The organism is Candidatus Schekmanbacteria bacterium RIFCSPLOWO2_02_FULL_38_14 (assembly GCA_001790855.1).
Lineage (GTDB): Bacteria > Schekmanbacteria > GWA2-38-11 > GWA2-38-11 > GWA2-38-11 > 2-02-FULL-38-14-A.
This window is the reverse complement of record MGDH01000009.1, coordinates 1-51,793: the sequence shown is the minus strand read 5'-3', so window position 1 is coordinate 51,793 and position 51,793 is coordinate 1. Positions and strand designations below refer to the sequence as shown.

Sequence of the window (51,793 nt, the reverse complement as noted above, 5' to 3'; positions counted from 1 at the left end):
AGGGCGAGTCACCGACTCGCCCCTACAACACACCTGAAGGTGTATTTCTACGAATTGCAGAAACATGGTTAGCAGGATGTTAAGAGACAAAAATGTATGTTAAACTATATAACAACTTTTTGTAGAAACAGACCTTTAGGTCTGTTGTTAACAGGGCTAAAAGCTGTAAAAATAGTAACTACTACAAAATTTTACGTGCTTACATATTTTTTGTTTTGAATTTTATTCGCAATTGGCGGTGCAGGGACTTGAACCCCGGACACTACGGATATGAGCCGTATGCTCTAAACCAGCTGAGCTACACCGCCGGAAAAATTAGGCTCTTTTTTACTTTTTTGCCTCGTCTTCGTCAAGCTCTTTTCCAGAAGTATCTTTATTGGAACTCCAGAACCATCTCCTTCTTGGAGATTTGTACCTGACAAGGCTTTCAAGCCGCTTTGTTTCTTCTGGAAGTATAGCATTGAAGTTTTTATTAACAAAATCTTCTGCAACCCTAATGGCATTTTTAATGGCGTGGGATGTTGAAGACCCGTGGGCTACAATACATACTCCATTCACTCCGAGAAGAGGAGCTCCTCCGTATTCAGTAAAATCAAGCCTTCGGTTAAGGTTTTCAAAAGCGGGCTTCATCAGATAAGCGCCTATCCCGCTTCGCGTTCTTTTTGAAACTTCTTCTTTCAGCATATCAATGTATACTTTTGAAAATCCTTCAGTAAGCTTTAAAAATACATTTCCAACAAACCCGTCACAGACAACAACATCAGCGTCTCCATAAAAAATAGTATTCCCCTCTATGTTTCCAATGAAATCCAAAGAAGAATTTTCAAGCATCTTATATACATCATGAGTAAGCTTATTTCCTTTTGCAGGTTCAGCTCCATTGCTTAAAAGGGCTATCTTGGGCCTCTCTTTTTTCAACATAACTTTTGCATAAATATGTCCCATTATGGCAAATTGAACAAGCCATTCAGGCCTGCAGTCAACATTGGCGCCGACATCAAGGACGATTGTTTTACCGTTGATTCCGGGCAGAATAGTAGATATTGCAGGACGGTGAATCTTTGGAATGGCTCCGAGTATTTTAACGGCTGAATACATGAGCGCTCCGGTATTTCCTGCGCTCACAACCGCTTTCACCTCATTGTCCTGAAGCATTCTGAGAGAGAGCTGCAGAGAGGAATCTGGCTTGTTGCGAAAACCCTCTGAAGGGATTTCACCCATTTCTATTTCCTGAGACGCATGCCTGATTTCAATGGATGAAACGGAGTCGTCATTTGATGAAAGATATTTGAGTATTTTGGTCTTGTCACCAACAAGGACTACTCTTGTTCCGAATTCCTTTGCTGCACTGACGGCACCTTTTACAATTGCTCCCGGAGCAAAGTCTCCTCCCATGGCGTCAACGGCAATCATTGTCACCTCTTTTTATTTTGGGTTAAGTCGTTAGGTTAAGGTTATAAGATGCCGGTTTGGTAGTTAGAGATTAAGTTAATGGCAAAAATAGAAATCTAAGCATTATCCAACCACTAAACAAGCTTTGTAACCATTCACCATACAACTTATTTAGCAGCTTCTTCTATTTTAATTACTTCTCTGCCGTTGTAGTATCCACAATGTCTGCACACACGGTGTGGCAGTCTTGGTTCCTGACACTGCGGGCAATTTGAATATTGAGATGCGGTAAGTGCATCATGGCTTCTTCTTTTATTGCGCCTGGACCTTGAAGCTTTTCGTTTTGGTAAAGCCATTTTATTATCTCCTTTCTCTACACTAATCCCCCCTCGCCCCCCTTTTCCAAAGGGGGGTTGGGGGGATTTTGGTCAATTAATTTTTAACTTTCAACCCCGTTAACACTGAAAATCTCGGGTCAATTTTTTCATCTTTGCAATTGCATTTCTCAATGTTCAGATTACTGCCACATTGGCGGCATAATCCGAGGCATTCAGGCTTGCAAACCGGTTTAATGGGGATTGCCAGAAAAATCTGATCCCTTATAACATCAAACAGGTCAATTACTGAGCCCCTCAAATAATTGATATCGAGGTCCTCTCTTCCAAGTTCCCTTTCTTCTTCATCCGGTTCTGAAGATGAAGGTTTAAACTCTATTTTAAACGGAGTTTTAATTCTTGAAACAAAACCATCAAGACAGAGGCTGCAAATATGTTTTACTGAGAATTCGATATCACCTTTAACTATTACATCAGTTTTAACTTTTTCAACAGTGGCAGCAAAGCCGATGGGTTTTGTGATTTCATATTCATTGCCAATATCTATTGATGAACCCTTAATCTGTTTATCAATTCTATACCCTTCAGAGGGGATATTATTTATTTCAATATATCTTAACATGTTAATCTCCGCAGATTTTGTAACTATATTTTTATTGCGGATTTTTTCTTTTAATCTTTCTTTTCTCCTTTTTGAGCGCAACCTCTAATACATCATTCATTGTGTCTGCAAAGATAAATTCCATTCCTTTTCTGACATTTTTGGGAAGTTCAATAAGGTCCTTTTCATTCTTCTTTGGCAATATTACAGTTAAAAGCCCGGCTCTTTTGGCAGCAAGTATTTTTTCCTTTACTCCTCCGATTGGAAGAACCCTTCCCCGCAGGGTTACTTCTCCTGTCATTGCAACATCCTTGCTTACAGGCACTCTTGTAAGAACAGAGATTAATGCAGTAGCCATAGTTATTCCTGCAGAAGGACCATCCTTAGGTGTAGCACCAGCAGGCACATGAATATGAATATCATTTTTGGAGAAAAAGTCATTTTTTATTCCCAGAGAAGTTGCCTGCGCCCTGGAATAGCTCAGGGCTGCTTTTGCAGATTCCTGCATCACATCTCCTAATTGGCCTGTCAAGGTAAGATTTCCTCTTCCTTTCATTGTCGTGGCTTCTATATAGATTATTTCTCCGCCTGCAGGAGTCCAGGCAAGACCTGTTGTAACCCCGATTTCGCTGAACTCCTGTTCTCCCTCCCTAAGGTACTTTTGCACACCGAGGAAGTTTTCGATATTGCTTGCTGTTATCCGTGTTAACTTCTTTTTACCGCCTGCAACTTTCTTTGCAACTTTTCTTATAACAGAGGCAACTTCCCTTTCCAAGTTTCTCAAGCCGGCTTCCCTTGTATAGTCTGAAATTATCCTTGAAAGCCCTGAATTGGAAATGGACAGAAGTTTTTCTGTCAGCCCGTGTTCCTTGAGCTGGCGAGGGATTATGTATTTTCTGGCAATCATCAGTTTTTCCTCGTCAGTATAACCTGAGAGATAGAGAGTTTCCATTCTGTCTTTCAGAGCAGAAGGAATCGGGTCTGTTAAATTGGCTGTTGTTATGAACATTACCTTTGAAAGATCAAAGGGCAGAGCAAGGTAATGGTCAGTAAATGAGTCATTCTGCTCAGGGTCAAGCACTTCAAGAAGAGCGGAAGAAGGGTCTCCCCTGAAGTCTGTTCCGACCTTGTCAATTTCATCCATCATGAACACAGGATTGTTTGAGCCTGCCTGCTTTATACCCTGTATGATTTTTCCGGGCAGAGCCCCTACATATGTTCTCCTGTGTCCTCTTATTTCCGCCTCATCCTTGATTCCGCCAAGAGAAATCCTTGCAAATTTTCTTCTAAGAGCCCTTGCAATTGATCTTCCAAGAGAGGTTTTTCCGACTCCCGGAGGTCCCACAAAGCAGAGTATAGGTCCCTTCATTTCCTTTTTCAGCTTGCATACGCTGAGATACTCAAGAATCCTTTCCTTGACCTTCTCCAGGTCATAATGGTCTTCATTGAGAACCTTTGAAGCCTTTTTTATGTCAAGATTATCCTTTGTGGACTTGTTCCACGGAAGTTCAGCGAGGGAATCAAGATATGTCCTTACAAGCGAAGCCTCTGCAGCATCAGGATGCATTCTCTCAAGCCTGCCTAATTGTTTGTCAGCTTCAGTTTTTACTTTTTCAGGCATCTTGGCTTTTTTAATTTTATCCCTAAACTCATTTATCTCTTCTGTCTTTTCATCAACCTCGCCAAGTTCCTTCTGGATGGCTTTGAGTTGCTCTCTCAGGAAATATTCCCTCTGGGTCTTGCTCATTTCATCTTTTGCTTCGGTCTGAATCTTGTGTTTTACTGTCAGAACTTCAAGTTCTTTGTTAAGATACTCGCTTACTGCCTTTATTCTTTCTATCGGGTTTAGTGTCTCAAGGACTTTCTGCGCGTCATCAACCTTTAGATTCAGATTAGATACTACAATATCAGCAAGCCGACCCGGGTCTTCAAGATTATCAGCAAGAAGCAGGATATCAGGAGGAATAAGCTGGCCAAGGGAAATGACTTTCTGGAGCTGTTCCCTGAGATTCCTCATCAGGGCTTCGACCTCTGAGGTTTTTTCTCCATAGGGCTCATCTTTGAGCACTTCAACCTTGACCTTATAAAAAGGTTTTGTCTGAGTATAATCTGAAATTTTTGCCTTGCTCAAACCCTGCACTAAAATTTTGACTCTTCCGTCAGGAAGCTTGAGCATCCGCATAATCATTGCCACAGTTCCAATGGAATAGATTTCATTCAGTGAAGGGCTCTCTGCAGCGCCATCTTTCTGGGCAACAAGCATTATCATTCTGTTTGATGAAAGGGCCTCATCTACTGATTTTACTGACATTTCCCTGCCAACAAAGAGAGGAACAATCATAAACGGGAAGATTACAATATCTCTTATTGGCAGAAGAGGAACTATATCAGGAATCTGAATTTCTTCTATGTTTAAAGTATCAATCATTTTTTTTCACCTTCTAAATTTATTCTATCTTTATCTCTTTCTTTTCTCCTCTTTTATCAACTATTTTCTTAATCCGAATTGTTAAAATTCCTTTCTTGTAGCTCGCATTTGAATCATTTGGATTACATGAAACAGGCAGTTTTATAATTCGCTTGAAACTGCCAAAAGAACGCTCCATGCAAAGAAACCTTACGGACTCTGAATTGGGAATTGTGGGGTCTGATTTGTTTCCTTCTATTGTCAGTTCATTGCCTCTAATATAAACAGACACATCTGCTGGATTAATTCCCGGCAGTTCGCTTTCAACAACAACACAGTCCTGTATTTCATATATATCTATTGGGGGAAACCCCTTGGTTCCGTTTGAAATTTCCATGTTTCCGCTAAGGACTTTTGGGATGTTGTTGAAAAGCTGAACAACATCCTCAAAGCCAAACTGTTTTGGTCCCCCAGAGCCTGATTTTTTATGAGACATAGGTTAAAGTTTTAACTCCTTAAGATATTTCCTGAATTCCTTGCCAAGGTCTTTTCTTCTGAGGCCAAACTCAACAGTTGCCTTTAAAAAGCCAAGTTTATCTCCTGCGTCATACCTTGTTCCTGTAAACTCACAACCGTAAATATCCTCTTTCTGCAAAAGCATTTTCAAAGCATCTGTAAGCTGTATTTCCCCAAGTTTTCCCGGAGAGGTTTTCTTAAGGGCTTTAAAAATTCCCGGAGTTAAGATATATCTGCCTATTACAGCCAGATTGGATGGAGCCTTTGCAGGGTCAGGTTTTTCTATAAGGTCATTTACCTTATAAATCCTGTCTTTAACTTTTTTAGGCTTTATTATTCCATAGCTTTTTGTATCTTTTTTCTCTACCTCCTGAATTGCAATAACCGAGCTGTGGTATTCCTCGTAGACATCAATCAGCTGTTTCATACAGGGAGTGTCTGAGTCAATTACGTCATCAGCAAGAAAAACCGCAAAGGGTTCATCACCAACAATAGATTCTGCGCAGAGAATTGCGTGTCCCAAGCCAAGAGCCTTTTTCTGCCTTACATAGGCAAAGGTTACAAGGTTTGAAATATTTTTAATTTGCTCAAGCAGCTCAAACTTTTTTTGTTCAAAAAGCTCGTTCTCAAGCTCTACTGAATAATCAAAATGGTCTTCAATTGCCCTTTTACCCCTTCCTGTAACAATTGTAATCTCTTCAATCCCGCTTGCCTTTGCCTCCTCAACAGCATACTGAATCAGCGGTTTATCAACAAGTGGAAGCATCTCTTTTGGAGAAGCCTTGGTTGCAGGAAGAAACCTTGTCCCCAAGCCTGCAACAGGAAAGACGGCTTTTCTGATTTTCATATCTCTGTGTTTCTGAAAAATAAAACTTAAAAACTGTTTAAAATTTTGCAGGCTAACCCTGCTAATCTGTTGATAATCAATAGTATATCTTACCGCGCAAAGTGACTCTATCTTATTGTATAGAATTTGTGAATATTAATTGCTTGAAAAATAAATGTCAAGGTCAAAAGACTTTGCTGTCAAGCTGAAATAGTTAACTGCTTTGTTTCTTTAAAAAAAATATTTAAAGAATGAATGAAGTTTGCTAAATCTTTTTTTCTGACAATTTTTTAGAAACTCCTTTAGACCTTTTAACCCCAAGTGTTGCACTTCGTTATTGAACTGGTGGCTCCTGATTCTTTTTATGCAAAAATTTCTCTGATGCTTTAAGATTTTTTCTCTGTGCGTCAATAAGGACCTTTTTTATATCTGAGATATTGAAGGGTTTTTCTATAAAGCCTGAAGCTTCTTCAATTGAGTCAATATTTATCATATCTTTTTTATCCCCCATTATTTTTCCTGTAATAAGGACAACCGGAATATTCCGGTCAATCTTTTTTATCTCTTTTAAGAGTTCTATTCCATTCATTCCGGGCATTGTGATGTCGGTAATGACTATGTTGAACTTTTCATTTTTAAACATATCAAGGGCTGTTTTGCCATCAGAGCATATAACTACTTTATGTCCTTCTTGTTCGAGTAGATCCCTGAGAAGGAACCTAACAACTTCTTCATCGTCTACAACCAATGTATTAAGCACAACAGGAAGGTCTGTTGATTCAATTAAATCAGTTTTTTGAAACTTAGTTGGAAATGTTTCATTAGTCATAGAAACAACTGGAAGTTTTATTATGAAAGTTGAACCTTCACAAACCTTGCTCTCAACTTTTATTGTTCCGTTGTGGCTTTTTATAATCCCATAGGAAACAGAAAGTCCAAGTCCTATTCCGGGAGTCTTGCTGCCGCTTCTTGGGCCCTTTGTTGTCATAAAAGGTTCAAATATCTTGTCAATTAATTCTTTTGGAATGCCACAGCCTGTGTCAGAAAAGCTTATTTCTATATCATTAGCAACCTGTCTAGTTTTAATCGTGAGTGTCCCACCACATGGAGTCATAGCATCTTTTGCATTAGTCATCAAATTTAAAAAAACCTGAGAAATCTGTCCGAAATCGCATACTGTTAGCGGGATATGGATATAGTCGCGCACAACCTTGATTCCTGCTTTATCAAACTCTCTTTCCATAAAACCCAAGGTATTTTCAATGATATGTTTTATGTCATTAAGTTTTTTCTTTTGTTCCTGCTTTCTGGCAAAACTCAGGAGGTTTTGGGAAATGTTCTTTGCCTTTTCAGAGGTTTTAAAAATTATCTCCAGAGCCTTTTTCATCTGTTCTGGTTCGGTGGAGGACTTTCCGAGTTGTGCATACCCAAGGATTCCTGCAAGAAGGTTATTGAATTCGTGGGCAACGCCTGCTGCAAGGGTTCCTATTGCAGCAAGCTTTGATGACTGGTTGAGCTCCTCTTCCATCATTCTTGTCTGGGTAACATCCCTTACGATTGACGCATAGTAATTTTTTTCCTCGATTTCATCCCTTACTACGAATGCAGTAATCTGAACACTGATAAATCTTGCGTCTTTTGCAACCTGAATTCTTTCTATGTTTGTTACAAAGCCTTTTTCCCTCAGGTTTTTTAAAAACTCTTCATTCCTTCCCGTATCCCTTACATCTTCTGTGTCAAGGACGCGGATCGATTTGCCAAAAATTTCATCATAGGTGTAGCCGTAGATTTTTTCAGCCCCCCTATTCCATGAGATAATAATACCGTTTTCATCAGTGCTTATTATTCCATCAACAGAAAGGTAGGTGAGGTTGGCGAGCAGTTTTAATGATTCCTCAGCCCTTCTTTTTTCAGTTATGTCATTCCCGCTGATTAAGACTCCAAGGAAATTTCCATTCAAGTCATTTATGGGCGTTGAGGTAAAGGAAATAGTTCTCTTTTCACCATTTTTTCTTGTTATAATAAACTCTTCATCCTTTGTTATTTCTCCCATATATGGCTTGTACAGGGTTTCAACGGCTTTTCTTCTGTATTTTGGTTCTGTAAAAACAAGCATTGCAAAAGAATATTTCTGAATTTCTTCTTTTGTATAACCTGTGATTTCCTCCAGTTTTTTATTGCAAAAGATTATTTCAGCCTCTCTGCTTGTTGCAAGCACTAGCAGTCCGACATTTTCCAGAATATTTGCAGACATTTCTTTCTCGTAATTCAGCGCAATTTCTGATTTTTTCTTTTCAGTTATGTCCCTGATTTTTACAAGAGTACCCAAGAGCTTTGTTCCTTTTTCTTTAATCTGAGACACATTGATTTCAAGGAAGGCTTCTCTGCTTTTTTTAAGCTCGGTTTCACGATCGCGGATTTCTATTTTTTCATTTTGGAAAATGTATTTGAATATATCGCATAGCTCTTCACCTGCGAATTTTTCTTCCAGAATAGTCTGAAAGTTTGATGAAGAGCTTTCTTTTATATCGGCAAACTTTATATCGAGTATCTTTTCAGCCATTGGATTCATTTTTATAATTTCCCTGTTCTGGTTGAGCACAATGATTCCATCCATCAAAGTTTCTATGGCTAAATTAAGAGCGCTTTCAATAGGAGAAAAGAGTTTGTACTTGCTAATCAGATAGGCAAAGGCAACAGGGACCGGAAGGGGACCAAAGGTTGAAAGCATTAAGGTTATAAGGGGATATTGCTTGAGAAAGGGCCTTAGAGAAGAAAGAATGGAACTTAGCAGTATCAGCGAAGTAAGAATTATAATCGCCTTTTTTTTAATGGGGTCTGATACAGGATATGCCCTGATTAGGATATAAAATGTCAGCAGGGCAAAGGAAAGGATGTATATGTCATTTAAAAACCTAAATCTGCCAAATTCTGTGAAATAGACCCCTTGTGAAAATTTTACACCTGAATAAAGGATTCCTGTTGAGAAAAAATAATCTGAGAGAATTACTGTTGAAAATATGACTGGGGCACTAATCAGAAATTTGACTAAAGCCTTTTTCCTGAAAAATTCCTTGAAAAGAATAGCGGCTGTTAAAAAGAAAAGGAATATGCCATTGAGATAGAAAACAAAGATAAGCCTTACAGCATTTCCCCAGCGTGCAAAATCAATGCTGTGGGCTATGGGAGGTAAGAGAGTTAGAAGGCTACCAACTACTATTACCGCCATATAACCTATGAATAGCTTGCTCTCAAGTTCCTTGAGGTTGATGATTATGACATAGATTGCAAGAATAAGCGGAATTATTAGAGAGAGAGAAAAAAGAAAAAAAACCACACCTTTCCCCTATTTAACATCGAAATGTTTACAAAAGATAATCTATATGAGCAATGGCTTTAATGTCAATATGAAAGAAAGATGAGGACATAGAAATATGGGGGGATTGCTTCATCGCTTTGCTCCTCGCAATAACATTTCAATCCAACTTCCTTTTGGAAGAGGGGTTCTCGAAGACTTCCTCTCCCTTGGTGGGAGAGGGAAGGGTGAGGGGGAACCCGTAGCCGCAGACTTTAGTCTGCGTAAAAAAAAATATAATGATAAGGAGAGGGAAATAGGAAAGAGGTGGTGGAATGTTAAGGATGTTGAAAGGTATTGTGAAAGAGTTGAGAGTTTAGAGTTGAGAGGTCAGAGAGAGGGGCAAGAAGGGGCAAAAGAAACGAAGGACGGAATACAGAACAACGAGCGACTGAAAAAATTCAAAATATAGTTGAGGGAGAGGAATTATTAGACAAAGAGAAACTTGTTGCAGAAGCCATGATGCTTGGGTTAAGGATGATTGAGGGAATAGATACAAGAAAGTTTTATAGTATTCACGGAGTAGCAATAGAAGACAAATACGGTGAAGAGATAAAGGAGTTAAAAAAAGATAAACTTCTGGAATTAAAAAATGGAAAACTCAGGCTTACCCACAAGGGAATTCTTTTCTCAAATGAAGTGTTTTTAAAGTTCATGGTTTGAAATAATTTTCTTGACAATTTTTTAGTCATTAGGTATTTAGAAAATAAATTAACTCCATTAGACCTTTTGACTCCAAATGGAAGCTATATGCGTTTAATGAAAGCAAGTGAATACGGAATTCATGGTGTCCTATATTTAGCTATGCAGCCTAAGGGAAAAATAACTCTTCTTGATGAGGTTGCAGAGGCGCAAAATATCTCCAAAAGCTACCTTTCAAAAATATTTCAGACATATACAAAGATTGGAATTCTTAAATCATATCGTGGTGCGCACAAGGGTTTTGCTCTTGCAAAACCTCCTGAAAAAATTACCTTAAAAGAGCTTATTGAAAGCTTTGAAGGAAAGTTTTTTGCTGATGAATGCCTCCTTGGAAGGGGAGACTGTCCAAGGAACGGAAAATGCACTGTAAGTGCTAAATGGCGTGAGGCAGTAAAGGCAATGAACATGATTCTGGAGTCAACAACATTGGAACAATTAAGAGACAATCTTGAAAACAGCTCAAACACTGATAATTTTAAGGAGAACTTATAGTGACAGAGCAAAAAACTGGAGAAGCAGTAATAGTAAAACAGGGTGAAATAGACCATTTATGGTCAAGGAGAGATTTTTTTTCTTTGGCAGGGTGGTCAATGATTATTTCTATGTTACTTGGCTCAACAATAGCCTTTACAAGATTTATGTTTCCAAGGGTACTGTTTGAGCCAAAGACAACTTTTAAGGCAGGATTTCCAGATGAGTATCCAGTTGGAACAGTTAGTGAAAAATATAAAGAGTCACAGGCGGTATGGATAATAAGAACAGAGGAAGGGTTATATACGCTGCTTGCCCGTTGTACTCACCTTGGTTGCACTCCACGTTGGCTTGAGGCTGAAAATAAATTTAAATGTCCCTGCCATGGAAGTGGTTTTTTCAGAGATGGCGTGAATTTTGAGGGTCCTGCGCCAAGGGCGCTTGAAAGATTAAAGATTTCTCTTTCTGATGAGGGAGAACTTGTAATAGATAAAAGTGTCAAATTTCTTTTTGAAAAAGGTGAATGGGAAAAATCTGACGCACTTTTAAAAATTTAAGGGTGTAAAATGAAAAAGTTATCAATAGAAAAATTAAAAGAAACCATTTTTAATTCCTATATCTGGAAATCAATTTTCCGCCACGATTATTCTGATACTCCAAGGAACAGGGTTCTTCAGGTAACAAGCAATGTTTTTCTCCACCTTCATCCACCAAAGGTTGCAAAACACGGAACAAGGCTAAGCTATACATGGGGAATGGGAGGGATAACTTTTCTTATGTTTCTTGTTACTGTTGTAACTGGTGTAGTGTTAATGTTCTATTACAGGCCTACTGGGGAATATGCCTATGCTGATATGAAATACCTGATGTTTGATGTTCCCTTTGGTCCTCTTATGAGGAATATGCACAGATGGGCAGGGCATGGAATGGTAATCTGCGTCTGGTTTCATATGTTCAGGGTCTTTATGACAGGTTCATATAAGTCTCCAAGAGAATTTAACTGGGTCATAGGTGTTGTTCTTCTTGTTTTAACCCTTCTTTTAAGCTTCACAGGTTATTTGCTTCCGTGGGACCAGCTTTCAATGTGGGCAGTTACAGTAGGCACAAATATGGCAAGAGCTACTCCGTTCTTTGGACATGAAGGTCCCTTTGGCGGTGAGGTTGGTGTAACAGCCCGTTATGATGCAAGGGCATTCCTGCTTGGGGGAAGCGTTGTTGGACCTGCTGCACTTTTAAGATTCTATGTCCTTCACTGCATATTTATACCAATAGTAGCTTCAATTCTTATGATTCTCCATTTCTGGCGAATAAGAAAGGATGGAGGAATTTCAACACCTCAGCTTGAGATTGCGCAGAATGCGCAGAAGATTGTTGATGGTGAAGAAGTTAAGAAGAAGGAAATAAAAAAAATTACAAAGCTTCATGTATGGCCTTATCTTATGAGGATGGAATTTATTGTAGCTTTGATAATAACATTGATACTGGTTGTCTGGTCAATTACGATTGATGCTCCCCTTGAAGAGGCAGCAAACCCGACAAAAACACCAAATCCATCAAAAGCCCCGTGGTATTTCCTCGGGCTTCAGGAGATGCTTGTTTATTTTGACCCGTGGATTGCAGGTGTTGTCATACCAGTGCTGATAATTGTAGGGTTAATGGTTATTCCTTATATTGATATCAATCCAAGGGGGAATGGTTACTATACATTCAGGGAGAGAAAATTTGCTGTATTAAATTTCTGCTTTGGCTTTTTTGTCCTCTGGATAGGACTCATTATCATGGGAGTTTTCCTCAGAGGTCCTGGATGGTATTTCTTCTGGCCTTGGCAGGAATGGGACCCACACAAAACTGTAGCTCTTACTAATATCAACCTTTCTTATGCTTTTGGGATACGCCACTATGTTCCTGCATCAATATTTGGTGCGCTTGTTGTTGGCGGATATTATGCGCTTGGGGTTTTTTACTATTTCTGGAAGCGTAAGAATGAAATTATCAGGAAACTTGGGGTAACAAGGTATGCAATTGTTTCATTCCTTTTCCTAACAATGATAGGACTTATTATAAAGATGTTTTTGAGATTAGCGTTTAATATTAAATATGTGTGGGTAACTCCTTGGTTCTATATATAGTTACTAAAGAATTTAGAAATTAATTCTAATAAAAGGAGACTGATGAAAGCAAGTGAACCCGGTTTAAATGGTGGCAGCCCATCTGAAGAGAAAAAATCTTACAAAATACATTTTTTTACTCTGGCTCTTATAACAAGTATTTCGCTTATCTGGTCAGTTTATAATGAGACAGTTACAAGAAGACCATGGAAGGATTATCAGAAAGAGTTTTTCAGGCTTGAGACTGCAAAGCTTGAGAAGGAGCTTGAAGAGGCTAAGAATGCAATCCCTGCAGATGAATTCAAAGAGATTGATGGAAAACTCAGGAAGCTAAGAGAGGAGTTTAATAAGAAGGAAAAAAGCAATGAATACAAAAATGCAATAAAGGAACTTGATAAAAAAGAAATAAAACTTCTTGAGATTTCTCAGGGACTTCAGTTTGCAAAAAGTTTAACAGAAGAGGCTTACTTCCTGTATCAGCAGGCTTTTGATAAAGGGGGCAATTATCAGGCAAAGAAGGCAAAATGGGAAAAACTTTTTGCTGAGACAGAGAAATGGGGACCAGTAGTAAAAAAAGCAACTGCTGAAAGAGATGAAATCAGGAAAAAAGTTGACAGCTTCAAAGGGGAAATTCCTGAGTTTGAGGAAAAGTTAGAAAAATATAAAGAGAATATTGCCAAGATTGAAAAAAAGCTTGATATTCTCTCCAAAAAAATTCCTGAAATTAATCAAATTGTAATTCAGGATTTTTCAAGAAATAATTTTGATGAACCAATTCTTAAAGCTGACAGGTGTCTCTCCTGTCACTTAGGAACCGACAGAAAAGGTTTTGAAGGTTTTAAAGAGCCTTACAGGACTCATGTTAATTATGAAATTTTTATTGAAAAACATCCTGTTGAAAAATTCGGCTGCACTTCCTGTCATGACGGACAGGAAAGCGGTCTTGCTTTTTATGATGCAGGGCATGCACCTAAAGATAAAAAACAGGAAACAGAATGGAAGAAAAAATATGATTGGCATCCGATTTCTCACTGGGAAAAACCTATGCTTGCAGGAGATTTTATACAATCCTCATGCCGAAGATGCCATGCCCTTGAAGAGGATATTCAAGGGGCGCCTGTTCTGTCAGAGGGCATAAATCTTTTCAGAGAAAAAATAGGATGCGTCAACTGTCATCTTGTAAAAGGATATGAAGATGTTAATAAAATTGGTCCATCCTTAAAGAACATTGCTTCAAAAGTTAATCCTTCTTGGATTTTCCAGTGGGTAAAAAATCCCAAATGGTATCATGCAAAGACAAGAATGCCCAATTTCCTTTTATCTGACCAGGAAACCGCATCAGTTGCTGCATATCTTTTGAATCTTCCAAAAGACGAAACATGGAGGGTTTACAAATTAAGAGATGGTGTTCTTGGAAACAGCGCCCTGATAGCTAAGGGCAAAGAGCTGGTAAGGGATATAGGATGTAATGGTTGCCATTCAGTTGGCATCACAGAAATTTACCAGAATAACTCAAGAGATATAGCTCCAATCCTTACTAATATTGGAAACAAAACAACACCTGAATTTATATTAAACTGGATTTTGAATCCAAAGCGGTACAATTCAAAAACCCTTATGCCAAATCTGAGGCTTACTGCGAATGAGGCAGAGGCAATAGTTGCCTACCTTTACAGCCTGAGGGATTCAAATTTCAAAAAGATAGAAGACATAGAACAGAAAATAGCCAACAAAACAGAAGCAGAAAAAGGATTAAAAATAATATCAGATTATGGCTGTTATGGATGCCATGAGATACCCGGTACAGAAAAGCTTGGAAGGGTGGGCGCTGAGTTGAGCAATTTTGGCAACAAAGAGCTGTATGAGCTTGCTTTTGGTTATGCAAAACAGGTTGAAAGAAGCTGGCTTGGCTATGCCCTTACAAAAATAAAGACCCCAAGGATATTTGAAACTGAAGTTGTTGTGCAGAGAATGCCTGATTTTAAACTGAATGATGAAGAAGCTCACGCTCTTGCAGTTCTTCTTAAGGGCTTCAGGGATGAAAAGATCCCAAAAGAGTTCACAAGAGAGGTTTCTGCAAATTATACAGACATTCAGAAAGGAAGGAAGATTGTAAAAAAGTATAACTGTATTGGTTGCCACGAGGTTGAGGAAAAGTGGGATGGTGCAAATATTCAGGTTGCTCTGAGAGAAAAATATAGTAATGATGAGATAAACGTAAAAAGCTATTCGCCTCCGAGGATTGTCGGAGAAGGGACAAAAGTGCAATCTGAGTGGCTATTCAGGTTTATTCATGAACCTGTTCCAATAAGGCCTTGGCTTTCTGTAAGAATGCCAACATTCAATTTTAGAGAGGCACAGGCAAACAGCATTGTAAGATATTTCCAGTCCATGTCCAGAGAAGAAGTATTCTATCACTATCTTGAGGAAAAAGAATTTACTGCGCAGGAAAAGGCTGAAATGAAATCTCTTATCGATACACTGCAATGCCTTAAATGCCATCAGTTTGGAAAAGGCGGAGCAGGGATTTCTGCTGCAGAATTAGCTCCTGACCTCTCTCTGGCGAACGGAAGATTAAAACCCAAATGGATTATAGACTGGCTTACCAATCCTCAGCCGCTCATGCCTGGGACAAGGATGCCAAATTTTTTCTATGATATTGATGAGGATGGCGAGAAGTCAGAACTTCTGCCGGAACCTGAAAAGAAGATGGAGCTTTTGAGAAATTATCTGTTCAGTTTGAAGCAATAAATCATGAAATTACTGAATAAAACCCTATTTGTCATTGCGAGGAGCGTTAGCGACGAAGCAATCTCAATTTTAGCTGTAAGCTATCAGCTGTCAGCTTTTAATGAGATTGCTTCGCCATTCGGCAAGCTCATAGCTCGCAATGACAGGAAGAAAAGAAATATTTTCAGAAATACCTCTATATATTATGGCTTTTAGAATAACAGAGAAATGTATAGGTTGCACTGTCTGCACAAGGAGATGTCCTGTAAGCGCAATTTCTGGCGAGAGGAAGATAAAACATATAATAGATGAGAGACTCTGCATTGAATGTGGTGCCTGCGGCATGGTATGTCCGAGCGAGGCAATAACAAACGGCAATGGGCTGCCAAGGAAAAGGCTTAAACCAAATGAAATACCGGTTGCAACGGTTGATACAACCCTTTGCTCCGGATGCGGGTTCTGCGCTGATATGTGTCCTTTTGAATCTGTTGAATTGCTCAAACGTGAAAATGCCGGGGATGTCTTTGGCATTGCAACAGTTACAGCAAAGAAGTGCGTTGCATGCAGGCTGTGCGAGTCAATCTGCATAAAGGAAGCAATTTCAATGGGAAAGAGAGTGTAGGCGATTATGGAAGTTCTATACGATACAACGTTGGTTGAGGATGTAGTATTCAGGGAAATAAAGAGGAGAGAGGCTATTGGGAAAGATAGTGATGTTAAGGATTATTATGATAGGCACAGGAAAATCTATGAAAGGCGTGAGGATTCAAGGGAAAAACTTTTTGAAAAATTCCATGAAGAATTTTTTCTGAAGTTTGGATTTGGCAAGCCAATTCTTGATGTCCTCTCTGAATTTAAAGAGTTTGACAATAAAATAAAAATTATAGCTGTTTTTAAAGCCCTTATAGTTTCTCAGGAAGAGGCATCAATCAGCAATGATTCAGGAAAAATAGGGTTGAGAATCCATCCTGAGCAGTTTTTTATCCAGCCAAAACTTGAAGCATTCATAAGGCATGAATTAAAACATATTTCAGATATGCTTGATGGCAATTTCAAATACAGAAAATATAATAAGACAGGAGCTGTTTCGCCTGCGCAAGAGAATGCAATCAGAAGCCGCTATAAAATTATATGGGACATATTTATAGACGGAAGAATTGCAAGAAGCAGGAAAGAAACAGTTGTCTTGAGGGAAGAAACATTTGCAGAGTTCAGAGAACTTTACAGGTCAATACCATCTTCTCATCTTGATGAAATTTTTGAAGCCCTATGGAATGCTGAGAAATTGACCCATGAAGAGATTCTTGCTATGGCAAGGGATTTTAAGGTGTTAATTAAAAAATATTCTTCAATTGATGAGAAAGAATTAAGCGAGGATATGATAGCGCTTCCGGGTTCTCCATGTCCTATTTGTAAATTTCCTACATTTGACTGGAGCAAAAACCTGTTTGAAGAAAAAGAGTTAGTTTTAACAGCAATAAAAAAGGATTATCCGTGGTGGAGTCCTGAAAAGGGTTTATGCGGGAGATGTTTAGAGGTCTATAAGCTGAGAAGAGAATGGCTGGGGGTGTCATAGGGAAGTTCAAAAATAAAAAATCAAAACTTAAAATTTAAAAGGGGTTATGAATAGAAGAGAATTTTTTAGATTGGCAACGAGGACAGTAACAAAAGATGAAAACTGTATCAGGCCTCCGGGCGCAGTCGAAGAGGGGGTTTTTCAGAAAATATGCAAGGGGTGCGGTAAATGCGTGCAAGCCTGTCCTCATCAAAGCATAAAGCTTGTAAATAAATACCCCTGCATTATGCCTGAAAACACTCCATGCTATTTATGCAAAGAATTTCCATGCAGAAGTGCTTGCGAAAACGGTGCTTTGAACCTCGTGAAGACAGATGAAAAAAACAAAATAGGTATGGCAGAAATAGATAAGGAAAGATGTTCTGCATGGTCAGGAATGGATTGCAGAATGTGCTATATTAAGTGCCCTTTCATGGATGAGGCTATAGTTCTTGACGATTTCAAGCCTGTTGTTGTCCATGAGAAGTGTGTTGGCTGTGGAATTTGCGAGAATGTTTGTTTTATGTTAAACGGAAAAGCTTTTATAAAGGTTTTCCCCAAAAGAGTTTCTTTATTAAAGGAATTATAGATAGAAAAGGAGGTAGAATTTATGGGATTTAGCAGGAGAAGGTTTTTAAAAACCACAGCGGCGGCAGGAACTGTTGCAGTATTTGCCAAGGATGGTCTTGCGCTTGAAATGCTGCAGCCTGTTGTGGCGATTGACAATCCTCTCCAGTCCTATCCGCCAAGGGACTGGGAAAAAATCTACAGGGACCAGTATCGTTATGACAGCACTTTCACATATGTATGCTCGCCAAACGACACGCATGCCTGTCGTCTGAAGGCTTTTGTGAGAAACGGCGTGGTGATGAGGTCTGAGCAGAACTATGATGTAAAAGATTATGCAGATCTCTATGGCAACAAGGCAACCCCTAACTGGGGTCCAAGAGGGTGTTTGAAGGGGTTCACTTTCCACAGAAGGGTCTATGGTCCTTACAGATTGAAATATCCTATTGTGAGAAAGGGATGGAAGCAATGGGCTGATGAGGGTTTTCCTGAACTTACAGAGGAGAACAAAAAGAAGTATAAATTTGACTCACGCGGGACTGATGAATTTGTAAGACTTTCATGGGACAAGGCTGTAGATTATATTGCGCGTGGGTTTATCAATATTGCAGAACGTTACAACGGCGAGGAAGGAGCAAAAAAACTTTTGGCTCAGGGCTATGAGCCTGAGATGGTTCAGGAAATGAGGGGTGCTGGGACAAGGACATTTAAACTGCGCGGCGGAATGGGGCTTTTAGGCGTAATCGGCAAATACGGCATGTACCGCCTTTCAAACACCCTTGCGCTTCTTGACGCAAACTTAAGAAAGGTTGACCACGAACACGCACTTGGGGGAAGAGCATGGTCAAACTATACATGGCACGGTGATCAGGCGCCCGGGCATCCTTATGTTCATGGCCTTCAGGCTTCAGAAATAGACCTCAATGATCTCCGTTTCTCTAAACTCCATATTCAGGTGGGAAAAAATATGGTTGAAAACAAGATGCCTGAGTCCCACTGGTTTATTGAGACTATGGAAAGAGGTGCAAAAATAGTAGTTATAGCTCCTGAGTATAATCCGCCTGCAACAAAAGCAGATTACTGGATACCAGTGCGTCCTGGCATTTCTGATACATCAATCTTTCTTGGAATAAGCAAGTATTTGATGGACAACAACCTCTATGATGAACCGTTTGTTAAGAAGTTTACTGATTTTCCTCTTCTTGTGAGAACTGATAACCTCAAGAGATTAAGAGCTCACGAAGTATTCAAGGGTTATAAATCAGTGATTGACCCAAATGGCGCAAGCTTCAAAATTCAGGGACTTAAAAAAGAACAGTATGAAAAGCTTGGCGACTTTGTTGTCTTTGATGCAAAAACCAAGAAGCTCAAGGCAATTACACGTGATGAGATTGGTGATAAAATGACTGCAAAGGGGATTGACCCTGACTTGGGATACAAAGGCACTATAAAGCTTGCCAACGGCGAAAAGGTTGAGGTTATGACACTTTGGGAAATGTACAAAATACATCTCAAAGATTATGATATTGACACAGTTGCCGAAATCACACGCGCTCCAAAAAATCTTATTGAACAGCTTGCAAAAGACATTGCAACAATCAAACCTGTTGCAATCCATTATGGTGAGGGAATCAACCACTGGTTCCATGCAACACTCCACAACCGCGCAACATACCTTCCATTAATGCTAACAGGCAACATTGGAGTAAAGGGCTCAGGTTCGCATACATGGGCTGGTAATTATAAATCAGCATTGTTTCAGGGTTCTGCATGGAGTGGACCGGGTTTCAAGGGATGGGTTGCAGAAGACCCGTTTGAAGTTAACTTAGACCCGAATGCAAAGGGAAAAGATATACACGCACATGCATATACAAAGGACGAGGAGCCTGCATACTGGAACCACGGCGATAAGCCGCTGATTGTTAATACACCAAAATACGGCAGAAAGGTTTTTACCGGGCAAACTCACATGCCAACTCCTACAAAGGTGATGTATTTTACAAACGTCAACCTTATCAACAACGCAAAGCATGTGTATGACATGCTTAAAAATGTTGACCCAAAAGTTGAGTTGATAATTTCGCAGGATATTGAGATGACAGCATCAATTGAATATGCAGACTTTGCTCTGCCTGCAAACTCATGGATGGAATTTGAGGGGAATGAAATAACAGCTTCATGCTCAAACCCGTTCCTGCAGATATGGAAGGGTGGTATTAAACCCCTTTATGATACCAAAGATGATGTAGACATACTTGCAACGATAGCCAAGAGGCTTGGAGAGATTCTTAATGATAAACGTTTTGCAGATTACTGGAAGTTTGTTCTTGAAGGAAACCGCGATGTCTATATCCAGCGCCTGCTTGACTCTTCAACAACAACAGCAGGCTACAAGCTTGAAGACATCATGTCAGGAAAATACGGAGAGCCGGGCGTAGCCCTGATGCTTTTCCGCACATATCCCCGCAATCCGTTCTATGAACAGGTAACTGACAGCATTCCATTCTATACTGATACTGGAAGGTTGCATGCCTACTGTGATATACCAGAGGCAATTGAATACGGTGAGAATTTTGTAGTTCACCGCGAAGGACCAGAAGGGACTCCATATCTTCCAAATGTAATTGTCAGTTCAAACCCATATATCAGGCCTGATGACTATGGACTTTCCCCTGATGCAATGCACTGGGATGAGAGAACTGTAAGAAATATTAAAATGCCTTGGAGTGAGGTAAAAAAATCAAAGAACCCACTCTGGGAAAAAGGCTACAAGTTTTACTGCATGACTCCAAAGACACGTCATACAGTTCACTCTTCATGGGCTGTTACTGACTGGAACTTAATCTGGGATTCAAACTTTGGCGACCCCTACAGAATGGATAAAAGGACACCCGGAGTTGGCGAGCGTCAGATGCATATTAATCCAGAAGCGGCAAGAGACCTTGGCTTAAATGACGGAGACTATGCATATATTGATGCTAATCCAATGGACAGGCCTTACAGAGACTGGAAGCCGGATGACCCGTTCTACAAGGTTTCAAGGCTTATGATAAGGGTTAAGTACAATCCTGCTTACCCATACAATGTGATAATGATGAAACATTCAGCTTTTATAGCAACCGAGAAAACTGTCAAAGCGCACGAGACAAGGGAAGATGGAAGAGCGCTTTCAGCAGATACCGGCTATCAGTCAACTTTCCGCTACGGCTCGCATCAGGCGCTTACAAGAAACTGGCATATGCCAATGCACCAGACAGATTCTCTATTCCATAAGACAAAAACCTTTATGGGTTTTGTGTTTGGCGGCGAGGCAGATAACCACGCAGTCAACACAGTGCCAAAAGAGACTCTTGTCAAGATAAGCAAGGCTGAAGATGGCGGTCTTGGCGGCAAGGGAATCTGGAGACCTGCAACAACAGGATATACACCAGGTAATGAAAGCGAGTATATGAAAAGCTATCTAAATGGTGAAATCGTTAAGGTAAAAAAATCTTAATCCCATAATCCCCCCATCCCCCCTTTAGAAAAGGGGGGTTAAGGGGGATTTGATAAAACATTAAGGAGAAAATAAATGGCGCAAGTATATAACTGGCAATTAGGAAGGGATATGGAATATCCTTATGAAGCCGGATATCCCGCAGAGCAGTTTGCCTTTGTGTTTAACATTAATCGCTGCATTGCCTGCCAGACCTGCACAATGGCATGTAAGTCAACATGGACATTTTCAAAGGGACAGGAATTTATGTGGTGGAACAATGTTGAGTCAAAGCCATACGGCGGATACCCGCAATTCTGGGACATGAAATTGATGCAGATTATTGAGCAGATAAATCCCGGAGGACAGGTTTGGGATTCATCCAAAAAAGACGGAGCAGGCAAACCTTACGGCGAATTTGGCGGAATGACTGTGTTTGAGGCAGCGCTTAAGAAATATGGTCCTGAAGGGGGACAGAGGGCAGTTGGTTATATTCCAAATGACGAGGAATGGAGTGCTCCAAACATTTATGAAGATACTGCAAAGGGGATAAAGGGCGAGCCTAATAAAATGCACAGTGAAGGAGTAAAACTTCCTGAGCATGGAACATGGTTTTTCTACCTTCAGAGGCTGTGCAACCACTGTTCGCATCCTGCATGTGTTGCTGCGTGTCCGAGAAAGGCAATTTACAAGCGTCCTGAGGACGGGATAGTTCTCATTGACCAGTCAAGATGCAGAGGATACAGGAAATGCGTTGAGGGGTGTCCTTACAAGAAACCAATGTTCAGAGCTTCATCAAGGGTTTCTGAAAAGTGCATTGCCTGCTATCCAAGGATTGAAGGCAAAGACCCGTTAACAGGAAATGTTCCTACAGAAACAAGGTGCATGGCAGCATGTGTCGGCAAGATAAGGATGCAGGGACTTGTAAAGCTCAACCCGGATGGAAGTTGGAAAGAAGACAAAAACCATCCTTTATATTACCTTATTAAGGTTGAAAAGGTTGCGCTTCCTCTTTGTCCTACATTTGGAACACAGCCAAACGGATATTATATTCCGCCAAGATGGGTGCCAAGAGACTATTTAAGGCAGATGTTTGGTCCTGGTGTTGATGAGGCAATTGAAAAATATTCAGCACCATCAAGAGAGCTTCTTGCAGTACTTCAACTTTTTAGGACAACACAGAAGATTATTTATAGCTACAAGATTGAAGAAGGCAAAAAGGTCTATGAGACAACCATCAACGGTAAGAAGTGGGAAATGTTCAATGATACAGTAATCGGGTTTGGAAAGAACGGAGAGGAAGTTATAAGAACAACTGTTGAGGAACCTTTCTATGAAAGGCCTGATAAACATGCGAACTCAATCTGAGGTAAATAGACTATTGGTTATTGTAGAAACTGGTCTTTAGACCAGTTAATAACAGACCTAAAGGTCTGTTTCTACAGAATCTTAAAGGAAATAACTTATACCTATTAAGAGGTAAGATAGATGGAACAAACAGACTTAAAAGAAAAAGAAGTAAATCCTGCCAGGATGAATGCATACCAGTTTCTTTCCCGAGCATTTATATATCCTGAGGAGGATTTGTATTCATCTCTGAGAGAAGAGGGCTTTGCAGAGGAATTAAATTCCTGCTTTGCTTCTCTTGCCAATATTCATGAGAGAGAGGTTTCAGACCTTATAAATTCTTTGGCTTGTTCTGTTAGAAACATTTCTCTTGAAAATATGCAGTCAGAGTTTTCAAGGATATTTGGCCATTCGGTTTCAAATGAATGCCCGCCCTATGAAACAGAATACGGCAAGTCCCATGTGTTCCAGAAAAGTCAGGGGCTTGGTGATATAGCAGGGTTTTATAAGGCATTTGGACTTGAAGCTTCTGACAAGGCAAAGGAAAGACATGACCATATAAGCATTGAGTTAGAGTTTATGTACTTTCTTATTTTTAAGGAAAACTATGCGAGGGAGAACAGCAGAGCAGAGGAAAGCGATATCTGCAAAGATGCGCAGAAAAAATTTTTGAAAGACCATTTAGGCATATGGGTTCCTCTGTTTACAAAACTTTTAGGAGAAAAGGCAGGAAAAGGGTTTTACAAATTACTTGCTGAGTTGACTGGTAATTTTATGCGCTCTGAGATTGATTTCTTTAAAATTGAACCAGAGGAGATTAAGAAATTGGGTTCTTTCAAGGATTTTGATGATGATGCCTGCGCTCTTTGCGGCGGAGGGGACATAGGAGAGGTAGAAGCTTAGATTTGATTGCGGATTGCAGATTGAATATTTAGTTCTGAAGCCAGAGATAAATTAATGCAGGGGTTCAATCTATTGAACCCTTTTAAAAGATTGTTTAAAGATTTTTTAAGGAGGTAGAAATGAGAATTAAAAAGTTTTTACTCAGTGCCGTAGTCGGTTTAACAGTTTTTATTGCGGCGTTGAGCTGGACTGCGCAGGCAGCTCAGCCCAAACAGACACCAGAGATTGTGAGCAAGGGGGAGGATACATTTAAAAGGGAGTGTGTTGTGTGTCACGGCGAAAAGGGTGAGGGCGACGGCACAGCAGCATATCTTCTTTTTCCCAAACCGCGCAATCTTGTAAAAGGGATATTCAAGATTCGCTCAACTTCAACAGGAGAGCCACCAACAGATGAAAATATTTTCAAGACTTTAACAAATGGGCTTCCCGGTTCAGCAATGCCAAGCTTCAAGGCTCTGACTGAAAATGAGAGATGGGGGCTTGTGTATTACATAAAAAAGATTGCAAACATTACAGAGGCTCCGGAGAGCATAATCAAGGTTTCCAAAGAACCTGCTCCATCCAAAGATTTGGTCGCAAAGGGCAAAGAAGTATATGCAAAGCTAAAATGCTTTGAATGTCATGGCGAGCAAGGCAAGGGCGACGGACCCTCATCCCTGACAACAAAGGATGAGCTTGGCTATCCAGCTCCGCCAAATGATTTTACAAGAGGAATCTATAAGGGTGGTGGAAATAATTCTGATATTTACTTAAGATTTATCTCAGGACTTGACGGAACTCCGATGCCTTCGTATGAGGATTCAGCAAATGAAGAAGAGCGATGGGCGCTTGTCCAGTATGTGAGGTCTTTGGCAGGTTCAAAGGTAGCAGTTCAGCCCGGAGGCGGCAGTGTAACGGCTAAAAAAGTTGCAGGCAAAATCAGTATTGACCCTTTTGACAAGGTATGGAAAAATGTCAGGGCAGAAAAGGTGCCTTTTATGCTCCTGTGGCAGAGACAGGAGAGTGTTGACAGCGTGTCAGTTAAAGCAGTTCATAACGGGAGAAAGATGGCATTCCTGCTTGAGTGGGAAGACTTAACACCTGAAGCAAGGTTTACAAGGCATCAGGATTTTACTGACGGCGCTGCTATTCAGTTTCCTGTTGACCCAAAGAGAAAACCTCTTTTTACAATGGGCGCGCTTGATACAGAAAAGGAAGAAAATACTGTAAATATCTGGTTCTGGAGAGCAGACAGACAGCTTGACATAGACAAGAAAAAATTCAATGACATTGATGATACATACGCAGGGATGGTTGCAGATGACTACCAGCTTTCAAAAGCCCTTCATCCAAAAGATAAAAATAAGCCTGCGGTTAGGACTATTAGCGCGGTAGTAGAGCAAGATCCAACATATATCACAGGATGGGGAGCAGGTAATTTTGCATCACTTCCAGAGAGAAAATCACCGGTTGAAAACCTCAACTCAGAGGGATTCAGCACACTCACTCCAAGGAGCGTTGACGAACAGAATGTTGACGGCAGGGGTGTATGGGACAATGGAAAATGGAAGGTGGTTATTGTTAGAAGCCTTGATTCAAAATATAAATATGATGCAAAATTTAAAGCCGGGAAGGAAGTTCCTGTTGGATTTGCTGTGTGGAACGGAGCGCAGGGAGACAGAAACGGACAGAAGGCTGTTACGCCGTGGTACACTTTGAAGATTGAGTAGTAATATAGTAAATGGTTCAAGGATTTGAGGGTTCAAGAGTTCAAGAGAAATAAAAATTTATATCGATAGGCGGGGTTTTCTAACCCCGCAGATGTAGAAACGGGTCTTTAGACCCGTTAATAACAGACCTAAAGGTCTGTTTCTACAAATTCTGTTGGATACAATTAAAATTTTAAGGAGGAGAAAAAAATTATGAACAAAGTAAAAATTTTTAGCATCATTAGCATAGTAACAACTCTATTATTTTTAGGAATTTCAGTTTCCTATTCCTACCAGGAAACTGATGTAAAAGACGGCGGAACAATTGCAGGCGAGGTTAAGTTTGCAGGCAAAGGCGATACTGCTTCACTTCCTGTAACAAAGGACAACAATGTGTGCGGAAGCCAGAAGCCATCTGAGGAACTGATTGTTTCAAAAAGCGGCGGTGTGAAGAATGCAGTTGTATTAATTGAAAAAATTGAAAAAGGGAAAAAGATTTCAAAAGAGGATGCATCAATTAATAATCAGAGCTGCCAGTATATCCCGCATGTTCAGGCAATGGTAGCAGGAAGTTCAATAAACATAATTAACAGCGACCCGATTCTTCACAATACCCACGGGTACTTAAACCAGACTGAAACAGCATTTAACCTTGCGCTTCCAATGAAAGACCAGAAGATAAAGAAAAAAGTGAAAAAGCCTGGAATTATGAATATAAAGTGCGATGCCGGGCATACATGGATGAGCGCATATATAGTTGTAACTGAAAATCCTTACTATGCAGTAACAAATGACAACGGGATATTTGAAATTAAGGATATTCCTGCAGGAAAATACCAGCTAAAGGCTTGGCATGAGAAACTCGGCACACAGATTGCTGAAGTAACTGTAACAGAAAAAGGGACTGCAAAGGTCGTATTTGATAAGCTGAAGAAGTAATCATCCAATTTAGGATTGTGGATTGCGGAAAAGATACAAAAATTTATTGAGTTTTTCATTGTGTCATAGATTATTTTGTATTATATTATTTATAAAAGTTGAGCCTGCTCAACTTTGTCTCAAAACTCATTTGACTTATATTATTATATAATACTTATATCACGAGTAGATACATTGAGTATATCGAAGATTAGAAAACCTGAATGGACAAACCAATAAGATTTGATAGACACGCAAAGAGAAGAATGAAATGGAGAAAGATTTCAGAGGAAGAAGTTTTTTCGGTTATAAATGAGCCAGATAAGAGTGAAACATCAATAAAAGGAAGAATTAATCTTTACAAGGGAATTGGGCAAAGATACCTGAAAGTAACCTATAAGGAGTTTTCAAAGGAAATTTTAATTATAAGTGTGGTAGATAAAGGAGGTGTTTGATGAAAATAGAATATAGCAAAGAGGCAGATGCCATTTATGTGTATTTCAAAGAGGAATATGTTGCAAAGAGTAAAGAAATAGAAGATGGAGTAGTAGTAGATTTTGATGAGAAAGGTCAACTAATAGGAATAGAAGTCCTTGATGTGAGTCAAAGGTTTAAGCTCTCAGATATTGTTAATGTCAACATAGAGAATCTTCCAGTAGAGGCAGTAAAGTAGGAAGATATGAAAAAATTTTCCTTATCTCTCTTACATAAGATAGTAGCTGCCATTATACTTATACTCATTCCTATCCTTATCACTTTTATAAAAAAATACTGCTGAATACTCCCCAGCTTGCTGGGGAGATGAAAGCAGCTTTTGCCGTTTATAAAAAAATACTGCTGAATACTCCCCAGCTTGCTGGGGAGATGAAAGCAGCTTTTGCCGTTTATCACAGGGTTATCTTGTGTCATTCCCACGAAAGCGGGAATCCAGTCCTTCGACGAGCTCAGGATGCATGGTGAGCCTGTCGAACCATGGATTCCCGTTTTCACGGGAATGACGGCAATCAGGTTTTTTGCCGCTGAACGCTGAACGAAAAATTATGTCAGTTATAATAATCAGTTTAGGCGCTGTAATAATAGGATTTATCCTGATCTTCCTTTTGATAAACAGGAAGACCACTCCTGAAACTCCTGAAGCTCATTACTACTCTAATATCAACAACCAGCAGATTAATCCCCTCTTAATCATGCCGAGAGAAGACTTTATAGATTTAATAAAAAAATTGCTGATAAGGCTTGGATTTGGAATAAATGAAATTATCGCTACAAATTCAAATTGTGTGGACTTCTCTGTTTATGACCCACAGCCAATAAAGGGAGGGAAGTTTATTGTCCACTGCCTTTGTTTTCAGGAAGATAAACTTGTTAATTCAACAGATATTATAAATCTTCTTGACAATGTTAAAGGAGAATCAGCCTTGAAGGGGATTCTAATAACGCCTCATTTCTTTACAGTAGAGGCTTTAAACGCTGCTGCCGGAGTTCAACTTGAACTGATAAATGGAGAAAGACTTGTGAGGTTGTTAAGAGAGAATGATTTAATGTAGAAACAGGTCTTTAGACCTGTTAACAACAGACCTGAAGGTCTGTTTCTACTTCTCCATCTCCTCAATTATCTCATCTTTCCTGCCTTCACTGATAAGCTTATCGTTCTTCAGTGCTTTCCTGAAGGCTAACAAGCCTAAAAAGATTGAAATCAAGAACATAAAGGCTATTGGTATGTTATCTGGCATTGTGAGAATCTTTAAGAAATTTTCCATCCTCTTTTACCTCCTTCAATAAGGTTCTTTTCATGATTCAACATAATTAACACTAAACTTCATTGTATAAAGTTTTACTTTAGAATCAAGTAAAACTTTTTCAAAAAAATTCCTAATTTTTTTAAAAGAGGACATTTCTATTTGTGGTTGACACAAATAGCAGTCAGCAGCGCAGGATTATATCAGGGCAGGGGAGAATATTTTTTCTTGGCGTTTACACAAAACAGGCGGGATATTATCTGGAAAGGCTTTTTCCCTGCGCGCAGGCAAGTACCTTTTTGATATCAAAAATATTAAAAGGCTTTTCAATGAAGCCTGAGGCTCCATCTATGGAGTTTATATTTATAAAATCTTTATCAAAACGGTCAGGAAACCTCAGTCTTTCAAGACTGGGGATCATTGGCCGTCGGTAGCGAAGCGAAGGCATTCCGGCGAGACGGTCATCTCCGCTTAGAAACCACGGACTTTAGTCCGTGGAGATTTATTTAAGTTTTTTAGCTCATTTGCTGGTTCTTTCAGACCAAGCTCTGACAATTTCTTTTGTGTTGGGATTCCGTTCTTATCCCATCCGCGTCTTGCGTAATAGTCATCAAGCATCTCTTCCCATTTCTGAGGGTCTATGAACTCGCCCTTATGCGGTCCTGACAGGACTTTGCCCTCAATCCACTTGCCAATGAGATGGTCGTCTTTCCTTGTAATCCCCTCCCTCACAATATAGGCTCTTTCGAGATTGAATATTCTCTCTCCTGCAAGAAGCAGATGTTCCGGGGTAAATTCCGTTCCTGTAGCAAGGGAAAGCAGTTTTGCCATATCCTCCAGTTTTAGTCCGCCTCCGTTAGACTCGCTTGCAAACCTGCAGATTTCAAGAGCGTCGGTTATTGCAGCAAGGTGCTGGTAGTGGATTGCAACAGGGGCTTTTGAGTAGGAGTTGAGCTTCATTACCTCAGTTGTTCCGTATTTTTTTATTACTTCTTCTTCGCTTACTTTTTTTGTTCCAAACTCGGTTGGCACGCTTCCCCTTAAATGGTCGCATCCCCTTGTTGAGGTCGCAAGGCAGAGTGCCATTCCCTTTGGAATCCTTATATCAATTCCGCCAAAGACCATTCCTTTTGAATGGCTTATAAACTTGTCAGCACCTTTGCCAATTCTGTCTGCAGCCTTTACAATCCCATCTGCCAGAATATCTCCAAACCCCTCCCGTGACGCAATTTTGTGTATGAGGGAAATTACCGCATCATAGTTTCCCCATGTGAGGTTAATGCCATCTGTATCTTTTGAATTAATGATTCCCTGCTCATACCAGTCCATTGCAACAGCGATTATTGTTCCGCAGTCAAGGGAGTCAATGCCATACTGATTTACCATGTTGTTGATTTTGAAGATTGACGGAAGATAGGAATTATGTATTGTGGGTCCAAAGGGTGTAAGGCAGCCTTCCTCAATTTTGTTTCCTTTTTCTCCGGCAAACGGACCTTCCTTTACCTCAAACCTTTTCCCGCAATGAATAGGGCAGCAGAAGCAGGATTTTGAAGAGGTGAAGAATTCTGCCGCAATTTTTTCAGGGTCAAATTTTTCAGCCTCAGCATATCCTGCTGTCTGATTATAATTTTTCAAAGCAAGAATCCCCATTCTGTTTGTGGCTATTGTTCCTGAAGTTCCCCCGAATTTTGATATTGACTTTGCGAGGTTTGATTCTGCTGCTTTTTTGTGAAGCTCTTTTATCAGGTTTTTAAATTCTTCAGGTTTAGCCACTTCTCTCTTCCCCGTTCCCCTTACAGCAACAGCCTTTAATTTTTTTGCTCCCATTACTGCGCCGATGCCGCAGCGCGCAGCAGCCCTTTCCTCGTGCATTACTGAGGCAATAAGGACTTTGTTTTCACCTGCCTGTCCGATTGAAGCTATGCGGATTTTTGAGTCTCCTAGTTCCCCTCTTATTCCTTCTTCTGTCTCCCAAGTGTTTTTGCCCCATAGATGCCGGGCTTTTCTTATCTCAACCCTGTCATTGTTAATCCAGAGATATACATGCCCATCTGATTCTCCTTCAACGATTACGTGGTCATATCCGGCAAGCCTTAGTTCAGGGCCAAAAAAACCACCTGCATTTGCATCTCCGAGAATTCCTGTGAGAGGCGATTTTGATGTAACAGTGAAACGGGCTGCTGCTGGTGCCTGTGTGCCTGAAAGCGGGCTTGCGCCAAAAATCAGTTTGTTTTCGGGTGAGAGGGGTTTTGTGGATACAGATGTTTCGCTGAAAAGGATTCTTGAATTTATCCCTCTGCCTCCAATAAAATCCCGTTTCATTCTTTCCTGAAGAGGTTCTTTTGAAATTTTCCCTAATGAGAGATTTACTCTTAAAATTGCTCCTGAAGATTTCATAGGATATCATCTCATGTTATATTTATGCTGAAATCAAATCCTAAATTCTAATGTTCTGAACTGTTTTGAGTTTTAGATTTTGGTCATTTGAAATTGTTTGGGATTTAGTATTTTGAATTTATCACAAAAGAACCCTTGCTTTTCAAGTCCTCAATTCTGCGCCTAATTTTTTGTTAAGCTCGTTTATGATATTGAGCCTGATATCATCAACTTCCTTGTCTGTGAGTGTTCGTTGGGGATTTCTGAATACAAGCGAAAAAGTCATGCTTTTTTTTCCTGCCGGGACCTGCTTTCCTTTAAAAAGGTCAAAGATTTTTACATCTTCGAGAACCTCTCCGCCTATTTTTCTGATTATATCCATTATTTCATTGAAGCCTGATGCTTCAGGTAAAATTATAGAAATATCCCTGTAAGTTGGTGGATTTTTTGGAATAGGTTTGTATACAGGGTTAGTTCCTGTATTTAGCAGTAACTCATCAAGACAGATTTCAAATACCGCAACTGACTGGAGAATCTCGAATCTTTCAGCTATTTCCGGATGAAGCTCTCCTAAGAATCCCAAGGGTTTTGAATTTAAAAATATCTCTGCTGATTTTCCTGAATCAAGAAATTTATACCTGTCTTTGTGTTTACGGAAAGAGAGTGTGACTGAGAAATGCTTCGAGACTGCTTCTATAATTCCTTTTGCATCGAAAAAGTCCATTCTGCGTTTTATATTCATCCATGATTTTGATTCATATTCTCCTGAAAGCAGACCCGAGAAGCAGGTTTTTTCTTCTGGTTGCTCTGCAGAACCTTTGCTGAAAAATACTTTTCCTGTTTCAAATATCTTAATGTCAGAAAGAAATCTTTTTGTATTTAATTCCAGATTGGCTAAAAGACCGGGAATTAGTGTTGTCCTCAGTATATTCTGTTCCTCGCTAAGAGGATTTTTTAATCTTACAAAATTGCAAAGAGGGCTTTTATCTGTAATGCCGAGCTTTTCGAGAACCCTTTCGTCAATGAAACTGTAGTTGATTACTTCTGAAAACCCCCACCCGGTCATCATATTCCTGATTTCTGAAACAAGGGGAGTTTTTTCAATCTTTCTTTTATGATAGAGGCTTGGAGAAGGGTAGGTGGTTGGAATATTCGGATACCCGAATATCCTTGCCACCTCTTCTATAATATCTATTTCCCTTGTCAGGTCAGGACGGTATGATGGAGGAACGACTTTTATTGCTGAATCAGTCTTCTCCTGAATCTCCATTCCCAACTTTTCAATTATATCAGAAACACGGTTTTCCGGAATTTTTATTCCGAGAATCTTTTCTGCTTTCTGGTGGCGGAATAAAAACGGCTCTCTCTGGATTTTTTTTGGATACTCGTCAATTATTCCTGCAGCGATTTTCCCTCCGCAGATTTCCTGTATCAGGTCTGCAGCCCTGTCTGATGCAAATTTCAGTATTTCAGGGTCTGCACTGCGCTCAAACCTGTAAGATGCTTCAGTTGAAAGCCCTAAATATTTTGAACTCCGTCTTATATTTACAGGATTAAAATATGCGCTCTCAAGAAGAATGTCTGTGGTGTTTTCAGAAACTTCAGAGTTCTGCCCACCCATTATTCCAGCCAAGGCAATTCCCCTGTTGCTGTCAGCAATAAGCAGTGTCTCATCATTTAGGTTTCTTTCCACCCCGTCAAGGGTTTTAAATTTTTCACCACTTCTTGCTCTTCTGACAACAATTTTTTTCCCTTCAATAAGGTTGTAATCAAATGCGTGCAGGGGATGCCCTAATTCAATGAGCACATAGTTGGTTATGTCCACAACATTATTTATTGACCTTATGCCGACAGATTTAAGCCTGCGCCTGATGAAGGGAGGTGATTCTGATACTTTTATTTTTTGTATGATTCTTGCAGTATATCTAGGGCAGAGCTCTGGCTCCTCTATCTTTATTGATACTAACTTTGAATTATCATACTCTGATTCATTGATTTTTATCCTTGGAAGTTTCAGCGGATTTCCTGTGATTGCTGATATTTCTCTTGCAAGCCCGAGGATATTCAGGCAATCAGGGCGGTTTGGAGTTGGACTCAGTTCTAACACCGTGTCCTCTGAATCAATAAGTTCAGGTATTGGTTTTCCAATTGCTGAATTTTCAGGAAGCTCAATGATTTTGTCTGAGTGGTCAGCGATGCCTAAATCCTGCTCAGAGCATAAAATGCCGCCAGAATCAATTCCTCTGAAACTCTGAGATTCAGTTTTTAAACCTGAAGGGAGCAAAGTTCCGGCAGGGGCAACCGCCACTAACATTCCTTTTTTTATGTTCGAGGCTGCGGTAACAATATTTAAGGCTTCTGTTCCTATGTCAACACTGCACAGAAACAATTTCTTTTCGCTATTGATTTTTTCAAAAGAGAGAATATTCCCTGCTATTACGTTTTCAATGCCTTTGGCAAAATATAAAATTTTCTCCACCTCAATGCCTGCCATTGTAAATATACTGGCTGTTTTTTCAGGTGAAAAATCAAAATCAACATATTCTTTAAGCCATTTTATGGTTGCTTTCATCTGAAAATTTCCTCAAAGGCAGGTCAGGAGACCTGCCGCTATCCTGTAAAAAATTTCTTTGGCGGGGTAAGAAAACCCCGCCTACCTGCCTGCGGTAGGCAGGTCGATAGGCAGGACATTCTTGTCCTGCTAAAATTTATGTATTTTTCAAAACTGATTGAGAAACCTCAAATCATTCTCAAAAAATAATCTTATATCATCTATCTGGTATTTGAGCATAGCAATTCTTTCAATTCCCATTCCGAATGCGTATCCGGTGTACTTTTCATCATCGTAGCCAACTCTCTTAAAAACATCCGGGTCAACCATTCCGCATCCGAGAATTTCAACCCATCCGCTGCTTTTGCAGACCCTGCATCCTTTTCCCTTGCATATGACACAGGCAATATCTACTTCTGCGCTTGGTTCAGTAAACGGGAAAAAGCTTGGGCGGAATCTCAAGCCAACGTCATTTCCGAACATGCTGTGGATAAATGTTTCAAGTGTTCCCTTGAGGTCAGAAAAGGTGATGCCTTCATCAACGTGAAACCCCTCAATCTGATGAAACATCGGAAGATGCGATATATCTGCATCGCGGCGATAAACCTTTCCCTGCGCGATAATCTGAATCGGAGGCTTACTTTTAAGATAAGCCCTTATCTGCACAGGTGATGTATGTGTTCTGAGAAGAACCTCATCAGAAATATAAAAAGTATCCTGCATGTCTCTTGCAGGGTGGTCTTTGGGGATATTCAGGGCTTCGAAGTTGTAGTAGTCAAGTTCTGTTTCCGGTCCTTCTTCAATGCTGAATCCAAGACGGAGGAATATGGAAACTATTTCATCAAGAATCTGGGTTATTAAGTGCTTTCTGCCAATTTGAAATTCTTTTCCGGGGAGAGTTATGTCTATGGTATCTTTGCTGGATTTTTCTTCTGTCTCTAAATTCTTCAGGTGTCTGTTTTTTCCCTCAAGGGCTTTTTCAATCGAGTTCTTAATTTCATTTGCGAATTTTCCAACTTCAGCCCTTTTTTCAACAGGAAGATTTTTAAGCTCCTTCAATATATTTGTAAGGCTTCCCTTTCTTCCAACATATTTGACCCTGAGACTGGACAGCTCTGAGCTTGTTTTTGAGAGCTGGATTTCTTCCAGCGCCTTTGATGCTATTAATGATAATTTTTTTTCCATAACAGTCTTATTATTAGAAAGCAGTTTGATAAGTCTAAAGGGATTAAAAGGTTTAATCCTTCAGAAGAGTAAAAGGAAAGCCTGAAAAATCATACCTGCAAATTATTAAGATAGATTACTTTTGGCAATTGTAACTATTTCAGAAAAATCACCCGGGTCTTTTATTGCGAGCTCGGATAAGCTTTTCCTGTTAATTTTAATGTTAGCTTTGTTTAAACCTGAAATTAATTTGCTGTATGAGATACCATTAATTCTTGCCGCAGCATTGATCCTTGTAATCCAGAGTTTTCTGAAATTTCTCTTTTTCTGCTTGCGGCCAATATATGAGTAAGTCAGGCTTTTAAGAATGGCTTGAGCCGCAATAGCATAGCTCCTGCTTTTGGCACCCCAGTAGCCCTTTGCCATTTTCAGTATCTTTTTTCTTCTTCTCCTGGCTTTGAACCCTCGTTTTGCTCGTGGCATTATTCGACCCTTCTATGAATTGGGCAGCAGTTTGTTCAATCTCTTCATATCTGTCTTTGAAACCATACGGTTTTTTCTAAGCTTTCTCTTTCTTTTCTTGGTCTTTTTAGTCAGAATATGGCTTGCATAGGCAGTATGACGCTTCAGTTTTCCACTACGTGTTCTTTTAAACCTTTTTGCTGCACTTTTATTTGTCTTAAGTTTAGGCATAGTATGTCCTGAAAAATTTTGGTATAATTATTTAAACTGAGGAAAAAAGTCAAGTATAAAATGCGTTATTTTTTAATTTTATTCTTCACCAAACTTATCATATACAAGCTGTTTTATGCTTTCAAGGGCTTCATTTGAGTCTTCGCCTTCGGCAGTGACCCATATTTCGTGTCCTTTAGCTGCTGCAAGCATCATCACTCCCATAATACTCTTTCCGTTAACAACCTGACCACTTTTCTCAATAGAGATTTCAGAGTTGAATTTGTTTGTCAGTTTGACAAGTGTTGCCGCAGCCCTTGCATGCAGTCCGAGCTTGTTTTTTATTGTCATCTTTATAGTATTTTTATTTTTTTCCATATTTTAATTCATATATCCTATGCCAATGCAGATGATTGTCAGAATATATATTAATGCAACCAGCGGGACTTTTTTCCTCAAAGCCAGCATAAAGGCATTAACTAAAATTATACCCAAAACTACATTTGCTGGAGCCCACATATTTTTAAGATGAAATGAAGAGGACAAGATATATGTTCCAAGGAAAAGGCCCAGCAAAAAGCAGGAAAATCCCTTCATCTTTGACATATAAAGGTTTAGATTGAGCTTTTTTATTTTGTCAACAACCTCTAGCCCGAACTGATATCCTTTAAAAAGCCCGACAAACCTTATTGCCTGAGTCGGTATATTATAAATAATCAGAAAATAGACGGGAGCTGCTTTTATCCCGTTAAAAGCAAGGAAGGTTCCGATTATTGCTGCCAACGGCCTGAAGGTAGCCCAGAAAAGCGAATCACCAATAGCTCCAAAGGGTCCCATTAATCTTGCCTTTATGGCGCCGGAATCAATGTCTGTATTCTTGTTTTCTAAGTGTTTTTCTTCAAGATTCAGGACCACCCCGACAATTGTTGACGCAAGATATGGATTTGTGTTGAAAAACTCAAGGTGATGAAGCAGTGATTTTTTAACCATTGACGGGTCATCATAGAGTGTCCTTACAGCCCTTGACAGACAATGGACAAAACCCAGCGCCTGCATCCTTTCAAAATTCCATGAAGCCTGGATATAAAAGGAATTGAAAGCAGCTCTTAGTAATGTGAATTTTGATAATTTTTTTTTCATTGTCATTTATCCGCAGATTTACAGGGTTGCCTTTTTATCACATATTCTCCAGTACAATTTTTAAAAGAATTGCAATAAAAAGTCCTATGAAAAAATAGATATAGTTTTTTTTCATCAGGATACTTTCAAGAACAACTGCAATGCCCAAGAGAGGCATCAGTATGAAAAAAAGGTTTAGCCCTTCAAAAAAACTTGATGGCAGAACAGGATAACTCATAGTGATTATTCCGGTTATAATAATAGTAGAGACCAGAAGAAAAAGAAAATTTTTCAAGAAGAAAAAGAAAATCCCTGAAAGATTTGCATAACCTATAGCAGAAAATTTTTCTTCATTTATAAGCTCTTCTGCTTTTTTTGACCAGAAGACATTAACCTTTCTTACCAGCATGTCCATTTTCTGCTCAATGAAAAGAAATGGCAAACACAGCAAAAAAGAAAAAACAGCAATTGCCGTGAACATTTTGTTCTCTCCGCTTATTGTATTCATCATTTCTATGGTTGAGGATGTAACTATCACTGACGCCAGTGTTGAGTTTAGAACTATGGCTGCACCAATCTGGAGTGAAAAAAGCCAGATTAACTGTAAAGCGATGCCGATTGCAATTCCTGCTGTATAATTTCCAAAAAGAAAACCAATAACAGGGGCTGTGACAATTGGCTGGGAAACCATTGTTTGAAAAACCGCAGTCCTGTCAAGACCAATCAGACTTCCTATTAATGAAGCAATAAAAATGTTTTTTATCAATTGAAGTGCTACCCTTCAGATTTCAGAAAGATTCAGCGAAAAAGCTGTTTCCCATGCTTTTCCCTTATTTAAACTGATTTGCCAAGAGAAAATCAATACTGAACTCTGGTATATCCTTTCAAATCCGGATTCTGAATTACTGACTGTTTCTATCGGGAATCTCCAGAACTTCGGAGAATTAGTGAACTGAAAAGCCAGAAAGAATTTATCCCACTGATTGATTATTCTGAATGAATTAATCTTATCGATTTCCCCGCTGCTCGCGAGGTTAAACCTTACAGGAGTTCCTTCTGTATCTATTTCAAAAAAATGAAGAGGAGAATTTCCTCCCAACAAGCCAAAATTGAATTCTGTCCCGAAAACAGTGTCAAGAACTGAATCTGAATTATTGATAACTTTGTATGTAAAAGTAATTCTTTTCGTATTGATGGAAATGTTGATATTTTTTATTACCTTTACTCTGAAATTTTTGTTTACGGTTCCCTCTCTTTCAAGCGTTAAATCCATATCAATAACCCTTTTTGAAAAATGATACTTATATGGATTAAGTATGAAATCACCCTGCTCCCTGAAAAGATTTTTTTTCAGATTATCAAGTGTTAGAGAGGTATCAAAAAAATGGTCTATCAAGCAGTTTCTCTGATACCAGTCATAGCTCAGGTGCTCGCAAAGTCCTGATTCTTTCTGGGAAGCAGTTTCATGAATTGTTTTTGTTTCAGAACCAGAATTTTCTCCATGGTGTTTTTCAAGGTTTAAAAGATCGTCATGATATGCTTCTTCTCTTCTGATAAGAGAATTCACAAGGTTAAAGTTTCTTGGTTTATAGTCAAATTCAATCAAGCTTCCGCCCTTGTCGGGTTTTATGATGAGAGTTAGAAATTTGTTTTTCAATATAAGCTCTTCCTTTGAGTCATTATCCAAATCAACAGATTCAATATTCAGAAAATTTTTCCCGCCAAAAATTTCTTCCTCAAGAATCTTTTCTGCCTTAATCAGCGATGAGTATATTGCTGAACGGAGGTGAGGAAGATATAGTCCTCCAAATATTCCATGCCAGTATGCATCATTGCACTGGCTCTGAAAAAGAAAATCCAATGCTTCATTTTTTCTTTTTTCGGACTTGAAATTAAAGCCTCTTATCCTGTTTGAAAGATGAAGCATTTTCCTGTATATAAGGTTTGATTCAGCATACTTTACAAAAAAGTTTTTCCAGACTCCTCCTTTTATAAAACCAAGATATTCATTCAAATCCTCTCTGCCTTGAAGTTCTTTTGCTATTTTCCTGAATTTTTTCTGAGCAGGAGTTGGAAGAGCCCATACCATCATTTCCTGGTATGAACAGGTAGGAAGGTATATCTGGCTGACAGGAGGATGGGATTTTAAGTATTCTCCAGGAGTTATTATTGCAATTTTGTTATAGTTTTCTATAAGGGAATTAAAAAACCTCTCCAGCCATCTCATCTCATAAACAGTATGGTAGGTTCCTGGCCAAATTCCGAATTTTTCCCCATCATCTCCCATAAAAAAAAGAGGGTCCTTTTGTTCATTGCTTTCATTATGGAGAAAATTGATAGTCTGTTCAGGAGGGTGGAACGGAATGAGGTATCTGAGAGTCTGGTTAGAGGGAAATAATGCAATGTTTCTGCCTTCTTCTTCTGTTGTGAAATATCCGTATGTATCCTGCCTTCTCAAACCTGCTGAGATAAGATGGAAGTCGTCTACAATAGCGTATTCCAGCCCTGCATCAGCAATGGACTCAATTATGTTTGAATCCCATACCCGTTCCGCGAGCCAGAGTCCTTTTGGAGTATATTTAAAATTTTCGAAAATAAAATCGTTCATCTTTTTAATCTGGTCAAGTCTGTCAGCTTTATTCAGGCTGGTAAGAATTGGCTCGTAAAAAGCTCCGGAGAGCAGCTCTATCTGGCCGTTAGAGATAAGCAATTTTAATGATTCTGCAAAATCCGGATGGTTCTTTATTATCCAGTCAAGAAGTATTCCTGAGTAGTGTAAAGCAAGTTTGATATAGGGAAAGGACTTCACAATTTCAAGGAATGGTAGATAAGATTTATTAAAAGAAATTTCAAAGATTTCGTTAAAATTACCAAGGGGCTGATGGTTGTGTATTGCGAGTGAAAAATGAATCTTTCCCATTAAATTTAAAAAATTTTTCCTAATACCTGTTGTATATTTTTTGGGGTTTCAGAAGGTATTGACTGTATATTTATTTCAACCCCAAAGTTCATTAGTTTTTTAAGAATTTCAGCGTTCTGTTCGTTCAGAAAAATCGTCTTCGAGATTAGTTTTTTACCTTTTTCAAACCTTAATCCTCCGAGGTTAAGCTTATCCAGTTTGATACCAAGCGTGACAGCCTTGAAGACATCTTCCAGATTTGAAAACAAAACCACAGTGTTCTCCTTTCCTTCTGAACAGATTTTAATTTTATTTACTGAATCTGCAACTGTTGATATGCAGACTTTGATATCTGACGGAACGGCAATTTCCATTATAGATTTTTGAAAGGGATCGCTGGCAACTCTGTCATCAATTACGACGATTTTGGTTGCATGCAGGAACTTAATCCACCCTTCTACCACCTGACCGTGAATTAATCTGTCATCTACATGAAAAAATATGCAATTCAATGAAAAATCTCCTATAAACCGCTTTTGTTTTTTTGAAGGATTTGGCTTGCAACCAGAATATGTTTCTGGCCATATTCCTTGATGATTGCTGCAAGCTCCGGCAGGGGTGCTTTTTTTCTTTCTGATGAGAATTTAATCAGCATAGGGAGATTTATTCCTGTTACAACCTCGACACGGTTTTCTTCAAGAAAGCACAGACTCAAGTTCGAAGGAGTTCCGCCAAACATATCTGTGAATATAAGAATTCCATCTCCGTCATCAACTTCACTGATGGCTTTTGAGATATTTTCTCTTACAGTTGCTTCGCTATCTTCATGCTTTATTACCACACTCTTTAATTTTTTCTGAACGCCTATAATCGTCTCAGCAGATTTGACAATCTCATCACCGAGATTTCCATGTGTTACTATGACGGCACCTACCATAGTTAAATCCTAAAATAATAATTGTTTTTTTGCTTTTCTCTCATTTCTGACTGCACGGGCTTCTTCATTTATTTTTGAAATCAGCTTCTGGTTCAGTTTTTCAGCTGAATGATAGCCCATTTTTTTAAGCAAGTAATTTCTTGCCGCAATTTCTATAATCATTGACATGTTTCTGCCAGGCGCAACGGGCATTACAATCTTTGGTATTTTTATGCCAAGAATTTCATGTGTCTTCTCATCAAGCCCGAGTCTGTCATATTCATAGGAGGTTTTCCATTCTTCCAGTTCAACAACAAGATGAACCTTTTTAGAAATGCGGATTGAAGTGACCCCGAAAAGGTCTTTTATGTTGATTATGCCTAACCCGCGTATCTCCATATGGTGGCGTATGGCTATAGGGCTTTGTCCTTCAATTGTATTTAATGAAGTTCTTTTTATTTCAACCACATCATCTGCAACAAGCCGGTGTCCTTTTACAATGAGGTCTAAAACTATTTCACTTTTACCTACTCCGCTTTTCCCGAGGAGAAGAACTCCGACTCCAAATACTTCCACCATAACTCCATGAATTGTTATTGTGTGAGCCAGGCGATTTTCCAGATATGAAGTGATATTTGATATAAGATTGGAACTGTAAAGGTTGGATTTAATCACAGATACTTTTCTCTTTTTTGCTGATTCATAAATTACTTCAGGGATAGATGGCGTTTTTGATATTACCAAACAAGGGATTTTAGATGCAAAAAAATTATCTATGACTTCCTTTTGTTTTTTACATGGGAGAGTTTTTAAAAAATAAATTTCAGAATTTCCAAAAATCTGGATACCGGAAGGGATGAGATGCTCTAAAAATCCAACTAACACCAATCCGGCTTTTTGAGCCCGCGTAGAACTGATTATATTTTCAAAGCCTGTTTTATTTGTCAGAGCGGAGAGTTGAAACTCTTTCCCCTTTTCATTAATCAAATCCTTGACCTGGATGAATTTTTTCATCATGTTCAGTATTTGGAATCTTCAAGTTTAATCATTTCCATCATTTCAACGGAATTACCGGCTTTCATCAAAGAATCTCTAAATAAAGCATTTTTAAGCAACCTTGAAAGCCTTGCCAGGGCTTTCAAATGGATTCCAGCAGCTTCTTCGGGACCCATCAGGAGAAAAAACAGATAAGTTGGTTTTCCGTCCATGGAATTGAAATCGATTCCTTCCTTTGACCTTCCAAGCACCAGCAACTCTTCCTTGAGGGATGATAGCTTACCATGAGGTATGGCTATACCGTCTCCGATTCCTGTACTTCCGAGTTTTTCTCTGTCTTCCAGGATTTTTACTAATTTTTCTGCATCTTCTTTTAGTTTAAAAGTAGTTACCAGAAGATTAGCGAGATCCCTTAATGCTCCTAATTTATCACGTGAAGCAAGGTTTGGTAATATACCTCTTTCTTTCATAATATCTGATATTTTCATTCTCAAATCCAATTTTGTACATAAAGATAGAGTTTTCGCCTTTCATATAAACACAATATTAATGATTGTGAGTTATGTCAGGCTCTATAAGTCCAAAATTACCATCCTTTTTCTTGTAAACCACATTTATAACATTCGTTGTCGAATTAGCAAATACTAAAAATTGATCATATGAAACTTTTAACTGCATAACGGCTTCTGCAGGGGACATTGGTTTCGGTTCAAATCTTGATGATTTGACCAGTTGACCTGCAAATGTTTCTGTTTCAAGACTGTTCCTTTCTTCCAAGGCGGTTAAATTATTGCTTAATTTTTGTTCAATGTTCTCTTTTCTGTTTGACGGTGTACGATGCTTGGATTTTCTTTTCGTTATCTGATGCTCAATTTTTTCCAGAACCTGGTCTATTGAGGCATACATATCATCTGTTTCACCCTTGCCTGTAATATTAACACCATCCATGTGGATGGTTATCTCTGCTATGTGTCTGTATTTTTCCACAGATAAAACCACATGGGCTTCGAGGATATTTTCAAGGTACTTATTAAGCTTGCTTACCTTTGACTGAACATGGTCCTTTAAGGTGGGGGTTAATTCCATATGTCTGCCAGTTACTGTTATCTGCACTAAGTTCCTCCTTTTCTTGATTAATAAAATCCTTTGTTAAACCAGCTCCTTTCTCCTGGCTGAAGGAAGAATTCCCAAATCTTCCCTGTACTTAGCAATAGTTCTGCGTGCGAGCTTTAGATTCTGTCCTTCCAGAATCTGCACAATTCTTTTATCGCTGAATGGCTTCTCTTTATTTTCCTTCGTAATAATCTCTTTAATCATATTTTTAACCGTTATGCAGGAATAGCGGCTTCCTTCTGTTCCGGTTAAGCCGCTAGTAAAGAAAAATTTCAACTCAAACAGTCCCTGTGGAGTGTGCATATATTTATTGCTTGTTACCCTGCTTACAGTACATTCGTGGAGAGATATGTCTTTTGCTATTTCTCTTAATACCATTGGTTTTAGGTGGGATATGCCATGGTCAAAAAATTCTTTCTGCCTGTTAACAATGCTCACAGACACTTTATAGATTGTCTGCTGACGATGTCTCATAGTTTTTAAAAGCCATAAAGCAGACCGGAATTTCTGCTCAAGATATGTCTTTGTGGCATTATTGTCGCTGTTCTTTTTATGGAGAAATTCTCTGTAAAAAGGATTGATTCTGAAGTTGTTAAAACCATCATCGTTCAGATAAACCACATATTTATCATCAACTTTAACCACAAAGATATCAGGAATAATATACTTTATTTCATCACCGCCAAAATTTCTTGCAGGTTTTGGGTCAAGGGTTTTTATGAACTTAAGTGCTTCTAAAACTTCTTTTTCTGCAACATTACATTTATCAGCAACTGCTTTAAAATTAGACAACTCTAATTCTGGAAGATGGTTTGAAATGATTTTTGTAATAAGCGGATCTGTAATGCCTTGATGCTTGACCTGTGCAAGAAGACATTCCTGCAGATTCTGCGAGCCGATGCCCTCTGGTTCCAGGTTCTTCAACAGTTCGTGGGCTTTATAAACTACTGAAGAATCTAAATGGTGCTGTTCAATCAACTCGCTTAAAGGAGTTGCCAAATATCCGTTTTCATCAAGATTTCCTATAAGAAAACAACCTGCCTCAAACTCTTCTTTTGAACTCCAGACAAGCCTGAGTTGATTTGTGAGGTATTCTGAGAGAGTGACTTTGGATGCCAGAATGTTTTCATACTGAGGAGATTTGTCCTGATAGTCTGAGCTCAGGTTGGTTTCGTAATTGTCCTGATATGCCTGTGTAAAATCTTCCCAGTTTATTTCTTCTGCTTTTTTTCTGAAGTCTATTTCTTCTTCTTTTTTAGAGACAGAAACGGGATCTTCCTTTTGATTTTCACCTGCCAATGATGTGTCCTGTTCATCGAGTTCATCTTCTGTTTCATCATTGACTTCTTCAAGAAACGGGTTTTCCAGCAGTTTCTGCTGAACAAGCTGCTGTAATTCCAATCTTGAAAGGGTGAGCAGTTTTATTGCATTGCGAAGCTCGGTAGTCATTACGAGCTTTTGCATCTGCTTTAACTGTAGTTTAATTTCAAGTGCCATATCTTATCTCAAGAAATAAGTTGAAATTTATCACCAAGAAATATTTGTCTTACTTTAGAACTTTCTGCTATCTTATCAGGGATTCCTTCTTCAAGAATCTTTCCTTCGTTTATTATATAGGCTCTGTCAGTGATTTGGAGAGTTTCTCTAACATTATGATCAGTAATCAAAACACCTATGCCTTTATTCTTTAAATGGTTGATTATCTGCTGCAGGTCATCAATAGATTTAGGGTCAATACCCGCAAATGGTTCGTCCAGAAGTATGAATTGCGGTTTGGAAATGAGTGTCCTTGTTATTTCAACTCTTCGCCTTTCACCTCCTGAAAGAGTGAATGCCTTATTTTTTGCCAGATGAGCAATGTGAAGCTCATTGAGGAGTTCATCCAGGACTTTTCTCCTTTCCTTATCAGTAAGCGGATACATTTCAAGGATTGCAAGAAAATTTTCTTCAACTGTGAGTTTTCTGAATATGGAAGATTCCTGCGGAAGATATCCTATGCCTTTTCTTGCTCTTTGATACATTGGGAGATTTTCAATGGTTTCTCCGTTTAAATATATTTTACCTTCATCAGGATTGACAAGTCCTACTGTCATATAAAAAATTGTGGTCTTCCCGGCACCATTTGGGCCTAAAAGCCCGACGACTTCACCGCTTGAAACTTTGAGTGATACGTCATCAACAACTTTTCTTTCCCCGTATGTTTTTGCCAAGTTTGACACATTCAAAGACTTCATTTTTTTTCATCCTTTGCAGTTTTTTTACCAGTAATATTTGCATTTTTAGGATGAATTTGAACATCTGCGGTTTCAACTACTATTCTGTCTTCATTGAGAAAAAGAGTAATTCTATTTCCTTTTAAGAGGTCATTTTTCTGCCATAATTTTGGATTCCCTTCAAGAATAATTTTCATTCCATTTTCAAAATAGGTTGCTTTTGATGCAACGGCATTTCTGTCTTCCTGATTAACCCTTACACTGCCCAATGCTACAATTCTTTCTACTTTTTTTTCTTCCCTGTCAAAAAAAATGTCCATTCGGTCAGCCCAAAGCGTTGTATCTCCTCTTATGGCTTTTACATTTCCATAAAAAATAATAAGATTTTTTTTGTTGTAACCTTCCATTCTGTCAGCAGTTATATGGATTGAAACATTCTGGTTCGAGCCTTTGCTAAATGTGTCCAGAACAGAGGTTTCTCCGAGCACCATATTTAGGGAGATTAACAAGAGGAATACGGCAGATAAGAATCCTGTGAAAATATTTATTCCTGTTTTTCTCATTGATAGATCTTTCTCCCGAGAGGGTTTTTAATATTAGTGTTTTCGGGCTTAAGTTTGTCTAAGGATTCCGGTGCTGCAGTGACATCTACTTTGCTTGTTATTTCTATTTCTTCATTATTAATATCAGCATTCAATCCTTCCCCTGTTAACTTGAAATTCTTTCCATAGAAGGTAATTGGTTCTTTGGTGGAAATTACTTTCCTGTCGCCGTTCCACACGAGGTCTTTTGTTTCAAACCTGTAACCTTCGCTGGAAACAGCAGTAATCTTTCCTCCTGAATAAATATTTGCAATGCTTATATCCTGTGAAAAATCTCTGTTGGCATTTATGTTAACTTCTGCGTTTGCTCCTGAAATAGTAAGCTTTTTCCCTCCGTTATAGATATAAGTAATGCTGAAATTTTTTAAAATTCCCTTGCCTTGTTCCTGAAAAAATTTAGCACTGTCTGCTGAAAGGATAAATTTATTTTTATTTTCAACTTCCTGAGAAAAAACCAGCGGTTGAATACTTATGGTAGCCTTGTTTTTTGTAAGTTCGGTTTTCTTATTGCCAAGGTTTTTTGAAGTGTTCATGAAATAGCCTGATATGGCTACCAGCACTAATAAAAATAAAATCATTGTGATATATATGGCTGACTTGTTCTTCTTTATTAATGATAACCCTGTCATTCTGCTCCTGCCCTGTCAAAAAACTCTTTTTTTATTATACTATTCCATTGACTTTGTTTCTGTAGAATAAAGTCTATCAATTCCCTTACAGCACCTCTTCCGCCTTTTAGCTTTGTTATATAGTGAACTTCTTTTTTTATATAGTCAAAGGCATCAGACACTGTTGCAGCAAGCCCTGCCCGTTTAAAGACAGGAACATCTGCAAGGTCGTCACCCATGTAAGCTACTTCCTCCTCTTTAATCTTATATTTGTTTAAAATCTCATTAAATATTTTAGCCTTGTCATCTGCGTTCTGATGAACTTCATCAATATTAAGCTCTTTACATCTTTTTTCAACTATTGGGGACCACCGTCCTGTTATGATTGCAAATTTGATTCCACATCTCTGTGCCAGTTTAATTCCATGCCCGTCCTTAACATCAAATGATTTAAACTCTTCATTTTTGCTGTTAAATGTAATTCTGCCATCAGTTAGAACGCCATCAACGTCTAAAATAATAAATTTTATATTTTTTGCCCTTGTGTCAACGTCAAAGGAATTTTTCAACTGATTTAAACCTTTCTGTTAAATTCTAAACTATTCCTGATTTAAGAATATTGTGGAGATGAATTATTCCCTCGGGTTTCTTGTTTTTATCCTGAACCACTATTGAAGTAATAGAATATTTTTCCATAATCCTTAAAGCCTCCACTGCGAGAGAAGAAGCTTTTATTGTTTTGGGGTTTTGTGTCATAATTTCCCTCATTTTTCTTTCCATAATATCAGAGTACTTTTCAATAGCTCTCCTGAGGTCGCCATCTGTTATTATTCCAATCAATTTTTCTTTTTTACCAACAACTATAGTAACTCCGAGTTTTTTGGAAGTAATCTCAATTATCGCTTTTTTCATTGAAGCATCTTCACTGACTATTGGTATTTCATTGCCTTTATGCATGAGGTTTTCTACCTTGAGAAGCAGTTTTTTCCCCAGTTGTCCTCCCGGATGAAAAAGGGCAAAGTTTTCTTTTTTAAAACCTCTTTTTTTTAAGAGAGAAATTGCGAGTGCATCTCCCATTGCCAATGCTGCAGTTGTGCTTGCTGTTGGAGCAAGTCCCAGGGGACAGGCTTCCTTGTCTACACGGACATCAAGGGTTACATCGCTTTCTTTTGCAAGGAGAGAATTTAAATTTCCGGTAAAAGATATTAATTTAACCCCAAGCCTTTTTATGATTGGAAGAATTTCATTGATTTCTTTAGTCTCTCCGCTATTTGATATAGCCAGCACAACATCATCTTTTACCACCATGCCGAGGTCTCCGTGGCTCCCTTCTGCAGGATGAAGGAAAAAAGAAGGTGTTCCTGTGCTTGCAAAAGTTGCCGCGATTTTATTCCCAATCCATCCGGATTTCCCAATGCCGGTTACAATTACTCTGCCCTTACAGGAGTAGAGGATATCAACGGCATTGATAAATGAGTCATCAAGCCTTGTTATCAGTTTTTTGATGGCATCAGCTTCAATTTTTAAAACATTTTTTGCAGTCTTGAGTATCATATATAAAAACAATTTGGTTAAATAAATCAGTTAAATTAAATCTTATAAAGATGTTGGTGAAAAATACTATTTCCACAGCTTAATGTCAAGGCTTTTCAATGGTAAGATTTTAGCAGAAAACTGATAAAATTGCATTGAAATATTTAATTTTATTTTACTAAATTATAATTTCTCCTGAAGGAATTTTTTTGATTTCTCCGTTTTCCTTTTCTAATATGAGATATCCTGTTTTATCAATATCCAAGGCATAGCCTTTGAATATTTCGTTGCCTGTTCTAACTGATATAATTTTTCCAATTGTATGCGATAATTCCTTGCATCTTTTTAATATTAGATGGCTTTCTTTTTGCCAGACTAAAACAGAGTACCATTGTTCTGTTTTTTCAAGTAAACGCTTAAGAATCTTTTTTCTTGAAAGAGGGATTCCCTTTTCTATTTTCAGAGAAGTAGGAGGGTATAAATAGCTTCCCGGGAAAAATTCATTGTTTACATTTATACCAATGCCAACAACAAGAAATTCAAGCTTGTCTTTTACAGTACTTCCCTCAACCAGCATTCCACATACTTTTTTACCGTTTATCAATAAATCATTTGGCCATTTTATCTTTGTATCAAGGACTGTTTCTTCTTTTATCGCCTCTGCTGCTGCAATGCTTGCCATCATGGAGATATAAGGGATTAGCGCCTTATCTATCTTTGGCCTGAGGATAAATGAAAAATAAATTCCAAGATATTTGGGTGATTCCCATTGTTTCCCGCCTCTCCCTCTGCCAAGGGTCTGGGATTCAGCAACGACAATGGTTCCTTCCGGTGCTCCTTCACCTGCTATTTTTTTTGCTATATCATTTGTAGACGAGGTTTCTTCGAAGTATATTATGTTGTCAGCAGAGAAAAGCCATGAAGAGCAGAAAGATAAAATCTTATCCAAAGTTAATTTTTCGTATTCATTAATCATTTTCAAAATTATTCCATCAATCAAACAAGATTACTGAAAATTTTTTTAATATGAATTTAAAATGCCTTGACTTTTAGTTAAATTAAATAACTAATATAATATGTATTAAGAAGTTATGCAACCGGTTAATCTTGCTCTGACTAATGAAAAATAATAGAAATTACTCAAGAAATTATCTGTAAAACTCTCTGATCTGGTTGAGTCATTCTCAAGGAGGTTTTGGCTTGCTATTTAATTACACATCAAAAGAGGTAGTGATTAAAATTGTGTATTATGGTCCAGCTCTTAGTGGAAAAACCAGTAATCTGGAATATATCTGTAAAAAAACCAATCCTCAGACCAGAGGTAAGCTGATTTCTCTGGCAACAGAAACTGACAGAACACTTTTTTTTGACCTCCTTCCTATGGATTTAGGTGAAGTAAAGGGATTTAATATTAAACTCCAGCTTTACACTGTTCCGGGACAGGTAAAATATAACAGTACCCGTAAACTGGTTCTTAAGGGAGTTGATGCAATAGTTTTTGTCGCTGATTCAAACAGAGACCTTATTGGAGCAAATATTGAAAGCATGAATAATTTGAAAGCAAATTTAGAGGAACTGGGGATAGATTATTATTCAATTCCGATGGCGCTTCAGTTTAACAAACAGGATATTCAGGACAGGGTCAGCGATGAGGAACTGAATTCAGTAATCAATGACAGAAATCTCGAGGTAATTAAATCATGCTCAATAGACGGAACAGGGGTTTTTGAGACTTTAAAGCATATTTCAAGGCTTGTAATTGAGGTTTTAAACAAAAAAAATGAAACAAATCGCCAGAAAACAACGTCAGCAGAAAATGAGGATTTAAATGAAAGGATTGCAATCCTTAAAGAAAAAATTGCAAAATCAAAGGATGTTGTCAATGAATTGCTGAGTGAACTGACTCAGTTTGAGCAAAAGTTGTCAGATTTAAGGCTTAAATAATCTGACAACTTTTGTTTCCCTGATATTGTTTTCAAATTTTTAAAAACAACCTCTAATTTTATTTCGCGAATTCTACAACTCTTGTTTCCCGTATTGCAGTGACTTTAATCTGTCCGGGATAAGAGAGCTCTTTTTCTATTTTCTGCGCAATGTCACGGGCAAGGGAATAAGTTGCTTCATCAGAAAGTTCGCTGTTATTAACAATGATTCTTATTTCTCTTCCTGCCTGGATGGCATAGGATTTTTCCACCCCTTTAAAAGAAGAAGCCAGTTCTTCTAATTTCTCAAGGCGCTTGATATAGCTTTCAAGTATCTCTCTCCTTGCTCCAGGTCGTGCAGCTGATAAAGCATCGCCTGCCTGAATCAGGACTGCTTCAAGAGACTGTGGAGCAGCCTCTTCATGATGAGATTCAATTGCATTTACTACGAGGCTTGATTCCCCGTATTTTTTTGCCATCTCTGCCCCTATTAGCGCATGAGAGCCTTCGGTTTCATGGTCAATAGCTTTTCCTATATCATGGAGAAACCCGGCTCTTTTTGCAAGAGTTGTATTAATTCCAAGCTCGGCAGCCATTATTCCGCACAATCTTGCCACTTCTTTTGAATGTTCAAGAACGTTCTGCGCATAGCTTGTTCTGAATTTTAATTTACCAAGAAGCTTAATTATTTCAGGATGTATCTCGTGAATACCTAAATCAAAGGCAGCCTGTTCTCCGTATTCACGTATTGCAACAGCAATTTCTTCTCTTACTTTAGAAAGAATTTCCTCTATTTTCCCAGGATGAATTCTTCCGTCGGCAATCAATCGCTCCAGAGTTCTTTTAGCTATTTCCCTTTTTATAGGATCATACCCTGAAAGAATTACTGCTTCAGGGGTATCATCTATTATCAGGTTTATACCCGTAGCTATTTCAAAAGATCTGATATTTCTTCCTTCCCTTCCAATAATTCTTCCTTTCATTTCATCAGACGGAAGGTCTACGACAGAGACTGTAGTTTCTGGCACAATATCTGATGAAGTCCTCTGGATAGCTGTCACAATTATTTCCTTAGACTTCTTAGCTGCCTGTGCACGTGCTTCATCTTCTATTTTTTTAATATGTTTGATTGACTCGTGCCTTGCTTCTTCCTTAATGCTTTCCAATAGCATATTCTTTGCTTCAACAACTGACATTCCTGCAATTCTCTCAAGCTTTTTTTTGCATTCCATTGTCAGGCTGTTAAGGTTTTCTTCATCCTTTTTAATCTTTTCCTCTTTCTTTTTCAGCTCATTTTCCCTCGATTGAAGGTTAAATTCTTTTTTTGAGAGGAAATCTATCTTTCTGTCAATGTTTTCCTCTTTTTGCATGAGCCTTTTTTCCAGAATCTGAAGTTCTTTTCTTTTTTCCCTGTATTCTTTTTCAAATTCTGCTTTTGATTTTAAAACAGTTTCCTTTGCTTCAATGGCAGCTTCTTTTCTTATTCCTTTAGCTTCTTTTTCTGCTTCTGAAAGAATTTTTGTCGCTGCTTCTTTAGCCTGGACTATTTTCGTTTCACTGGATTTTGAGCGGACAAAGTATAAAACACCAAAAGACAAACCTCCTGTTAGAAGCCCCGCAATAAAACATATTATTAGATAAGTAATTTCTGGCAATTTATATCCTCCTTAATTTTTAAAATTTAAATTAACACCTGATTATTCTTTTCTCACTCACAATGATGTCCATACAAATATCATGAGAAAAATATGGAATATCATCTATAATCTGAAAATCAAAAGCTATACCGCAAAGGACTGGATACAGGTTTTTTTTTGAAAGTAACTTATCAAAAAACCCTTTTCCAAAACCTATTCTTCTTCCGTTTCTGTCAAATGCTATTCCTGGAATTATAGCAAAGTTAATGTTCCTGATGTTATTCAGAGTAGGCAGATGCAATTTTGGCTCTAAAATTCCTTTGAAGCCTGCAGAGAGATCATTTTTCAGGCTTTTTATTTCATGGAGGACAATTTTATCCTTATGTACATCTACTCTTGGTGCTATTATTTTTTTATTCATATAAATACTTTTTTTTATTATATCTTCTGTGCAGACTTCCTTTCCCTTTGATATATAGCAGAAGATTGTCTTTGCATCTTTAAACTCTCTTAAATTATTAATTTTTTCCACAATGGCTTTGGAAAAAAAACTTGATGTTTTTTCAGATAACCTTTCCCTTCGAAAAAGCATTTCTTTCCGGATTTTATTTTTTGACAAATAAATATCCCTCTTAAATATTAAAGATACTCTTAAAATGCATAGTCAGCACAATCCCAACAGCTTACTGCAGGGAGTTTCAAAATTAATCAGGATAAGGATGAACTTTTCTGAAAAAGTTCAGAAGAAATAAAAGATTATTGCAGAGATAATGAGCAAGTCAATAGAGAGAGATTAATCCATGGAGCAGAAACTATACAGAAAAATCTTTTTCTGCTACTTATACGGGAATCTTGTAGCAGATTTTTTATCTTAAAATATAGAAGAGAAGAAGTTTTTAACAGTTTATTTTCTATAAAAAATCTTCCGACTGAGTTAACAATAGTTCTCCATGGACTTTTTTTATTCATCTCTTTCAAATCTTTCAAAAACTTTTATGCTTCCTTTTTACCTTACCCGATGATTTTACCAAAAAATTACAAATAAAATTAATTCAATTAAATTATATATTTTTTATTAAGGGTTTTCAAGAAAATCTTTAGAACTTCTAAATTCCTGATCTAAACGGTTGAGTATATCTGATGTCTTTTCTTCGTTGGTCTTGATTATATTCACAAGTTTATCTTTAGCCTTAAACAGTTCGTCAGCAATATTCAGGGCTGTCAGTATAGCAATTTTCGAAGAATCTACTATTTCAGAATTTACAGATAATGCTTTCATCTTTTGATTTACATAGTCGGCTACCTTTTCCATATACTCAGAATCTGAGTCTCCCTTCAGAGTATATGTTTTTCCTAAGATATCTACTTTTATCTGCCGTGCTTTACTTCCTGCTATTTCTGGTTTCTCGTCCATAAGTTTTACAAGATATTTTCAACATGCTTTAAAATCTTCTCGATTGCAACCTTAACGGTCTCCCGTTCTTTAACAAGATTTTCTTTTTCGCTGAGCAAAAGTTCGACTTTATCCTTTAACTTTTCCTTTTCTTTGTTCACAGATTGTTTTTCCTCAAGTTTAGTTCTTAACTCATTGACCTCTGAATTAAGGTTTGAATTTTCTTTTTTGTATTTTCTCATGAGTTCTATCATTTTAACAATTTTATCCTCAAGTAATTCCATTTGCTCCATATAATTAAAGTGTTCTCCTTTCCTAAATAAACTAATAAATTCATTATGTTATGCATAATGTTTTTTGGCAAGATATAAATGGAATAAAAGTAAATGTCAAGAATGATTTTTCTGTATGTGGTAGCCACATGAAAATGTCAGTGTAACAGCC

Annotated in this window: 50 protein-coding genes, 1 tRNA gene and 1 pseudogene; 19 read left to right on the top strand and 33 right to left on the bottom strand. The window is 38.4% G+C overall.

Annotated features, from left to right (window positions below):
- Positions 1 to 233: 233 nt before the first annotated feature.
- The 8 genes from A3H37_08825 to A3H37_08790 all read right to left on the bottom strand — a co-directional run bounded on the left by A3H37_08825 (position 234) and on the right by A3H37_08790 (position 9,414).
- Positions 234 to 308 (bottom strand) — tRNA-Met (locus tag A3H37_08825).
- A 19-nt stretch (positions 309 to 327) separates the two neighbouring features.
- A complete protein-coding gene (locus A3H37_08820) occupies positions 328 to 1,413 on the bottom strand; it encodes a hypothetical protein (protein ID OGL51117.1) in 1,086 nt (361 codons plus the stop codon).
- Positions 1,414 to 1,559: 146 nt separating this feature from the next.
- Positions 1,560 to 1,748 carry a 50S ribosomal protein L32 gene (locus A3H37_08815; protein ID OGL51116.1) on the bottom strand — a complete coding sequence of 63 codons (189 nt, stop codon included), beginning with the start codon at positions 1,746 to 1,748 and terminating at the stop codon, positions 1,560 to 1,562.
- Between the two features lie 76 nt (positions 1,749 to 1,824).
- A complete protein-coding gene (locus A3H37_08810; protein ID OGL51115.1) occupies positions 1,825 to 2,430 on the bottom strand; it encodes a hypothetical protein in 606 nt (201 codons plus the stop codon).
- Complete coding sequence (locus tag A3H37_08805; GenBank protein OGL51114.1) at positions 2,381 to 4,756, bottom strand: endopeptidase La; 2,376 nt, start codon at positions 4,754 to 4,756, stop codon at positions 2,381 to 2,383. The genes A3H37_08810 and A3H37_08805 overlap by 50 nt, the downstream gene beginning before the upstream one ends.
- A gap of 19 nt (positions 4,757 to 4,775) precedes the next feature.
- Complete coding sequence (locus A3H37_08800) at positions 4,776 to 5,231, bottom strand: hypothetical protein (protein ID OGL51113.1); 456 nt, start codon at positions 5,229 to 5,231, stop codon at positions 4,776 to 4,778.
- A 3-nt stretch (positions 5,232 to 5,234) separates the two neighbouring features.
- Positions 5,235 to 6,098, bottom strand: a complete 864-nt coding sequence (locus A3H37_08795) for a UTP--glucose-1-phosphate uridylyltransferase (GenBank protein OGL51112.1) — start codon at positions 6,096 to 6,098, stop codon at positions 5,235 to 5,237.
- Positions 6,099 to 6,411: 313 nt separating this feature from the next.
- Positions 6,412 to 9,414 (bottom strand): hypothetical protein, encoded by a 3,003-nt coding sequence (locus A3H37_08790; GenBank protein ID OGL51111.1) that lies wholly within the window; start codon positions 9,412 to 9,414, stop codon positions 6,412 to 6,414.
- Between the two features lie 97 nt (positions 9,415 to 9,511).
- Here A3H37_08790 and A3H37_08785 point away from each other — a divergent pair, with 97 nt between their 5' ends.
- The 18 genes and pseudogenes from A3H37_08785 (at position 9,512) to A3H37_08700 (ending at position 28,069) form a co-directional block, all read left to right on the top strand.
- The gene (locus A3H37_08785; protein OGL51110.1) at positions 9,512 to 9,844 is read left to right on the top strand and encodes a hypothetical protein; all 333 of its coding nucleotides are present in this window, start codon (positions 9,512 to 9,514) and stop codon (positions 9,842 to 9,844) included.
- 50 nt (positions 9,845 to 9,894) lie between these two features.
- Entirely contained in the window at positions 9,895 to 10,095 is a 201-nt protein-coding gene (locus A3H37_08780) for a hypothetical protein (protein OGL51109.1), read from the top strand.
- An 87-nt stretch (positions 10,096 to 10,182) separates the two neighbouring features.
- Complete coding sequence (locus A3H37_08775) at positions 10,183 to 10,626, top strand: hypothetical protein (protein OGL51108.1); 444 nt, start codon at positions 10,183 to 10,185, stop codon at positions 10,624 to 10,626.
- Between the two features lie 47 nt (positions 10,627 to 10,673).
- Positions 10,674 to 11,162 carry a Rieske (2Fe-2S) protein gene (locus A3H37_08770; GenBank protein OGL51194.1) on the top strand — a complete coding sequence of 163 codons (489 nt, stop codon included), beginning with the start codon at positions 10,674 to 10,676 and terminating at the stop codon, positions 11,160 to 11,162.
- A 9-nt stretch (positions 11,163 to 11,171) separates the two neighbouring features.
- A pseudogene (locus A3H37_08765) lies at positions 11,172 to 11,942 on the top strand (cytochrome B6).
- Positions 11,943 to 12,776: 834 nt separating this feature from the next.
- Positions 12,777 to 15,464: a hypothetical protein gene (locus A3H37_08760; GenBank protein ID OGL51107.1), complete on the top strand. Its 2,688-nt coding sequence runs from the start codon at positions 12,777 to 12,779 to the stop codon at positions 15,462 to 15,464.
- 184 nt (positions 15,465 to 15,648) lie between these two features.
- Positions 15,649 to 16,065, top strand: a complete 417-nt coding sequence (locus tag A3H37_08755) for a hypothetical protein (GenBank protein OGL51193.1) — start codon at positions 15,649 to 15,651, stop codon at positions 16,063 to 16,065.
- A 6-nt stretch (positions 16,066 to 16,071) separates the two neighbouring features.
- Entirely contained in the window at positions 16,072 to 17,019 is a 948-nt protein-coding gene (locus A3H37_08750; protein ID OGL51106.1) for a hypothetical protein, read from the top strand.
- Positions 17,020 to 17,065: 46 nt separating this feature from the next.
- Entirely contained in the window at positions 17,066 to 17,587 is a 522-nt protein-coding gene (locus A3H37_08745) for a hypothetical protein (GenBank protein ID OGL51105.1), read from the top strand.
- Between the two features lie 21 nt (positions 17,588 to 17,608).
- Positions 17,609 to 21,061: a nitrate oxidoreductase subunit alpha gene (locus tag A3H37_08740; protein OGL51104.1), complete on the top strand. Its 3,453-nt coding sequence runs from the start codon at positions 17,609 to 17,611 to the stop codon at positions 21,059 to 21,061.
- Positions 21,062 to 21,136: 75 nt separating this feature from the next.
- Entirely contained in the window at positions 21,137 to 22,408 is a 1,272-nt protein-coding gene (locus tag A3H37_08735; protein ID OGL51103.1) for a nitrate oxidoreductase subunit beta, read from the top strand.
- 120 nt (positions 22,409 to 22,528) lie between these two features.
- The gene (locus A3H37_08730; protein ID OGL51102.1) at positions 22,529 to 23,290 is read left to right on the top strand and encodes a hypothetical protein; all 762 of its coding nucleotides are present in this window, start codon (positions 22,529 to 22,531) and stop codon (positions 23,288 to 23,290) included.
- A 119-nt stretch (positions 23,291 to 23,409) separates the two neighbouring features.
- Entirely contained in the window at positions 23,410 to 24,999 is a 1,590-nt protein-coding gene (locus A3H37_08725) for a hypothetical protein (protein OGL51101.1), read from the top strand.
- A 192-nt stretch (positions 25,000 to 25,191) separates the two neighbouring features.
- Entirely contained in the window at positions 25,192 to 25,917 is a 726-nt protein-coding gene (locus A3H37_08720) for a hypothetical protein (GenBank protein OGL51100.1), read from the top strand.
- Positions 25,918 to 26,120: 203 nt separating this feature from the next.
- Positions 26,121 to 26,351 (top strand): hypothetical protein, encoded by a 231-nt coding sequence (locus A3H37_08715; GenBank protein OGL51099.1) that lies wholly within the window; start codon positions 26,121 to 26,123, stop codon positions 26,349 to 26,351.
- A complete protein-coding gene (locus A3H37_08710) occupies positions 26,351 to 26,569 on the top strand; it encodes a hypothetical protein (GenBank protein OGL51098.1) in 219 nt (72 codons plus the stop codon). The genes A3H37_08715 and A3H37_08710 overlap by 1 nt, the downstream gene beginning before the upstream one ends.
- Before the next feature lie 367 nt (positions 26,570 to 26,936).
- Positions 26,937 to 27,443, top strand: coding sequence for a hypothetical protein (locus A3H37_08705; GenBank protein OGL51097.1), 507 nt, complete (start codon positions 26,937 to 26,939; stop codon positions 27,441 to 27,443).
- Positions 27,444 to 27,799: 356 nt separating this feature from the next.
- Entirely contained in the window at positions 27,800 to 28,069 is a 270-nt protein-coding gene (locus A3H37_08700; GenBank protein OGL51096.1) for a hypothetical protein, read from the top strand.
- A gap of 37 nt (positions 28,070 to 28,106) precedes the next feature.
- Here the strand turns inward: A3H37_08700 and A3H37_08695 are convergent, their stop codons facing one another.
- From A3H37_08695 to A3H37_08595, 21 genes are all read right to left on the bottom strand, one after another.
- On the bottom strand, positions 28,107 to 30,032 hold the full coding sequence (locus A3H37_08695; protein OGL51095.1) for a hypothetical protein: 1,926 nt from the start codon (positions 30,030 to 30,032) through the stop codon (positions 28,107 to 28,109).
- Positions 30,033 to 30,174: 142 nt separating this feature from the next.
- Positions 30,175 to 32,583, bottom strand: coding sequence for a phenylalanine--tRNA ligase subunit beta (locus A3H37_08690; GenBank protein ID OGL51094.1), 2,409 nt, complete (start codon positions 32,581 to 32,583; stop codon positions 30,175 to 30,177).
- A 147-nt stretch (positions 32,584 to 32,730) separates the two neighbouring features.
- Positions 32,731 to 33,747, bottom strand: coding sequence for a phenylalanine--tRNA ligase subunit alpha (locus tag A3H37_08685; protein OGL51093.1), 1,017 nt, complete (start codon positions 33,745 to 33,747; stop codon positions 32,731 to 32,733).
- Between the two features lie 105 nt (positions 33,748 to 33,852).
- Positions 33,853 to 34,209: a 50S ribosomal protein L20 gene (locus tag A3H37_08680; protein ID OGL51092.1), complete on the bottom strand. Its 357-nt coding sequence runs from the start codon at positions 34,207 to 34,209 to the stop codon at positions 33,853 to 33,855.
- 12 nt (positions 34,210 to 34,221) lie between these two features.
- Positions 34,222 to 34,419 (bottom strand): 50S ribosomal protein L35, encoded by a 198-nt coding sequence (locus tag A3H37_08675; GenBank protein ID OGL51091.1) that lies wholly within the window; start codon positions 34,417 to 34,419, stop codon positions 34,222 to 34,224.
- A gap of 78 nt (positions 34,420 to 34,497) precedes the next feature.
- Positions 34,498 to 34,776 (bottom strand): phosphocarrier protein HPr, encoded by a 279-nt coding sequence (locus tag A3H37_08670; protein OGL51090.1) that lies wholly within the window; start codon positions 34,774 to 34,776, stop codon positions 34,498 to 34,500.
- Positions 34,777 to 34,779: 3 nt separating this feature from the next.
- A complete protein-coding gene (locus tag A3H37_08665) occupies positions 34,780 to 35,544 on the bottom strand; it encodes a hypothetical protein (GenBank protein ID OGL51089.1) in 765 nt (254 codons plus the stop codon).
- Between the two features lie 31 nt (positions 35,545 to 35,575).
- Positions 35,576 to 36,283, bottom strand: a complete 708-nt coding sequence (locus A3H37_08660) for a hypothetical protein (protein OGL51088.1) — start codon at positions 36,281 to 36,283, stop codon at positions 35,576 to 35,578.
- 15 nt (positions 36,284 to 36,298) lie between these two features.
- Positions 36,299 to 38,437 (bottom strand): hypothetical protein, encoded by a 2,139-nt coding sequence (locus tag A3H37_08655; GenBank protein OGL51087.1) that lies wholly within the window; start codon positions 38,435 to 38,437, stop codon positions 36,299 to 36,301.
- Between the two features lie 5 nt (positions 38,438 to 38,442).
- On the bottom strand, positions 38,443 to 38,928 hold the full coding sequence (locus tag A3H37_08650) for a hypothetical protein (GenBank protein ID OGL51086.1): 486 nt from the start codon (positions 38,926 to 38,928) through the stop codon (positions 38,443 to 38,445).
- 11 nt (positions 38,929 to 38,939) lie between these two features.
- The gene (locus A3H37_08645; protein OGL51085.1) at positions 38,940 to 39,353 is read right to left on the bottom strand and encodes a hypothetical protein; all 414 of its coding nucleotides are present in this window, start codon (positions 39,351 to 39,353) and stop codon (positions 38,940 to 38,942) included.
- A 9-nt stretch (positions 39,354 to 39,362) separates the two neighbouring features.
- A complete protein-coding gene (locus A3H37_08640) occupies positions 39,363 to 40,349 on the bottom strand; it encodes a hypothetical protein (GenBank protein ID OGL51084.1) in 987 nt (328 codons plus the stop codon).
- 2 nt (positions 40,350 to 40,351) lie between these two features.
- Positions 40,352 to 40,816, bottom strand: coding sequence for a PTS fructose transporter subunit IIA (locus A3H37_08635; protein OGL51083.1), 465 nt, complete (start codon positions 40,814 to 40,816; stop codon positions 40,352 to 40,354).
- Between the two features lie 58 nt (positions 40,817 to 40,874).
- Positions 40,875 to 41,441: a ribosomal subunit interface protein gene (locus tag A3H37_08630; GenBank protein ID OGL51082.1), complete on the bottom strand. Its 567-nt coding sequence runs from the start codon at positions 41,439 to 41,441 to the stop codon at positions 40,875 to 40,877.
- Between the two features lie 36 nt (positions 41,442 to 41,477).
- Positions 41,478 to 42,938: an RNA polymerase sigma-54 factor gene (locus tag A3H37_08625; GenBank protein OGL51081.1), complete on the bottom strand. Its 1,461-nt coding sequence runs from the start codon at positions 42,936 to 42,938 to the stop codon at positions 41,478 to 41,480.
- Between the two features lie 8 nt (positions 42,939 to 42,946).
- Positions 42,947 to 43,675, bottom strand: a complete 729-nt coding sequence (locus tag A3H37_08620) for an LPS export ABC transporter ATP-binding protein (protein OGL51080.1) — start codon at positions 43,673 to 43,675, stop codon at positions 42,947 to 42,949.
- The gene (locus A3H37_08615) at positions 43,672 to 44,217 is read right to left on the bottom strand and encodes a lipopolysaccharide transport periplasmic protein LptA (protein ID OGL51079.1); all 546 of its coding nucleotides are present in this window, start codon (positions 44,215 to 44,217) and stop codon (positions 43,672 to 43,674) included. Before A3H37_08615 ends, A3H37_08620 begins: the two co-directional genes overlap by 4 nt.
- On the bottom strand, positions 44,214 to 44,885 hold the full coding sequence (locus A3H37_08610; GenBank protein ID OGL51078.1) for an LPS export ABC transporter periplasmic protein LptC: 672 nt from the start codon (positions 44,883 to 44,885) through the stop codon (positions 44,214 to 44,216). Before A3H37_08610 ends, A3H37_08615 begins: the two co-directional genes overlap by 4 nt.
- Positions 44,882 to 45,433, bottom strand: coding sequence for a hypothetical protein (locus A3H37_08605; protein OGL51077.1), 552 nt, complete (start codon positions 45,431 to 45,433; stop codon positions 44,882 to 44,884). Before A3H37_08605 ends, A3H37_08610 begins: the two co-directional genes overlap by 4 nt.
- Before the next feature lie 25 nt (positions 45,434 to 45,458).
- Positions 45,459 to 46,418 (bottom strand): D-arabinose 5-phosphate isomerase, encoded by a 960-nt coding sequence (locus tag A3H37_08600; protein OGL51192.1) that lies wholly within the window; start codon positions 46,416 to 46,418, stop codon positions 45,459 to 45,461.
- A 157-nt stretch (positions 46,419 to 46,575) separates the two neighbouring features.
- Positions 46,576 to 47,397 carry a biotin--[acetyl-CoA-carboxylase] ligase gene (locus A3H37_08595; protein OGL51076.1) on the bottom strand — a complete coding sequence of 274 codons (822 nt, stop codon included), beginning with the start codon at positions 47,395 to 47,397 and terminating at the stop codon, positions 46,576 to 46,578.
- Between the two features lie 200 nt (positions 47,398 to 47,597).
- On the opposite strand from A3H37_08595, the gene A3H37_08590 reads away from it, so the two are divergent.
- Complete coding sequence (locus A3H37_08590; protein ID OGL51075.1) at positions 47,598 to 48,341, top strand: hypothetical protein; 744 nt, start codon at positions 47,598 to 47,600, stop codon at positions 48,339 to 48,341.
- A gap of 58 nt (positions 48,342 to 48,399) precedes the next feature.
- On the opposite strand, the gene A3H37_08585 is transcribed toward A3H37_08590, so the two are convergent.
- From A3H37_08585 to A3H37_08570, 4 genes are all read right to left on the bottom strand, one after another.
- Positions 48,400 to 49,953 carry a ribonuclease Y gene (locus tag A3H37_08585; GenBank protein ID OGL51191.1) on the bottom strand — a complete coding sequence of 518 codons (1,554 nt, stop codon included), beginning with the start codon at positions 49,951 to 49,953 and terminating at the stop codon, positions 48,400 to 48,402.
- Between the two features lie 52 nt (positions 49,954 to 50,005).
- Positions 50,006 to 50,548, bottom strand: coding sequence for a 5-formyltetrahydrofolate cyclo-ligase (locus A3H37_08580; protein OGL51190.1), 543 nt, complete (start codon positions 50,546 to 50,548; stop codon positions 50,006 to 50,008).
- 483 nt (positions 50,549 to 51,031) lie between these two features.
- Positions 51,032 to 51,370, bottom strand: coding sequence for a hypothetical protein (locus A3H37_08575; GenBank protein OGL51074.1), 339 nt, complete (start codon positions 51,368 to 51,370; stop codon positions 51,032 to 51,034).
- Positions 51,371 to 51,375: 5 nt separating this feature from the next.
- Positions 51,376 to 51,642 (bottom strand): hypothetical protein, encoded by a 267-nt coding sequence (locus A3H37_08570; GenBank protein OGL51073.1) that lies wholly within the window; start codon positions 51,640 to 51,642, stop codon positions 51,376 to 51,378.
- Positions 51,643 to 51,793: the final 151 nt, after the last annotated feature.

Coding starts and splice junctions, on each gene's coding strand:
- A3H37_08820 (OGL51117.1), bottom strand. CDS start 1,413: ATGATTGCCGTTGACGCCATGGGAGGAGACTTTGCTCCGGGAGCAATT.
- A3H37_08815 (OGL51116.1), bottom strand. CDS start 1,748: ATGGCTTTACCAAAACGAAAAGCTTCAAGGTCCAGGCGCAATAAAAGA.
- A3H37_08805 (OGL51114.1), bottom strand. CDS start 4,756: ATGATTGATACTTTAAACATAGAAGAAATTCAGATTCCTGATATAGTT.
- A3H37_08800 (OGL51113.1), bottom strand. CDS start 5,231: ATGTCTCATAAAAAATCAGGCTCTGGGGGACCAAAACAGTTTGGCTTT.
- A3H37_08795 (OGL51112.1), bottom strand. CDS start 6,098: ATGAAAATCAGAAAAGCCGTCTTTCCTGTTGCAGGCTTGGGGACAAGG.
- A3H37_08785 (OGL51110.1), top strand. CDS start 9,512: ATGGGGGGATTGCTTCATCGCTTTGCTCCTCGCAATAACATTTCAATC.
- A3H37_08780 (OGL51109.1), top strand. CDS start 9,895: ATGCTTGGGTTAAGGATGATTGAGGGAATAGATACAAGAAAGTTTTAT.
- A3H37_08775 (OGL51108.1), top strand. CDS start 10,183: ATGCGTTTAATGAAAGCAAGTGAATACGGAATTCATGGTGTCCTATAT.
- A3H37_08760 (OGL51107.1), top strand. CDS start 12,777: ATGAAAGCAAGTGAACCCGGTTTAAATGGTGGCAGCCCATCTGAAGAG.
- A3H37_08755 (OGL51193.1), top strand. CDS start 15,649: ATGGCTTTTAGAATAACAGAGAAATGTATAGGTTGCACTGTCTGCACA.
- A3H37_08750 (OGL51106.1), top strand. CDS start 16,072: ATGGAAGTTCTATACGATACAACGTTGGTTGAGGATGTAGTATTCAGG.
- A3H37_08745 (OGL51105.1), top strand. CDS start 17,066: ATGAATAGAAGAGAATTTTTTAGATTGGCAACGAGGACAGTAACAAAA.
- A3H37_08740 (OGL51104.1), top strand. CDS start 17,609: ATGGGATTTAGCAGGAGAAGGTTTTTAAAAACCACAGCGGCGGCAGGA.
- A3H37_08735 (OGL51103.1), top strand. CDS start 21,137: ATGGCGCAAGTATATAACTGGCAATTAGGAAGGGATATGGAATATCCT.
- A3H37_08730 (OGL51102.1), top strand. CDS start 22,529: ATGGAACAAACAGACTTAAAAGAAAAAGAAGTAAATCCTGCCAGGATG.
- A3H37_08725 (OGL51101.1), top strand. CDS start 23,410: ATGAGAATTAAAAAGTTTTTACTCAGTGCCGTAGTCGGTTTAACAGTT.
- A3H37_08720 (OGL51100.1), top strand. CDS start 25,192: ATGAACAAAGTAAAAATTTTTAGCATCATTAGCATAGTAACAACTCTA.
- A3H37_08715 (OGL51099.1), top strand. CDS start 26,121: ATGGACAAACCAATAAGATTTGATAGACACGCAAAGAGAAGAATGAAA.
- A3H37_08710 (OGL51098.1), top strand. CDS start 26,351: ATGAAAATAGAATATAGCAAAGAGGCAGATGCCATTTATGTGTATTTC.
- A3H37_08705 (OGL51097.1), top strand. CDS start 26,937: ATGTCAGTTATAATAATCAGTTTAGGCGCTGTAATAATAGGATTTATC.
- A3H37_08695 (OGL51095.1), bottom strand. CDS start 30,032: ATGAAATCTTCAGGAGCAATTTTAAGAGTAAATCTCTCATTAGGGAAA.
- A3H37_08690 (OGL51094.1), bottom strand. CDS start 32,583: ATGAAAGCAACCATAAAATGGCTTAAAGAATATGTTGATTTTGATTTT.
- A3H37_08685 (OGL51093.1), bottom strand. CDS start 33,747: ATGGAAAAAAAATTATCATTAATAGCATCAAAGGCGCTGGAAGAAATC.
- A3H37_08680 (OGL51092.1), bottom strand. CDS start 34,209: ATGCCACGAGCAAAACGAGGGTTCAAAGCCAGGAGAAGAAGAAAAAAG.
- A3H37_08675 (OGL51091.1), bottom strand. CDS start 34,419: ATGCCTAAACTTAAGACAAATAAAAGTGCAGCAAAAAGGTTTAAAAGA.
- A3H37_08670 (OGL51090.1), bottom strand. CDS start 34,776: ATGGAAAAAAATAAAAATACTATAAAGATGACAATAAAAAACAAGCTC.
- A3H37_08665 (OGL51089.1), bottom strand. CDS start 35,544: ATGACAATGAAAAAAAAATTATCAAAATTCACATTACTAAGAGCTGCT.
- A3H37_08655 (OGL51087.1), bottom strand. CDS start 38,437: ATGGGAAAGATTCATTTTTCACTCGCAATACACAACCATCAGCCCCTT.
- A3H37_08645 (OGL51085.1), bottom strand. CDS start 39,353: ATGGTAGGTGCCGTCATAGTAACACATGGAAATCTCGGTGATGAGATT.
- A3H37_08640 (OGL51084.1), bottom strand. CDS start 40,349: ATGATGAAAAAATTCATCCAGGTCAAGGATTTGATTAATGAAAAGGGG.
- A3H37_08635 (OGL51083.1), bottom strand. CDS start 40,816: ATGAAAATATCAGATATTATGAAAGAAAGAGGTATATTACCAAACCTT.
- A3H37_08625 (OGL51081.1), bottom strand. CDS start 42,938: ATGGCACTTGAAATTAAACTACAGTTAAAGCAGATGCAAAAGCTCGTA.
- A3H37_08620 (OGL51080.1), bottom strand. CDS start 43,675: ATGAAGTCTTTGAATGTGTCAAACTTGGCAAAAACATACGGGGAAAGA.
- A3H37_08615 (OGL51079.1), bottom strand. CDS start 44,217: ATGAGAAAAACAGGAATAAATATTTTCACAGGATTCTTATCTGCCGTA.
- A3H37_08610 (OGL51078.1), bottom strand. CDS start 44,885: ATGACAGGGTTATCATTAATAAAGAAGAACAAGTCAGCCATATATATC.
- A3H37_08600 (OGL51192.1), bottom strand. CDS start 46,418: ATGATACTCAAGACTGCAAAAAATGTTTTAAAAATTGAAGCTGATGCC.
- A3H37_08580 (OGL51190.1), bottom strand. CDS start 50,548: ATGCTTTTTCGAAGGGAAAGGTTATCTGAAAAAACATCAAGTTTTTTT.
- A3H37_08575 (OGL51074.1), bottom strand. CDS start 51,370: ATGGACGAGAAACCAGAAATAGCAGGAAGTAAAGCACGGCAGATAAAA.
- A3H37_08570 (OGL51073.1), bottom strand. CDS start 51,642: ATGGAGCAAATGGAATTACTTGAGGATAAAATTGTTAAAATGATAGAA.